Annotated in this window: 42 protein-coding genes and 1 pseudogene (1 of these 43 cut by a window edge); 20 read left to right on the plus strand and 23 right to left on the minus strand. The window is 71.3% G+C overall.

Annotation, left to right across the window (positions count from 1 at the left end; all coding sequences use genetic code 11):
• The 5 genes in view from BAY60_RS25030 to BAY60_RS25050 are tightly spaced (at most 60 nt apart) and all read left to right on the plus strand, a layout consistent with a single transcriptional unit that may run on beyond the window.
• On the plus strand, positions 1 to 574 hold the 3' portion of the coding sequence (locus BAY60_RS25030) for an alpha/beta fold hydrolase (RefSeq protein ID WP_245992794.1). The gene continues 224 nt to the left of window position 1, outside the view; 574 of the gene's 798 nt are visible here — the last part of the coding sequence; its start codon lies beyond the left edge, outside the window; its stop codon occupies positions 572 to 574.
• 60 nt (positions 575 to 634) lie between these two features.
• Positions 635 to 1648 carry a tripartite tricarboxylate transporter substrate binding protein gene (locus BAY60_RS25035; protein WP_112283453.1) on the plus strand — a complete coding sequence of 338 codons (1014 nt, stop codon included), beginning with the start codon at positions 635 to 637 and terminating at the stop codon, positions 1646 to 1648.
• A 24-nt stretch (positions 1649 to 1672) separates the two neighbouring features.
• Positions 1673 to 2149 (plus strand): tripartite tricarboxylate transporter TctB family protein, encoded by a 477-nt coding sequence (locus BAY60_RS25040; protein WP_170160534.1) that lies wholly within the window; start codon positions 1673 to 1675, stop codon positions 2147 to 2149.
• Positions 2150 to 2154: 5 nt separating this feature from the next.
• A complete protein-coding gene (locus BAY60_RS25045) occupies positions 2155 to 3684 on the plus strand; it encodes a tripartite tricarboxylate transporter permease (protein WP_112283455.1) in 1530 nt (509 codons plus the stop codon).
• A 47-nt stretch (positions 3685 to 3731) separates the two neighbouring features.
• Positions 3732 to 5804, plus strand: coding sequence for a CoA-binding protein (locus BAY60_RS25050; protein ID WP_112283456.1), 2073 nt, complete (start codon positions 3732 to 3734; stop codon positions 5802 to 5804).
• On the opposite strand, the gene BAY60_RS25055 is transcribed toward BAY60_RS25050, so the two are convergent.
• A complete protein-coding gene (locus BAY60_RS25055; RefSeq protein ID WP_112283457.1) occupies positions 5801 to 6505 on the minus strand; it encodes a TetR-type transcription factor C-terminal domain-containing protein in 705 nt (234 codons plus the stop codon). The genes BAY60_RS25050 and BAY60_RS25055 overlap by 4 nt on opposite strands.
• 158 nt (positions 6506 to 6663) lie before the next feature.
• Here BAY60_RS25055 and BAY60_RS25060 point away from each other — a divergent pair, with 158 nt between their 5' ends.
• The 5 genes from BAY60_RS25060 to BAY60_RS25080 are packed head-to-tail and all read left to right on the plus strand — an operon-like array spanning position 6664 to position 11526.
• Positions 6664 to 7659: a cyclase family protein gene (locus tag BAY60_RS25060; RefSeq protein WP_170160535.1), complete on the plus strand. Its 996-nt coding sequence runs from the start codon at positions 6664 to 6666 to the stop codon at positions 7657 to 7659.
• 15 nt (positions 7660 to 7674) lie between these two features.
• On the plus strand, positions 7675 to 8712 hold the full coding sequence (locus BAY60_RS25065; protein ID WP_112283459.1) for an LLM class flavin-dependent oxidoreductase: 1038 nt from the start codon (positions 7675 to 7677) through the stop codon (positions 8710 to 8712).
• On the plus strand, positions 8709 to 9812 hold the full coding sequence (locus tag BAY60_RS25070) for an acyl-CoA dehydrogenase family protein (protein ID WP_112283460.1): 1104 nt from the start codon (positions 8709 to 8711) through the stop codon (positions 9810 to 9812). The genes BAY60_RS25065 and BAY60_RS25070 overlap by 4 nt, the downstream gene beginning before the upstream one ends.
• A complete protein-coding gene (locus BAY60_RS25075; protein WP_112283461.1) occupies positions 9809 to 10705 on the plus strand; it encodes an acyl-CoA dehydrogenase family protein in 897 nt (298 codons plus the stop codon). The genes BAY60_RS25070 and BAY60_RS25075 overlap by 4 nt, the downstream gene beginning before the upstream one ends.
• Complete coding sequence (locus BAY60_RS25080) at positions 10702 to 11526, plus strand: enoyl-CoA hydratase-related protein (protein WP_170160536.1); 825 nt, start codon at positions 10702 to 10704, stop codon at positions 11524 to 11526. Before BAY60_RS25075 ends, BAY60_RS25080 begins: the two co-directional genes overlap by 4 nt.
• Before the next feature lie 10 nt (positions 11527 to 11536).
• On the opposite strand, the gene BAY60_RS25085 is transcribed toward BAY60_RS25080, so the two are convergent.
• The 5 genes from BAY60_RS25085 to benA all read right to left on the minus strand — a co-directional run bounded on the left by BAY60_RS25085 (position 11537) and on the right by benA (position 19590).
• Positions 11537 to 14191: a helix-turn-helix transcriptional regulator gene (locus BAY60_RS25085; protein WP_112283463.1), complete on the minus strand. Its 2655-nt coding sequence runs from the start codon at positions 14189 to 14191 to the stop codon at positions 11537 to 11539.
• Between the two features lie 9 nt (positions 14192 to 14200).
• Positions 14201 to 15517, minus strand: a complete 1317-nt coding sequence (locus BAY60_RS25090; RefSeq protein WP_112283464.1) for an MFS transporter — start codon at positions 15515 to 15517, stop codon at positions 14201 to 14203.
• A 69-nt stretch (positions 15518 to 15586) separates the two neighbouring features.
• Positions 15587 to 17674: a benzoate 1,2-dioxygenase electron transfer component BenC gene (benC, locus tag BAY60_RS38400; protein ID WP_112283465.1), complete on the minus strand. Its 2088-nt coding sequence runs from the start codon at positions 17672 to 17674 to the stop codon at positions 15587 to 15589.
• A 9-nt stretch (positions 17675 to 17683) separates the two neighbouring features.
• Positions 17684 to 18196 (minus strand): benzoate 1,2-dioxygenase small subunit, encoded by a 513-nt coding sequence (gene benB, locus BAY60_RS25100; protein WP_112283466.1) that lies wholly within the window; start codon positions 18194 to 18196, stop codon positions 17684 to 17686.
• Positions 18197 to 18207: 11 nt separating this feature from the next.
• A complete protein-coding gene (gene benA / locus BAY60_RS25105) occupies positions 18208 to 19590 on the minus strand; it encodes a benzoate 1,2-dioxygenase large subunit (protein WP_112283467.1) in 1383 nt (460 codons plus the stop codon).
• A 217-nt stretch (positions 19591 to 19807) separates the two neighbouring features.
• Between benA and BAY60_RS25110 the strand changes: the two genes are divergently transcribed.
• Genes BAY60_RS25110 through catC form a run of 4 tightly spaced genes read left to right on the plus strand, consistent with a single transcriptional unit; the run spans position 19808 to position 23027 of the window.
• A complete protein-coding gene (locus tag BAY60_RS25110) occupies positions 19808 to 20716 on the plus strand; it encodes a LysR family transcriptional regulator (protein WP_112283468.1) in 909 nt (302 codons plus the stop codon).
• Positions 20713 to 21816, plus strand: coding sequence for a mandelate racemase/muconate lactonizing enzyme family protein (locus BAY60_RS25115; protein ID WP_112283469.1), 1104 nt, complete (start codon positions 20713 to 20715; stop codon positions 21814 to 21816). The genes BAY60_RS25110 and BAY60_RS25115 overlap by 4 nt, the downstream gene beginning before the upstream one ends.
• Positions 21817 to 21853: 37 nt before the next feature.
• Positions 21854 to 22702, plus strand: coding sequence for a catechol 1,2-dioxygenase (gene catA / locus BAY60_RS25120; protein ID WP_112283470.1), 849 nt, complete (start codon positions 21854 to 21856; stop codon positions 22700 to 22702).
• Between the two features lie 34 nt (positions 22703 to 22736).
• Positions 22737 to 23027, plus strand: coding sequence for a muconolactone Delta-isomerase (gene catC, locus BAY60_RS25125; protein ID WP_112283471.1), 291 nt, complete (start codon positions 22737 to 22739; stop codon positions 23025 to 23027).
• Positions 23028 to 23086: 59 nt separating this feature from the next.
• Here the strand turns inward: catC and BAY60_RS25130 are convergent, their stop codons facing one another.
• The 4 genes from BAY60_RS25130 to pfkB are packed head-to-tail and all read right to left on the minus strand — an operon-like array spanning position 23087 to position 27039.
• Complete coding sequence (locus tag BAY60_RS25130) at positions 23087 to 24127, minus strand: zinc-dependent dehydrogenase (RefSeq protein ID WP_112283472.1); 1041 nt, start codon at positions 24125 to 24127, stop codon at positions 23087 to 23089.
• Positions 24124 to 24588, minus strand: coding sequence for a PTS mannitol transporter subunit IIA (locus BAY60_RS25135; protein ID WP_112283473.1), 465 nt, complete (start codon positions 24586 to 24588; stop codon positions 24124 to 24126). The genes BAY60_RS25130 and BAY60_RS25135 overlap by 4 nt, the downstream gene beginning before the upstream one ends.
• Entirely contained in the window at positions 24581 to 26071 is a 1491-nt protein-coding gene (locus BAY60_RS25140) for a PTS mannitol transporter subunit IICBA (protein WP_112283474.1), read from the minus strand. The genes BAY60_RS25135 and BAY60_RS25140 overlap by 8 nt, the downstream gene beginning before the upstream one ends.
• On the minus strand, positions 26068 to 27039 hold the full coding sequence (gene pfkB, locus BAY60_RS25145; protein WP_112283609.1) for a 1-phosphofructokinase: 972 nt from the start codon (positions 27037 to 27039) through the stop codon (positions 26068 to 26070). The genes BAY60_RS25140 and pfkB overlap by 4 nt, the downstream gene beginning before the upstream one ends.
• 413 nt (positions 27040 to 27452) lie before the next feature.
• Here pfkB and BAY60_RS25150 point away from each other — a divergent pair, with 413 nt between their 5' ends.
• The 4 genes from BAY60_RS25150 (at position 27453) to BAY60_RS25165 (ending at position 30233) form a co-directional block, all read left to right on the plus strand.
• Positions 27453 to 28037 (plus strand): DUF742 domain-containing protein, encoded by a 585-nt coding sequence (locus BAY60_RS25150; protein WP_170160537.1) that lies wholly within the window; start codon positions 27453 to 27455, stop codon positions 28035 to 28037.
• Positions 28038 to 28172: 135 nt separating this feature from the next.
• Positions 28173 to 28934, plus strand: a complete 762-nt coding sequence (locus BAY60_RS25155) for a DeoR/GlpR family DNA-binding transcription regulator (RefSeq protein ID WP_112283476.1) — start codon at positions 28173 to 28175, stop codon at positions 28932 to 28934.
• A gap of 73 nt (positions 28935 to 29007) precedes the next feature.
• Positions 29008 to 29376 carry a BlaI/MecI/CopY family transcriptional regulator gene (locus BAY60_RS25160; protein WP_245992795.1) on the plus strand — a complete coding sequence of 123 codons (369 nt, stop codon included), beginning with the start codon at positions 29008 to 29010 and terminating at the stop codon, positions 29374 to 29376.
• Positions 29373 to 30233: a M56 family metallopeptidase gene (locus BAY60_RS25165; protein WP_112283477.1), complete on the plus strand. Its 861-nt coding sequence runs from the start codon at positions 29373 to 29375 to the stop codon at positions 30231 to 30233. The genes BAY60_RS25160 and BAY60_RS25165 overlap by 4 nt, the downstream gene beginning before the upstream one ends.
• A 33-nt stretch (positions 30234 to 30266) precedes the next feature.
• Here BAY60_RS25165 and BAY60_RS25170 read toward each other — a convergent pair whose 3' ends face one another.
• The gene (locus BAY60_RS25170; RefSeq protein ID WP_112283478.1) at positions 30267 to 30899 is read right to left on the minus strand and encodes a class I SAM-dependent methyltransferase; all 633 of its coding nucleotides are present in this window, start codon (positions 30897 to 30899) and stop codon (positions 30267 to 30269) included.
• Positions 30900 to 30995: 96 nt separating this feature from the next.
• Between BAY60_RS25170 and BAY60_RS25175 the strand changes: the two genes are divergently transcribed.
• Entirely contained in the window at positions 30996 to 31526 is a 531-nt protein-coding gene (locus BAY60_RS25175; RefSeq protein ID WP_170160538.1) for a GNAT family N-acetyltransferase, read from the plus strand.
• Positions 31527 to 31691: 165 nt separating this feature from the next.
• Here the strand turns inward: BAY60_RS25175 and BAY60_RS25180 are convergent, their stop codons facing one another.
• A complete protein-coding gene (locus BAY60_RS25180; RefSeq protein WP_112283612.1) occupies positions 31692 to 32477 on the minus strand; it encodes an alpha/beta fold hydrolase in 786 nt (261 codons plus the stop codon).
• Positions 32478 to 32586: 109 nt separating this feature from the next.
• Between BAY60_RS25180 and BAY60_RS25185 the strand changes: the two genes are divergently transcribed.
• Positions 32587 to 33087 (plus strand): MarR family winged helix-turn-helix transcriptional regulator, encoded by a 501-nt coding sequence (locus BAY60_RS25185; RefSeq protein WP_112283479.1) that lies wholly within the window; start codon positions 32587 to 32589, stop codon positions 33085 to 33087.
• A gap of 277 nt (positions 33088 to 33364) precedes the next feature.
• Here the strand turns inward: BAY60_RS25185 and BAY60_RS38075 are convergent.
• The 11 genes and pseudogenes from BAY60_RS38075 to BAY60_RS25240 all read right to left on the minus strand — a co-directional run.
• Positions 33365 to 34138, minus strand: a pseudogene (locus BAY60_RS38075) (glycosyltransferase family 87 protein); the annotation flags it as partial.
• Between the two features lie 298 nt (positions 34139 to 34436).
• Positions 34437 to 35024 (minus strand): UbiX family flavin prenyltransferase, encoded by a 588-nt coding sequence (locus tag BAY60_RS25195; RefSeq protein WP_112283481.1) that lies wholly within the window; start codon positions 35022 to 35024, stop codon positions 34437 to 34439.
• A 4-nt stretch (positions 35025 to 35028) separates the two neighbouring features.
• Positions 35029 to 36432: an aldehyde dehydrogenase family protein gene (locus BAY60_RS25200; protein WP_112283482.1), complete on the minus strand. Its 1404-nt coding sequence runs from the start codon at positions 36430 to 36432 to the stop codon at positions 35029 to 35031.
• Positions 36432 to 37196 (minus strand): SDR family NAD(P)-dependent oxidoreductase, encoded by a 765-nt coding sequence (locus BAY60_RS25205; protein WP_112283483.1) that lies wholly within the window; start codon positions 37194 to 37196, stop codon positions 36432 to 36434. Before BAY60_RS25205 ends, BAY60_RS25200 begins: the two co-directional genes overlap by 1 nt.
• Entirely contained in the window at positions 37193 to 38539 is a 1347-nt protein-coding gene (locus BAY60_RS25210; RefSeq protein ID WP_112283484.1) for an MFS transporter, read from the minus strand. The genes BAY60_RS25205 and BAY60_RS25210 overlap by 4 nt, the downstream gene beginning before the upstream one ends.
• Positions 38540 to 38659: 120 nt before the next feature.
• Positions 38660 to 39583, minus strand: a complete 924-nt coding sequence (locus BAY60_RS25215; RefSeq protein ID WP_112283485.1) for a LysR family transcriptional regulator — start codon at positions 39581 to 39583, stop codon at positions 38660 to 38662.
• A gap of 85 nt (positions 39584 to 39668) precedes the next feature.
• Positions 39669 to 40877 (minus strand): xanthine dehydrogenase family Fe-S subunit, encoded by a 1209-nt coding sequence (locus BAY60_RS25220; protein WP_112283486.1) that lies wholly within the window; start codon positions 40875 to 40877, stop codon positions 39669 to 39671.
• Positions 40864 to 41694 carry an FAD binding domain-containing protein gene (locus tag BAY60_RS25225; RefSeq protein WP_112283487.1) on the minus strand — a complete coding sequence of 277 codons (831 nt, stop codon included), beginning with the start codon at positions 41692 to 41694 and terminating at the stop codon, positions 40864 to 40866. The genes BAY60_RS25220 and BAY60_RS25225 overlap by 14 nt, the downstream gene beginning before the upstream one ends.
• Positions 41695 to 41701: 7 nt before the next feature.
• Positions 41702 to 42481, minus strand: a complete 780-nt coding sequence (locus BAY60_RS25230; protein WP_112283488.1) for an enoyl-CoA hydratase/isomerase family protein — start codon at positions 42479 to 42481, stop codon at positions 41702 to 41704.
• 2 nt (positions 42482 to 42483) lie between these two features.
• On the minus strand, positions 42484 to 44886 hold the full coding sequence (locus tag BAY60_RS25235; protein ID WP_112283489.1) for a xanthine dehydrogenase family protein molybdopterin-binding subunit: 2403 nt from the start codon (positions 44884 to 44886) through the stop codon (positions 42484 to 42486).
• Positions 44883 to 45530 (minus strand): AMP-binding enzyme (locus BAY60_RS25240; protein WP_146771076.1); only part of this gene is annotated, 648 nt, incomplete at its 5' end. The genes BAY60_RS25240 and BAY60_RS25235, both read right to left, overlap by 4 nt.

Raw genomic sequence — 45530 nt, forward strand, 5'->3', positions numbered from 1 at the left:
CGACGATTTGGATGCCGTCGCAGAACACCTGGGGCTGGACACGTTCCATCTGGTCAGCGCAGCGCTCGGGGGCTACTACGCGACCGACTACGCGCTCCTGCATCCAGAACGGGTGCGCAGCTTCACGGTCGTCAGCAGCTTCATGGCCATTCAGGATCCCGGGTACCTGTCGCTCACCGGAGGCTTGCGTCCTCCGGAGTTCAACGCGCTGCCCACCTACTTCAAGGAACTCAGCCCCTCGTACCGCGCGGCGAACCCGGACGGGCTCCAGCGGTGGCGCGACATCGCCGACCGAGCCCGCCTGGCGGGCTCGGCGTACCGCCATGTCGTCGCCACCGAGATCACCTGGGACAGGCTTGCCGAGCTGAAACCGCGGACGCTGCTCGTTACCGGCGACTCCGACCTCTACCTCCCGCCACCGGTCATGCGGTTGATCGCCCAGCACATCGACGGCTGCGGCACCGTGGTGTTCCCCGAGATCGGCCACTCGGCCAACTGGGAAACGCCCACGCCGTTCAACCGGCTGCTGCTGCGTTTCCTGGCCGGAGCACGCATCCGCGCCGGCGCACGCTGACCCGTATCCCCCGCAACGCCGAGAGAGCACCGGAAACCCCCGCAACGTCGAAGGAGTGCCATGAAGTCCGATACGGCCACCCGTATGAGCCGGGGCCCGAAAGTGGCCATCACCGCGCTGACGGCGTGTGCGGCGCTGACGGCGGCAGCCTGCGCCTCGACCACCGCAAGTGGCGGCGGCACCGCCGAGTATCCATCCGAGACGGTGACGATCGTCGTTCCGTACACCGCGGGTGGCGTCAGCGACCTCACGATGCGCGCACTGGCCGAGTTCCTGCAGAAGGAGACGGGTCAGACCGTGCTCGTCGAGAACAGGGAAGGCGCGTCGGGAGCCGTCGCCATGCGGTACGCGATGAACCAGCCCGCCGACGGATACACGTTGTTCAACATCGGTCAGGGCGCGAACGTCATCACGCCGATCGTCGAGGACGTCGAGTACGACCGGCACACGTTCACCCCCGTCGCGAACGTCGCGGCCTTCCCATCGGCGCTCGTGGTGGGCAAGGACTCGAGCGCACGCACGGCCGAGGACCTGTTCGAGGCGGCGCGGCAGTCACCGGGAACGGTCTCGGTAGCGACGGCGGGTGCCACGACGCCAGGGCAGATCGCCGTCGAACAGCTCGGCACGGGACCGAAAGCCGTGCCCTTCAAGCCCGTCCCGTTCCCCGGCAACGCCGAAGCGCTGACCGCCGTGCTGGGCGGCAACGTCGACGCCCTGCAGATCAACCTGACGAACGATCTGCTCGCCCGTGCCGACAAGGGAGAGATCAGGCTCCTCGGCGTGGGGACCCCCGACCGGCTCCCCTACCTGCCGGACGTGCCGACCTTCGCCGAACTCGGCTTCGAGGACGCCATCTACTCCACCTCGCCGTATCTGGTCGGCGTGCGCAAGGGCACCGACAAGGCGATCGTCGACAAGCTGGCCGAGCTGATCAACAAGGCGCCGCAGGACGAGCAGTTCCGCGAGACCGTCGGGGACCGGTTCGTGACGAAAGGGGACGAGACAGTGAACGAGCTCGTCAAGTACCTGGATGACACGGACGCGGCGTACCGTCCGATCCTCGAAGGCAAGTAGTTGATCGTCATGAAGGCGGCGCCCATGGCCGAGCCCGCGGGCACGGACCGACCGAAGTGGACGAGGAATCGGCTCGTCGGCGTGGTGTGCCTGCTGTCCGGTATGGCGGTGATCCTGCACTCGCTGGCCCTCGCGCTCGGTTCCTGGGCTGAACCGGGCCCGGGAATGTGGCCGCTGGTGATCGGTGTCGCTCTCGTCGTCGCGTCCGTCGCGACGCTGACGAGGCGGCTGGACGACACCGAGCAGGAGCGATTCTGCCCGAGGTCACTGCTTGTCGTCCCGGCGCTGCTGAGCCTCTACGTGTTCATCTGGGCGTTCAGCCTCCTCGGCCTCACCGTTCCCGGGTTCCTGCTGGCGTTGTTCTGGCTGAAGGTGCTGGGCCACCAGGGCTGGTGGATGTCGGTCACGCTTGCCGCACTCGCGACCGCGGTGTTCTACGTCCTGTTCGTTCCCGTGCTGGGCGTTCCGTTCCCCGCTGACCTCCTGCTCGGGGGGCGGTAGCGGCCATGGATGTACTCGGCAGCCTCCTGGACGGGTTCTCCGTCGCCTTCGCCCCGGCGAACCTGCTCTACGTCGTCATCGGCGTCTCGCTCGGCATGGTCATCGGCGTCCTGCCGGGGCTCGGTCCCGCGGCGACCATCGCGCTCCTGCTGCCCGTCACGTTCGGGCTCGACTCCGCCACCGCGATCATCCTGCTCGCGGGCATCTACTACGGCGCCTACTACGGAGGCACGATCACGTCGGTGCTGCTGCGGTTGCCCGGTGAGGCGGCGTCCGTGGTCACCGCCATCGACGGCTACGAGATGGCCCGGCAGGGCCGAGCGGGCGCCGCACTCGGGATCTCCGCGATCGGCTCGTTCCTCGGCGGGCTGGTCGCGGTGGCCGGCATGGTGCTGATCGCACCGCCGTTGGCCGACATCGCGGTCGGCTTCGGACCACCGGAGTACGTCGCGCTCGCGGCCGTCGGGCTCCTGCTGGTGACCTACCTCGGCACGCGCTCGTTCAGCATGAGCATCATCTCGGCGCTGCTCGGCCTTTTCCTTGCCCTCGTCGGGATGGACCCGATCACCGGGAGCCCCCGGTTCACCCTCGGCATCGAGGACCTGCGCGACGGTCTGAACTTCGTGCCGATCGCGATGGGGCTGTTCGGCATCGGCGAGGTGCTGTTCAACCTGGAAGGCCGGGCCGGCGCGGGCGTCGACCGCGCGAAGGTGGGCCGGATCCTGCCCACGCGTGCCGACCTGCGGACGTCGTCAGGGGCCATCACCCGCGGCTCGCTGCTGGGATTCCTGATCGGGGTCCTGCCCGGCGGTGGCGGCGTGGTGTCGTCCCTGGCGTCCTACGGTGTGGAGAAACGCGTCTCCAAACACCCGGACGCCTTCGGCCGCGGAGCGATCCAGGGGGTGGCCGGGCCGGAGACGGCCAACAACGCGTCGTCCACGTCGGCCTTCATCCCGCTGTTGACGCTCGGCCTGCCCTCGAACGGCGTGCTCGCGCTCATCTTCGGTGCCCTGTTGCTGCAGGGCGTGACACCCGGGCCCGACCTCATCACGTCGCATCCGGACATCTTCTGGGGCGTGATCGCCTCGATGGTGCTCGGTAACGTCGTCCTGCTCGTGCTGAACCTGCCGCTCGTCGGCGTGTTCGTGCAACTGTTGAAGGTGCCGGTGGGAGTGCTCGCGGCCCTGACCGTCCTGATCACGATGGTCGGCGTGTTCAGCGTCCGCAACAACGTCTTCGACATGTACGTCGTGCTCGCGTTCGGAGCGCTCGGCTACCTCATGCGCAAGGCCGGTCTCGAGCCGGGCCCGCTCGTGCTGGCCTTCGTACTCGGACCCATCATGGAGACCTCGTTCCGTCAGGCGATGCTGATCTCCAACGGAGATCCCGCCATCTTCGTGACCCGTCCCGTCTCGGGCACACTGCTGGGCCTCGCCGTCCTTGCCCTCCTGGTGCCGTTGGTCCGCAAGGCGCTGCGTGGCAGGCACAAGACAGCCGAGCAATCCGGCTCCCCCACCAAGGCGGGCAGACCGTGACCCCGCGACACACCGACCCCCGCCCTGACCACGAACCCGGAGGCGACATGGACCGTCATCAGCGAGCCGAGAGCCTGCGCCGCATACTGGCTCCCCACTCGATCGCCGTCGTCGGCGCCTCGGAGCGCAACTTCTACGGCCGCACCGTGCTGGAGAACCTCGCCAGGCATCGCTACGACGGCGTGGTGATCCCGGTGAACCCTCGGGCGGCGACCGTGCGGGGCCTGCGCTGCTATCCGTCGCTGAGCGAGGCCCCACCCGCCGACCTCGTGGTGGTCGCCGTGGCCAGGGACCATTTCGTCGACATCGTGGCCGAGGCCGCGAGCGTCGGTGCCGCGGGTCTGGTCGCTCTCACGAGCGGGCTCGCCGAAACCCAGGAACCACAGTGGATGGAGGCCGAAGCCAAGGCGCGCGCCATCGCCGACGAGGCGGGTATGGCGCTCATCGGACCCAACGGCCTCGGCGTGATCAGCCGGGCTCACGGCGCGTACGCGTTCGGCGCGCCCGTACCGTGGGAGATCGAGCACGGCAGGACCTCGATCGTCATGGAAAGCGGCGGCCTCGTGTGTGGAAGCCTCGCGGCACTGTCCGCCTACGGAGCCGGGCTCGCGCACGCCGCGTCCATCGGAAACGGGCATGCCATCGGAGTATCCGAGTGGATCGAGGCGCTCGCGGACTCGGCCGAGGTCGACCAGATCGGACTGATGCTCGAGGCGACACCGCGCTGGGCGGACTTCAGCGCCGCCGTCCGCGCGGCACGCGAGCGCGGAAAGACCATCTATGCGCTCAAGACCGGGAAGAGCGAGGCGGGGGCACGGGCCGCGGCCACCCACACCGGTGCACTCGCGGGCGACTACGCGACCGCATCCGGTCTCCTCGCGCAGCTCGGCATCCAGCAGGTGGCGTCCATGGGCGGTCTGGTGACCGCCCTCGCCCTGCACGAACGCTTCGGCAGCCCGGCGGGGAGCAACCTGGCCGTGTTCGCCGCATCCGGGGGTGCGGTGGGCATCATCGCCGACGCGGCCGCCGACCGGGAGATCGAACTGCGGCCCTATGCGCCCGCGACGCGCGAGGCCATCACCGGGCTCGCCGGGATCCTCGACCCGGCCAACCCGCTGGACCTCGGTGGCCAGGCGCTGTCGAAACCGGACGAGTTCGCGACGGCCGTCGAGCACGTACTCCGGGATCCCGGCGTGGGTGCCGCGGTCTATGTGCCCTCGCTGGGACTGCCGTCCGGATCGCTGCCCGATCACCAGCGGCTGCTCGAGCTGGTGGCCTCGGCCGCGACGAGGGCGGGTAAGCCGGTGGTCGTCACGCAGCTGACCTACACCGCGGTCACCTCCGAGGTCGTGGGGGGCTACCGGCACACCGGCAACGTCCTGGCCTGTCCGAGCCTGGAGCACAGCCTCGACGGCCTCGGCCCGTGGTTGCGCACGCATCCCGGCGCGCGCGAGCCGGAGGAGCATCGGCCAAGCGCCGGCGCCGCCGGGCGGAACGGGCCGGCGGCGTCCGTCGTGGCTCCCGACGAGCACCGGGTCAAGACCACCCTCGCCACGCACGGCATCCCGGTTCCGCGCGCGGTGACCTACGCTCCGGGCGAGACGCCCCCGACGCTGCCGTTCGAGGCCGTGGTCCTGAAGGGCATGAGCCCCGGGGTGACCCACAAGAGCCAGGCGGGTCTCGTCGCCCTCGGCGTGCGCAGCGTCGAGCGACTACGGGAGGCGGAGGCCGCGATGTCGGAGGCGGCCGCCGGCCGCGGAATCCCGTTGCCGGCACTGCTTCTGGAGGAGCTGGCACCGCCGGGCAGAGACGTCTTCCTCAGCATCAGCGAGCAGCCGACGGGAACGATCGTCACGCTCGGCGACGGCGGCACGGATGTCGAGGAGCGCGGGAACGTCGGTTTCCTGGGCTGGCCCGCGACACCCGCCGAGGTCGGCCGCTTCGTCGGGCAGCGCGTGCGCGGGGTCGATCCCGCCCGGCGGAACGAGCTCATCCGGCTGCTGGACCAGCTTGCCGCTGCCTACGCGGCCGAGGGCTACACCATGCTCGAGTGCAATCCCGTGCGGATCCACGACCGGGGAGTCTGTGTGCTCGATGCGGTCGCGATCCCCGGCCGCTAGGGATTCCGATGCCCTGGCTCGCCGCGCGTGGTGTCGAGGAGATCGGTGAGTTCGATCGGCTCGTCGCCGAACCTGGCCAGCGACGCGGTGGTCAGGAGTCCGCGCAGCACCTGGTCGGCGTACTCGCTGCCGACCTGTTCGGGGGTCAGCGGCCCGTCGGGGCGGTACCAGGTCGCGACGCCGCGGCCCATCGCCAGGATGCCGTAGACCGTGACCCGGACGTTGACGGGGCGCATCCGGCCGTCGGCGATCGCGTCCTCCACCGCGGCGATGTAGAGGTTCTCGATCTCCTCGCGCAACGGGATGATCTTGTCCCGTTGCTGCGTGTTCAGCTCCCGGATCTCGTTGAAGGCGACCAGCGTCTGGTTCTGCCTGCGGCAGGTGACGGCGACGTGCTCACGCACCAGCGCGTACAGGCGGGCGAGCGGGTCGGGCCCGACGTCCTCGATGGCGGAGGTGAGTCGCTGCAACAGGTCCCGGGTCCCGTAGTCCATCAGGTCGAACAACAAGGCGTTCTTGCCGTCGATATGGGTGTAGAGGCTGGCGACCTCGACGCCCACCGCCTGCGCGATGTCACGCAGGCCCGTCTTCGCATAGCTTCGCGTCGCGAACAGCCGGAGAGCGTGTTCGTAGATCAGTTGCTTGGTGGCACGCTTCGTGGACTTCGCGGCCACGATCTTGCTGGCGAGCTCATCCGGCACGTCGTCTCCCCTTTCCCCGGCCGTCGCGTTCAGGAACTCTCCGGATGAACACTAGACGGCCCGGAGAGGGTCCTGTTAGCGTCGTTGTACGAACCGCTGTTCGGATAACACTATCATCTGTTCGGTTGCTTCGAGCGGAACCGAAGGGGGCTTCTTTCGTGGGAACCACGCCGACCGGCACGCCGGCGGAAGCGAGCGGCGGCGAAGGGATGGGGCTCCCCGCGTTCGCCGAGCTCCCGTTCTTCGAGGGCTGGACAGAGCGGCACAGCTGGGGCGTGTACGGCCCGAAGGACGACTTCGGCGCCCTCAACAACGTGACCCCCGAACGCATCGCGCAGGCCGCCACCGAGGTACGCAGCGGCGAGCGCGTCAGCCTGCAACTGCCGCCCGCCCTACCCGATCCTCCCCTGTACGGCCGGAGTCCGCTGATCCACAAGGTGGTGCGGACCGGACGCAACAGCTGGGACGATCGGCTCGACTGCTTCTACCCGCAGCGTGCGACCCAGTGGGACGGCTTCCGGCACGTGCGGTTCCGCGAGTTCGGGTTCTACGGCGGCGTGACCGAGGACCCCCCGGAGATGGGCGACCGGCTCGGCATCCACCACTGGGCACACCAGGGCGTCATGGGCAGGGGCGTTCTGCTCGACGTCGCGGCCTATCTCGAGCACACCGGCGGCGGTGTGGACCCTTTCGCCGAGCGGGCGATCACCGCCTCCGAGCTGCGCGCCGTGGCCGCACACCAGACGGTGACGGTGCGGCCCGGCGACATCCTCTGTATCCGCACGGGCTGGGCCACCCGCTACAAGTCGGCGTCCTACGCGCAGCGCGCCGTGCTGGCCGAGGCGGGCGGCAGGCCGGCGTTCATCGGGCTCTCCGCGGCCGAGTCGACGGCCGCGCTGCTCTGGGACTGGCATGTGGGCGCGGTGGCGGCCGACAATCCCGCCGTCGAGTCGGCGCCCGGCGATCCCCGGGTGGGCAGCCTGCACCGGCGTGTTCTGGTCCAGCTCGGGATCCCGCTCGGGGAGCTGTTCGACTTCGACGAGCTCGCGCGGCGTTGCGCGTACGAGGACCGGTGGACCTTCTTCTTCGTGTCGACCCCGCTGGCGATCGCGGGAGGGGTGGGCTCGCCTGCCAACCCCGTGGCCATCCGATGATCGGGAAGGACGCCCATGAAACGCGCTCTGGTCCTCGCGACGAACGTCTTCCAGCCGCTGCTCGCCGTCGCCGAGGCGGCCGAGGCCGCGGGTTTCTACCGGCTGTGGACCACCGAGTCCACCCCGCGCGACGCGATCGTCCGCGCGGTGACACTCGGCCTGCACACACGCGAGATCAGGGTGGCGACGGGCATCGCCTACGCGTTCACGCGGGCGCCGGTGGCGATGGCCGCGGCCGCGGCCGACGCCCACATCGCCACCGGCGGCCGGTTCGCGCTTGGCCTCGGCGCGGGCACCAAGGGGATGCGCACCCGCCGCTACGGCATCGACGGCTTCGATCACCCCGGTTCCCGGCTCGGTGACTACGCGGACCTGTTGCGCGCCGTGTGGGCGGCCGAGGACGGCCTCGCCTACGAGGGGCCCTTCTACCAGGCGAGAATTCCCGGCAGGTTGCGCAGCGTGGAGCTCGATGGCCTGCCGCCCATCGAGGTCATCGGGTCGGGCGTGAACGCGGTGATGCTGCGGCTGTCGGCGCGGCACTGCGACGGGGTCGCCCTGCACCCCCTGGTCTCCTTCCTCGACTACCTGGACGACGTGGCGATTCCCGCGATCGCCTCGGCGGAACGCCCGGACGGCACGAGGCCGTGGGTCGCCGCGTGGCGAGTGACCTCCGTGGCCGACGACGAGGCCGAGGCCCGCAGGAGGGCCCGCACGAACCTGGCGTTCTACTTCACGACCCCCAGCTATCGGCGGGTGACGAACGGGACGAGGTGGGAGCCGGTCACCACGCTCGTGCGGGAGCGCTTCCGGGCCGATCCGGCGATGTCGTTCGACGAGCTGGCTGGGCTGGTGCCGGACGAGATGGTCGACGACTTCTGCCTCGCGGGCACGCCGGACTCCCTGCCCGCCAGGGTGGCCAAGCTCGAAGGTGAGCTCGCCGACCGCGGGGTGAGCGAGCTCGTCTTCCAGGTGGCGGGTGTGGGACTCGGCGCCGACCAGTACGTGCGCGCCTGTCACACCATTGTGGACAACGTGGGGCGGTCCGCGACGTGACCGGGCGGGTGACCGGCACGGGTGAGGTGTTCCGCGCCGCCGTCCGGGAATGGCTGTCCGCCGCGGTGGCCGGGCTCGGAGACGACGCCCTCCACGACGTCACCGTGCGCAGGACATGGGACGGCAGGCTCTACGACGCGGGTCTCGCGGGACTGACCTGGCCGGAAGAGTTCGGGGGGCGTGGCCTGAGCGTCCTGGAGGAGTACATCTTCCACGAGGAGGTGGCGCGCGCGGGCGCTCCGGAAGGCTACGGCAGGATCGGCCGCCTCCTGACCGGGCCGTTGCTGATCAAGCACGGCTCGCCGGAACAGCGGCAACGCTACCTGCGGCCGACCCTGACCGGCGACGAGGTGTGGTGCCAGGGCTTCTCCGAATCCGGCGCCGGTTCGGATCTCGCGAACGTCGGCACCCGCGCGGAACGAGCAGGTGAGCAGTACCGCATCGCAGGACAGAAGATCTGGACGTCGTTCGCCGATCACGCCGACCGCTGCCTGTTGCTGGCCAGGACGTCGGCGCGGGCGGCCCGGCATCGCAACCTGGGGATGTTCCTGCTCGACATGCACCAGCCGGGGATCGACGTCCGGCCCATCACCCGGATCACCGGCGACACCACGTTCAGCGAGGTGCGCTTCGACGGCGCGATGGTGCACGAACGTGACCGCGTCGGAGGCGAGACCGACGGCTGGCGCATGGCGATGGCCGTGCTCTCCGACGAACGCGGGCCGATCGAGGCGATCACGCGGTACACTGGCATGTCCCGCGCGGCGGCCGTGCTGCGCCGGTGCTGCGCCTCCGGCGGTTCCGATCCGGAGCTCGACGAGGTGTGCGCCCGGGTGGAGACCGTTCGGTGGCATTCGCTGCGCAGCCTCGAGAACGCACTGGCCGGTGTCGCCGACCGGGCGGCCGACTCCGTTTCGAAGCTGATGTGGAGCCACACCTGGCAGGCGCTCGCCGCCTACGGCCTCGGACTCGGCTGCCCTGCGCACGAGCGGATGTGGCAGCGCCAGTATCTGGAGAGCCGGGCCGCGAGCATCTTCTCCGGCTCGACACAGATCCAGCGCAACATCGTCGCCGAACGCGTGCTGGGGCTGCCGCGATGACCGGCGTGGTGCAGGTGGCGCCGAGCGCCGTGGCCGTCGAGGGTGCGCACGCGCTCGACGAGGTCCTGACCCGGCTCGTCGGCGGGCGGCCGATCGCCGACTACGCGCTCGGCGGGGTCGACGCGGCCTGGGACGTGCTCCGGTCCGGCGGCTGGGATCGCGTCGGCGCCCGCGAGGAGGACGGGGGATTCGGCCTGCCGCTACGGGACCTGGTCGAACTCGCCCAGGTGCTCGGCAGCCACCTCGTGCCGGTGCCCGTGACGACCTCGATCGTCCTGCGTGGACCTGGACGGTACGGCGCCGGCCACGACCGGCCGCTGGCCGTGGCCCTCACCCGCCGTTCGGCCCCAGCGCGGGCGCGGGTCGTGTACGGCGGCTGTCCGGATGTCGCCGTACCGAATCTTCCCGGGACCGTGGAGCCCCGGCGCTGTGACGGCTTCGCGCCGACGTTACGGATGGCGGCCGCCGACGTGCCCGCCGGATCGCTCGGTACGGAGGTCCGCCGGTGGCTGTCGGTGCTGTGGGCCGCGGAAGCGGTCGGCTCCGCGGGAAGGTTGCTGCGAGACGCCGTGGCCCACGCCAAGGTCCGGGAGCAGTTCGGGCAGCCGATCGGGCGGTTCCAGGCCGTCAAGCACCTGCTGGCCGACAGCCACCTGGCCCACCAGGAGGGCTTGACCGCGACCGTGTGGGCGGCGAACGAGCCCGGTCCTGCGCCGCAGGCGCTGCGGCTGGTGTTCCGGCGCTGCCTGTTCGTCTCGGAGAGCGCGACGCAGGTGTTCGGCGGGATCGGCATGACCTGGGAGCTCGGCCTGCACTTCCACACCCGCCACATCGTGCTGCTGCGCGATCTCACCGCGGACCTGCTCGCTCACGAGAGGACACCGGGAACGTGACATTGATCGAGGTCGCCAGGAGCGACAACGGCGTGACCGAGCTGGTGCTGAACCGTCCGGAGAAGCTGAACGCGTTCAACGCGGACATGCTCGACGAGTTCTCCCGCGCGGTGGAGCGGATCGCCGACGACGACACCACGCGCTGCGTGATCCTGCGCGGGCGCGGCCGGTCGTTCTCGGTGGGCTACGACGTCCAGCGCCCCGCGGACTCGTCGGCGTCCTATGCGGATGCCCACGACACCTTCCAGGACTGGCGGAGGCTGCGCCGCAACCTGGAACGCTGGCTGGCGATCTGGGACCTGGACAAGCCCGTCATCGCCTCGGTGCACGGGCACTGCGTGGGCGGCGCGTCCATGTTGTGCGTGTGCGCCGACATCACCCTCGTCGCCGACGACGCGACGATCGCGTGGCCGAGTGTGCCGCTCGGCGGTGGGCTGCTGAGCCCCGTGAGCCTGTGGCTGATCGGCATGAAGCGCGCCCGCGAGCTGTCCTATGTGGTCGGCAGTACACTGAGCGGCACCGAGGCCGCCGAACTGGGCTGGGCCAACAGGGCCGTGGCCGCCGCCGACCTCGCCGCAGAGACCGCGGCGCTCGCCGGCCGGATCGCGCGTACGCCTGCCTCGCTGCTGCGGCTCAAGAAGCTCGCGCTCAACAGGGTAATGGAGAACCAGGGCTTTCGTACCGCGTTCCTGTACGGAGCGGAGTGGGACGCGATCGCGCACACCGTCCCGGAACACGAGGTGATGCGCGACAAGATCCGCGAGGTGGGGCTCAAGGACGCGATCCGCTGGTTCGCGGAGGGTGGCGAGCTGTCCGAGTAGCGAAAACCCGTCACGGTGCCTGTTCGTGACCCCGCAGCGCGGCCAGCTCGGCACGGGAGCGCACCCCGAGCTTGGCGTAGATGCGGGTCAGGTGGTACTGCACGGTCTTCATGGTGACGAACAGCTCCGCGGCCACCTCCCGGTTGGACAGACCGCGCGCGACGAGCTGGGCGACGGCCTCCTCCTGCGGCGTCAGCTCGCCGACCGCACGACCGGAGCGGGTGGCGTGCACACCGCCCGCTTTGAGCTCCCGGTCGCAGCGCGCCACGTACGTGCTCGCGCCGAGACTCGCGAAGGTCTCGCGGGCGCCGGAGATGACGATGTCGGCGTCCCTGCGCTTGCCGGCCCTGCGCAGCGCCTGCCCGTAGGCGAAGCTCACCCGGGCCCTGTCGTAACGCAGTGGCAGCTTTTCGAGCAGCCCGAGCGCCGCCTCGAAGGCGGTGGCCGAGGCGGCAGGCTCGCCCTGCATCGCGAGCAGCCGCCCGCGCGCCGCGCCCAGGCGGGCCCGCGCCGAGGCAGGACCCCTGGCCGCGGCAAGCCGTTCATGCCGGTCCAGAAAGGACTCCGCCTCAGCGTCGCGCCCCTGGAGCACCAGCGCGTGGGCGTACAGGTCGGCCCACGGCCACTGGCCGGGCTCGTCGATGCTGCTGCCTGCCGACGGGCCGGTCAGCGGACGCAATGCCCGCAGCACCCCGGCGGAGTCGGCGCGCGCCTCGGCGAGCTGGGCGCGCGCCAGGCAGGAGGGCACACGCATGATGTCGTAGTCCTGCGGCCCGGCGTCGGCGCGGCGCACGGCCTCCTCGGCGCGGTCCCAGTCGCCGCGCAGTGCGTGAACGGAGACCGCGGTCCACGCCAGCAGCGGCCCGGCCAGCACGATCCCGGAGCGGTCCAGCAGCGGCTCCGCCTCGGCCACCGTGCGCAGGGCCTCGTCCCACTCCCCCGCGGCGAACTGTGCCCGCGCCAGCCAGCCGCGGGCCCACAGCGAGATGCGGGTCGAGCCGCCGAGAAACGTCGTGGGCACCGCGCTTTCCAGGTCCGCCCGCGCGTCGTCGAGGGCGTCGACCATGAGGTTCAGCCAGCCGCGGCCCATCAGGATCCGTTGCGCCTGTGCACCGTGCTGGACCCGCTCGGCCAGCTCGGCGTAGCAGGCCAGCGCCTCGTCCCCTCGGCCGAGGCCGGCGATGCCGAGCCCCCGGATCGCGGCCGCCTCCACCGCGGCCGGGGTGTCCCGGGGAACCAGGGAGACCGCGCGGTCGGCCCAGTCGACCAGGTCACCGGCGCGGCACCGGCACAGCGAGTGCAGGACATAGCGCTGGCAGATCATGGCAGCCACGTCCGGTTCGCGTTCGCTGTTGACCAGGTCCCAGGCCCGGCCGAGCCGCGCCTGGGCCTCGGTGGCGCGACCACGCACGATCGCCAGGTATCCCAGCACCGCGTTGCGCAGGGGCGTTTCCCGCAGACTCTCCACCTCGGGGATCAGTGCCGCGGCGGCGAACGCGTCACCGGCACCGATCAGCGCATCCACGGCACGGGTCAGGCGGCGCTCCCGGAGCAGCCGGTCGTCGGTGAGGCGGCTGGCGTCGGACAGCAGGGACGCCGCGACGCCCCAGGCGCCCTCGGCGGCGCGCTGGGTGGCGAGTTCGTCGAGCCGGTCGGCGACCGCCGCGTCCGGCACCGGCGACGCCCCGACGAGCAGTTGCATCCTGCGGACCGGGTCGTCGATCAGGTCCGCGGCCCGCCGGTACGCGTCGGCCGAGGCGGCCGGGCCCATGGTCGCGAGCACCGCGGCACGCACCATCGGATCCGGCGGCCCCGCCTGGGTCAGTCCGTGCGGTGCCAGTTCGACGAGCCCGGCGCCGCACACCTCGTCGAGCAGAGGCAGCACGTCGCCGTCGACTCCGGCCATCGACGCGGCGTCGCGGACCGCCGTGCCCGGACCGAGAACGGCGATGGCCTCGGCGAGCCGCCGCGCGTCCGGTGAGCACGCCGCCAGGCTCTCCCGCACCCGCGCCGCGACCGCCGCGGGTGCGGGCAGCCCGGGGTCGAACCGGGTCCACACCGACCTCGGCACCTCGGCGAGCAGATGCACGACATGGCGCGGGAGGCCGCCCGTGTGCCGACAGAGCCGTTCCGCCATCGACGGGTGCAGCGGCACGCCGCGCGCCGCGGCCAGCTCGCCCACCTCCGGGGCGGTGAGCGGTTCCAGCGCCACCGTCGTCGTCGCGGCGCGGTGCAGCAGGTCGAGGGCCCCCGCGGGCACGTGGGGGTCCCCGCTCACGCAGGTGGCGACGACGAGCAGCCGCGCCTCGTGGTCGTGCCGGACGGTGGACACCAACGCCTGCAGCGACTCCGTGTCCGCCCAGTGCGCGTCGTCCACAATGGCCAGCGTCGTACCGGGGCCGAGCCCTGCCACCAGGTCCCCACCTGGCGCCAGCTGCCCGGTGACCCCGAACGCGCGTCCCGTCTCCCACGACGCACCGGCTGCCCGCAGCACGGGACCTTCGTGCCGGGAGGCCAGCTCATCGACCAGCGCGGTCCTTCCCACCCCCGACGGGCCGCTGACCAGCGCGAAGCCGGGCCCGTCCCGCGCGACCCGCGCCGCCGCGCCGTCCAGGACGGCGAGTGCGGCGGCGCGGGCGATCAACGGCGGGCGACGGTGGACCACATGGTCACTCTAGGCGGGATGCGCTGCGGCACCAGCGACCGGAAGCTCGGCGTCGGCGTGGCGCGAGCGGGGCACGAGGCCGGTGACCAGCGCGGCGGCGAGCGCGATCCCCGCGAAGACGTGGAAGGCGGTGGTGCCGCCGAGCCCGGCGCCGACGAGCAGGCCGCCGATCACCGGGCCCACGATCCCGCCGAGCCTGCCGAAGCCCGCGCACCACGCCACCCCGGCTGCCCGGGCCCGCGTCGGGTAGTAGTGGGACACGAGCCCGTAGATCAGCACCTGGGTGCCGATCGTGCCGACCCCCGCCACGGCGACCGCGAGCAGCAGCGCGCCGAACGGCAGGCCGAGCGGCAGCAACGCGAGTGTGCTCGCGGCGAGCACGAACGTCGTGGCCACGACCCGTTTCGCGCCGATGCGGTCCGCCCACAGCGAGGCGAGCAGGCCACCGACGATCGCACCGAGGTTGAGGATGAGCAGGAACGCGAGCGAGTAGCCCTCGCCGTAGCCGCCGTCCTGCATGATCTTGGGCAACCACGTGTTGAGCCCGTAGGTCAGCAGCAGACCGGCGAAGCTCATCAGGCCGAGCAGGACGGTCGGCAACGCCAGCGCACGGGAGGCCAGCGCGGGGAAGCCGACCCGGCCGGTCACGGGCGGTTCGGCGGCCAACGGCACGCCGGTGCGTTCCGCCAAGGCCCTGGCCTGCTCCAGCCGGCCCCGGGAGGCGAGCCACCTGGGCGACTCGGGCAGCTTCATGACGGCCAGCGGCAGGACGAGCACGATCGGCAGGGCACCGATCCAGAACAGGCCGCGCCAGCCGATCGCGTCGGCCAGCACGATCGCCAGCACAGCCGCGAGCACTCCCCCGGCCGGTACTCCACTGTAGACCATGGCGTTGAGCCGGTTGCGCTGTCCGGGCGGGGCGAACTCCGCCACGAGCGCCCCCACGGTGGCCACGAGCGCGCCGACACCGATGCCGGTGACGAACCGGCCGACGCCGAACGCGGTGACGTTCTGGGTCAGCGCGGTGGCTCCCATGCCGATCGAGAACCAGGCCAGATTGATCAGCATGATCCTGCGGCGGCCGATCCAGTCGCCGAGGCTGCCCGCCGCCAGTGCGCCGACGAGAACGCCGACCAGGGCGTAGCTGCCCAGGGAGCCGGCCTCGGCGGGGCTGAGCGCGCCGAGCTGTGCGGGGTCGGCGAGCAACGTGGGCAGGACGGTTCCGTAGACCACGAGGTCGTAGCCGTCGAAGACGAGGGCGATCGTGGACAGGGCGACCACCCAGGACACGGTGCGCCGGCGCTTCGTTGCGTCGGTGTCGGGCATGAGGACTCCCGGAATGGGTTGGGGGTAGGGAGAACACGCGGCCACGCGGTGACCGCACGGGTTGCGGCGTCAGCCGGGATCGCCGCCGGCCACCGGCAGCACGGTGCCGGTGATGTAGGAGGCCTCGTCCGAGGCCAGGAACGCGATCGCGGCGGCCTGTTCGTCGAGCGTGCCGTAGCGCTTCAGCAGCGACGAGTTCACGGTCTGGTCGATGTGCGCCTGGAACCAGGTCTTCTCCTGCTCGCTCTCGAGCGCGGAGCCACCGCGGCTGATCCTGCGCGGTGGGGCCTCGGTGCCCCCCGGGGCGCTTGCGACCACCCGGATGCCGGCGTCCGCGTACTCGAACGCCAGTGAGGCGGTGATGGCGTTGATGCCGCCCTTGGCGGCCGAGTACGGGATACGGTGGATCCCGCGCGTCGCCGCGGAGGACACGTTGACGATGACGCCGCGGCCCCGTGCGGCCATCGACGGCAGCGCGGCCCGGCACGAGTACAGCGTCGTCAGCAGTGAGCGGCGGATCTCGGCGTCGATCTCGGTCGGGGCGAACTCGGTGAACGGCTTGAACCAGATCGCCCCGCCGACATTGTTGACCAGCACGTCGATCCGGCCGTACCGGGCGAGGGCGGCCTCGGCCATCGCCTGCGCGCCCTCCCAGGTCTCCAGGTCCGCGACCACGGGCAGCGTCTCGCCGGTCAGCTCGGAGGCCACCCCGGCGACCAGGCCGGCCCGGTCGGCGAGCACGACGGTCCCGCCCTCGGCGCTGATCCGGCGGGCCACCCGCTCGCCGATGCCCTGGGCGGCGCCGGTGACCACCACGACCTTGCCGTCGAACCGTCCTGGGCTGACGAACGTCGGCCGCCGCGCGGCCAACGGTGCGATGTCGTCGCGGGCGGGCAGCAGCTCCTGCCCGGCGATGGCGCGCTTGGTGGTGCCGTCCTCGGCCGGGGGCGCGGCGCGGCGCAGCGGTGCCAGCGGGACGGGCGGGAAGATCGCCTGCCCGGCCAGAACCCTGCCCGCTCCCCCGGGCGCGACCACGGCCTCCGTGGCCGTGGGCTCCGGCGGGTGGGTGACCGGGGCGGGACCGGACGCGACCGGTGCGCCTGCCGGCTCCGGATCGGTCGCCGCCTCCCCGGCGACCGGTCCGGCGGCGGTGCCGGACACCGCGAACTTCTCGTAGTAGAGCCCGGCCGGCTCGACCCCCGCGCCCGCGAGGTGCTCGCGCACCGCCTCCACCATCGGGGGTGGCCCGCACACGTACACCGCGACGTCGCCGTCGTGCAGGTGCTCGTCGCCGACCAGGCTCGTCACGTAGCCCGTGTTCGGGGCCGTGCTGGCCGGGTCGGCGACGCAGTAGTCCCAGGTCAGCCCGTCGACCGTGGCGGCGAGCTCGGCGAGGGTGCCCAGCTCGACGAGGTCGTCGTCGGTGGTGACGCCGTAGACGAGGTGTACCGGGCGCGTCGGTCGTGAGTCCCGCATCGCCCGCACGATCGACAGGATCGGGGCCAGCCCGGTGCCGCCGGCCAGCAGCAGCGCGGGCCGGTCGGCCTCGCGCAGGAAGAAGCTGCCGCGCGGCCCGGTGAAGGTGAGCGCGTCGCCGGGCCGGGCGCGCTCGGTGAGGTAGTCCGACATCACCCCGCCGGGGGTCAGCTTGACCAGGAACGTCAGCTCCTTGTCGTCCGGCGCGTTGCTGAACGAGTACGACCGCGACTGGCCGGTGCCGGGGACCTCGATGTTGACGTACTGCCCCGGCAGGAACGCGAGCGTGTCACGGTCCGGCGTCTCCAGCGTGAGGGCGACGGTCGTCGGCGACAATCGCTCCAGCGCCGTGATGGTGGCCGGGTAGGTGGCAGCCGAGGTCTTGGCGGCCGCCGAGGTGCCGGCGATCCGCAGCACGAGGTCGGACTTCGGTGTCATGCTGCACGGCAGGACGTATCCGCGCCCGGCCTCGGCGGCGGTGAGCGCGTCGTCGAGGTAGGTTCCGCCGTCGTAGGTGCCCGACTCGCAGAACGCCTTGCACGTCCCGCACGCGCCGTCACGGCAGTCCAGCGGGATGTTGACGCGCTGCCGGTAGGAGGCGTCGGCGACCGTCTGGTCCGCCTCGCAGTCGATGAAGCGGGTGACACCGTCCTCGAAGGACAGTGCGACCTGGTAGGCCATGACGCCTCCTCAGATGTGGTAGACGTCGACGACGTGGTGGATGTAGTCGTTCTTCAGCACGACCGTCTTCCGCCGGATCAGCGGGCTGCTGCCGGAGAAGTCGATCGTGTAGAAGGACGTCCCGTAGTACGGGTCCACGGTCTTGTAACGGAAGTACATGGTGTGCCAGTTGAACCGCACGTCGACGAGGTCGCCGCGGCGCTCGATCACCTCCACGTTGGTGATGTTGTGGCTCGTGCGCGGCTCCGGGATCGACGTGGCGCTGGACCGCTCCGTGCGGATCCGGAACACGCGGTCCTCCAGCCCGCCCTTGTTCGGGTAGTAGATGAGCGAGACGTCGGTCTGCGGGTCCTCGGTCAGCAGGTCGTCGTCGCCCCAGGAGGGCATCCAGAACACGACGTCGTCGGCGTAGCAGTCGAGCCACTTCTCGAACTCGCGGTCGTCGAGGTGACGCGCCTCGCGGTAGAGGAACTGCTCGATGGCGGTCTGGGTGATGGCCTTCGATTCGGTGGGCACGGTCATCGCGGAACTCCTCAGGCGGTGGCGGACTCGGACTGCGGCGGGGTGGCGCGCTCCGCGGCGAGCGCCGCGCGCAGGGTGTCGCGCCAGTAGCCGTGCTGGATCGGATACAGACCCTCGTCCTCGTTGCGTTGCCCTGCGGAGAGCACGTCCTTCATGCCCAGCGCCTCGGCGACCTCGTCCGGACCATCGAGCCAGTGCTCGGCACCCCGGCTCATGTCGTTCCACGGCGCGGCTCCGGCGCGGAACGTCAGCTGGCAGGAGCGGAACTCCTCCAGGTCGTCCGGGGTGGCCATGCCCGAGGCGTTGAAGAAGTCCTCGTACTGCCTGATCCGCCAGGCGCGCGCCTCGGGGCTCTCCCCCTTCGGCGCGATGCAGTAGATCGTCACCTCGGTCCGGTCGGGGGCGATAGGCCGGAAGTGCCGGATCTGCGTGGAGAACTGGTCCATGAGGTAGACGTTGGGGTAAAGGCACAGGTTGCGGGACCCCTTGACCATGAAATCGCCCTTTGCCTCGCCGAACTCCTCCTTGAGCTCGGCCATCCGACTCCAGAGTGGACGGTCCTGCGGGTTCCCCGCCCACGTCCACAGGCAGAGGTGACCGTGCGGGAAGGACCAGTAGCCGCCGCCGGACTTGCCCCAGCTGCCCGCGTCGAGCGTCTTGGTGTCGTTCTTCGACTCGCCGGTGCCGCGGCGTGCGGTGGTGGCGGCGTAGTTCCAGTGCGTCGCGGTGACGTGGTAGCCGTCGGCGCCGTTCTCGGCCTGCACCTTCCAGTTGCCGTCGAAGGTGTAGGTGGACGCGCCGCGCAGCACCTCCAGCCCCTCCGGCGACTGGTCGACGAGCATGTCGATGATCTTGGTGGTGTCACCGAGGTGTTCGGCCAGCGGCAGCACGTCGGCGTTGAGGCTGCCGAACAGGAAGCCGCGGTAGCCCTCGAACCGCGCGACCCTCGTCAGATCGTGCGAGCCGCCGGTGTCGAAGGAGGCCGGGTAGCCGGCCCCGTCGGGGTCCTTGACCTTGAGCAGCGTGCCGTCGTTGCGGAAGGTCCAGCCGTGGAACGGGCAGGTCAGCGTCATCCGGTTGTCGCGCTTGCGGCGGCAGAGCATCGCGCCCCGGTGGGCACACGCGTTGACCAGGCAGTGCAGCGTCCCGCCTGCGTCGCGGGTGATGACCACCGGCTGCCTGCCGATGTAGGTCGTGAAGTAGTCGCCCGGGTCGGGGATCTGGCTCTCGTGCGCCAGGTAGATCCAGTTGCCCTCGAAGATGTGTTTCATCTCGAGTTCGAAGATCTCCTCGTCGGTGAAGATCCTGCGGTTGGCGCGGTAGATCCCGGCGTCGCGGTCCTCGACGACGGCGTCGGCGAGAACGGCCGACAGGTGGTCCAGGGTCTCGGTCACGGAAACCTCCAACGGCCTCATCAGCACTGATCGGCTCTGCGTGTTCCCCCGACCATGACAAGCCGTGGCTGCGGTCACACCGGGCTATTACCTAGTCCTGACCCAGGGTGCTATTAATCGACCGCATCGATCAATCAAGACAAAATCGCTCCTTGTTCTGACTCAATATCCGTACCTACGGTGAATCAATCGACGAGGAGCAGGGAGGAGGCCGGCCATGGAGCTGCGGCATCTGCGGTACTTCACGGCGGTGGCCGACACCTGCCACTTCGGGAAGGCGGCCGAGCGCCTGCACCTGGCGCAACCTGCCCTCTCGCACGCGATCCGGCAGCTGGAGGCTGAGCTGGGAGCCGCGCTGTTCACCCGCACCACCCGGCAGGTCCGGCTCACCCCGGCCGGAGAGTTCCTGCTCATCGAGGCTCAGCGCGTGCTGGACACGGTGGAGGGCAGCGTCCGCGGCGTGCGGCGCATCGCCGACGGCAGGCTCGGGCTCGTCAGGGTGGGCTTCACCGGCACGTCGTCGTTCTCGCACCTGCCGCGCATCGCCCGTGCGGTGAAGCGGGAGCTGCCGGGCGTCGCGGTGGAGGTCCACGCGGACCTGCTCACGGCCGCCCAGTGCGACGGCCTGCGCAGCGGTGCCCTCGATCTGGGCGTGCTGCGGCCGCCCGCGCGGGGCGAGGACGTCGACCTGCACACCCTGGAGGGCGAGCCGCTGATCCTCGCGGTACCCGCGGATCACCGCCTGGCGGTGGAGCCGGTGGTGTCCATGGCGGACCTGCGCACCGAGGGGTTCATCGGCTACGCCAGCAAGGACTCCGTGGTCAACGACGCGGTCCTGCGCAGCTGCGAGGCCGCCGGGTTCAGCCCCCGCCGCGAGCACGAAGCGGAGGGGACGGCGGTCGTGCTGGCACTGGTCGCCGGAGGTCTGGGCATCGCGGTCCTGCCCGCGTCGGCGCGCGCGCTGCCGCTGGCCGGGGTCGTGTTCCGCGACCTCGCCGACGCAGGCTCCGTCGAGCTCGCCCTGGCCTGGCGCCGTGGCAACGACTCCCCGCTCGTCCGGTCGGTTCTCGGCGTCGCCGAGGCCGCCCTCACCCCGCACGCACACCAACCCGAGGCCGGTGCATGAAGATCACGCGCGTGGAGGCGATCCCCTTCGCCATCCCGTACCGCAAGCCGCTGAAGTTCGCCTCCGGCGAGGTCCACGTGGCCGAGCACGTGCTGGTCCGGGTGCACACCGACGACGGGATCACCGGTGTGGCGGAGGCTCCGCCCCGGCCGTTCACCTACGGCGAGACCCAGGCCGGGATCGTCGCGGTGATCGACGATCTCTTCGCGCCGCAGGTGGTCGGCCTGAGCCTGCTGGAACGCGAGACGATGACGGCCCGGCTGGCCCGCACCGTCGGCAACCCGGCGGCCAAGGCCGCGCTCGACATAGCGGTCTGGGACGCGCTGGGCCGATCGCTCGACGTGCAGGTCACCGAGCTGCTCGGCGGCTACACCGACCGGATGCGCGTGTGCCACATGCTCGGCTTCGACGAACCCGCGGCGATGGTCGCCGAGGCCCAGCGCATGCGGGACCAGCACGGCATCACGACGTTCAAGGTCAAGGTCGGGCGCCGCCCCGTCGGCCTGGACACCGCCGTGGTGCGGGCCCTGCGCGAAGGACTCGGCGACGACGTCGAGCTGTACGTCGACGGCAACCGGGGCTGGACCGCCGCGGAGTCCGCGACGGCGATGAGGGACATGGCCGGTCTCGGTCTGCTGTTCGCCGAGGAACTGTGTCCCGCCGACGACGTGCTGGGCCGCCGCTGGCTGGTGTCGCAGCTCGACGTGCCCTTCATCGCCGACGAGTCGGCCGTCACCCCGGCCGACGTCACCCGCGAGGTCCTGGGCGGTTCGGCCACGGCGGTCAGCATCAAGTGCGCCCGCACCGGCTTCACCGGCTCCCAGCGGGTGCACCATCTGGCCGAGGGGCTCGGCCTGGAGGTCGTGATGGGCAACCAGGTCGACGGCCAGCTGGGGTCCCTGTGCACCGTCGCGTTCGGCGCGTCCTACCGGCTCACGTCCCACCGGGCCGGCGAGCTGTCGAACTTCCTCGACATGACCGACGACCTGCTCACCGAGCCGCTGGAGATCCACGACGGTGAGCTGACCATCCGCCCCGGCGCCGGGCTCGGGATCGAGATCGACCCGGACAAGCTCGCCCGCTACCGCCAGGACACCTGAACTGTCCCCGGACAGCACGGAATCAAGGAGGATCCCCATGACCGCCACCCACCACGCGCCCGCGGCCGCCGAGTCCGGTGCGAGCGCCACCGAGCGCTTCAAGTCGGACAAGCTCGCCACCGTCGCCGACACCCCGAAGGAGCGGGTCGACCTGCTGGCCCGCGAGGTGCTGTCGGCCGTGCACGAGACCATCCGCAGGCACAAGGTCACCTACGACGAGTACAACGCGCTCAAGGCGTGGCTGATCCGCCTCGGTGAGGACGGCGAGTGGCCGCTGTTCCTGGACGTGTGGGTCGAGCACGTCATCGAGGAGGTCGCCACCGAGCACCGGCAGGGCAACAAGGGCACCATCGAGGGCCCGTACTACGTGCCCGGCGCGCCGGAGCGGGGCTCGCGTGGCTCGGTCCCGATGCGGGACAACGAGCCGGGCACCCCGCTGGTGTGGACGGGAAGGGTCACCTCGACCGACGGCACCCCGCTCGCGGGCGCGACGATCGAGCTGTGGCACGCCGACGCCGACGGCCTGTACTCGCAGTTCGCGCCCGGCATCCCGGAGTGGAACCTGCGCGGCACGTTCTCGACCGGCTCCGACGGCTCGTTCGAGATCCGCACCGTGCGCCCGGCGCCGTACCAGATCCCCACCGACGGCGCGTGCGGTGCGCTGATCGCGGCCGCGGGATGGCACGCGTGGCGCCCGGCGCACCTGCACGTCAAGGTCTCCGCGCCGGGCCACGAGCTGCTGACCGCGCAGCTGTACTTTCCCGGCGACGAGCACAACGACGACGACATCGCCTCGGCGGTGAAGCCGGAGCTGATGCTCGATCCGGCGCCGGCCGAGGACGGCGAAACCGTGTCGTACGGATTCGTGCTCGACCCGGCCGCCTGATCGCCCTTTCGAGGACTCCGAGGAGGACCCACCCATGTTGTTCCACGTCCGGATGGATGTGCACCTCCCGCCCGACCTGGACCCGGAGGTCCGTGCCGACGTCGTCGCGCGGGAGAAGGCCTACAGCCAGCAGCTGCAGCGCGAAGGGAAGTGGCCGCACCTGTGGCGCGTCGTGGGTGAGTACTCCAACATCTCGGTCTTCGACGTCGAGTCCAACGACGAGCTGCACGAGCTGCTGTCGGGCCTTCCGCTGTTTCCCTACCTGACGATCAGGGTGACGCCGCTGGCCACGCATCCCTCGAAGGTGCCCGATCCGCCCCGGTGATCCGGGGCAGGGCGCCGACACCGGGGCCGCCGATCGGCCCCGGTGCCCGGCGGGGCGGCCTACGGCTCGATCGTGACCTTGATCGCCTGACCACTGGCGACCAGCCGGATCGCCTCGTGCAGATCGTCGAGCCGCAGCCGATGGGTGATCAGGTCGTGCACGGGCACCTGCCCGCTTCCGATCAGCTGGAGCGCCTTCTTGTTGTGCGCGGGGCTCGACCCGTTCGCGCCGACGATGGTCAGCTCGCGGTAGTGGACCAGGTTGGAGTCCAGCGTGATCGTCGGCCTGTCCTTGGGCAGGCCGCCGAAGAAGCTGATCCGGCCGCTGCGCGCGACCATCTGCAGCGCCTCCTCCTGCGCCTGGCCCGAGGCGGCGGCCGTGATGACCACGTCGGCGCCGCGGCCGTCGGTCAGTTTGCGCACCTCGTCGACCGCGTCCACGTCCGACCCGCAGACGGCCGCGTCCGGCTGCACGACGGCGGCGGCCATGTCCAGCCGGTCCCGGTTCAGCTCCACGAGGAACACCCGGCGCGCGCCGCGGGCGCGGGCGAGCCGGACGTGCAGGCAGCCGATCGGGCCCGCGCCGACCACGACGACGTCGTCGCCCTCGCCCACACCGGCGAGTTCCTGGCCGTTGTACACGCAGGCAAGCGGCTCAGCGACGGAGGCCTCGGCGAAGGTCACCCCGTCCGGGATCCTGTTCAGCCCGTCGACGGCCAGCACCTGCCGTGGCACCACCAGAAACTCCGCGAAGCCGCCGTCGTAGTGGTAGCCCACCGAGGTCTGGTTCGGGCAGATGGTCATCCGGCCGCCCGTGCAGTCCGGGCAGGTGCCGCAGGGCACCGCGGCGATGACCTGGACCCGGTCGCCGATCGACCAGCCGCTCACCTCGTCACCGACATGCACGATCTCGCCCGCGATCTCGTGGCCGATCACGCGCGGCGGCACCAGGTGATGGTGGCCGTGGTTGAAGATCTTCACGTCGGTGCCGCACGTCGAGCACTGCCGGACCCGGATCTTCACCTCGTCCCGCGCGGGCCGGGGCTCGTCGGCGTCCTCCAGCCGCAGGTCACCGGGAGCGTAGAAGCGCGCGACCCTCATGTGTTGATGCCCTTCTGTACGGAGGCCAGCAGCTCGTGGACGGCCTCGACTGTGGTGGCGGTGCGGAGCCGCTCGGCCTGCCGGGAGTCGGAGAGGACCTGCGCCAGCGCCGAGAGCACCGTCATGTGCTCGTCGCCCTTGGCGGCGATGGCCACGCAGATCCGCACGGGGTTGCCGTTCCAGTCGACTCCCCGCGGGAACTGCAGCACCCCGAGAGTCGTGCGCCGGACCAGCGCCCGGCTGGCGTCGGTCCCGTGCGGGATCGCCACCCCCTCGCCGAGGTAGGTCGACACCGACTGCTCGCGTTCGATCATGGTCTCCGGATAGCCGGGGTCGACCGCGCCGAGCTCGGTGAGCAGCGCGCCACACTGCCGGATCGCGTCCCATTTGTCGGCCGCGGTCAGCCCGAGCCGGATGCCCTGCCTCGGCAGCACCTCGCCGCTGTCGGTGAGTTCAGCCACGGAGCTCACCTCCTTCCTTGATGGCGTCCTCCACCGTGTCGAAGACGGGGTCGGAGAGGAACGAGGTGAACGGGACCACGACCGCGTTCGGCGCCGTGGCTCGCGCACGCGGCGCCAGGTCGGCGTGGGTGAGGACGAGCTGGGCGTCGGCGGGGATCGCGTTGACGGAGACGTGCTCGACGCTCACCCCGTACGGCTTGAGCCGGTTGCGCATCTGGCCTGCCAGCATGACGCTGCTGCCCATCCCCGCGTCACAGGCGATCAGCACCGTCGTGACGTCCTTGCCGGAGATGACCGGCCGCGACGGCGGCGGCTCCTCCATCGTGGTGGTGCCCGCCCGGGATCCGGCTCCGGGCGCGGCTGCCGCGGCGGTGGCCCTCGCCGGTGCGGGCGCCGCGTCGGCCGTCAGCACCGGCGCGCCGAGCGGGTCGTCCGCGCCCCGCCCGAAGCGCAGGAGCATGGAGGCGAGCAGGAACGAGACGCCGGTCGCCACCACAATGGACAGCAGGACGCTGACGTAGCCACCCCGGGGCGTGACCGCGAGGTAGGCGAAGATGCTGCCCGGAGAGGGCACCGCGACCAGGCCGGAGTTGGTGATCATCGCGGTCGCGACACCCGCCGCACCGCCACCGATCGCCGCCAGGATCAGCCGCGGCTTCATCAGCACGTAGGGGAAGTAGATCTCGTGGATGCCGCCGAGGAAGTGGATGATCATCGCGCCGGGCACGGTCGCCCGCGTCACCCTCGGGCCGAAGAACAGGAACGCGATCAGGATTCCCAGGCCGGGGCCGGGGTTCGTCTCGATCATGAACAGCAGGCTCTGCCCGCTCTCGGCGGCCTCCGAGAGTCCGATCGGGCTGAGCACCCCGTGGTTGATGGCGTTGTTGAGGAACAGCACCTTCGCCGGCTCGACGATGAGCGACACCAGCGGGAGCAGGCTGTTGCTGACGAGGAAGTCCACGCCGTTTCCGGCGGCGGTGGTCAGCGCCTCCACGACCGGGCCGATCGCGACGAGGCCGATCAGGGCCATGGCACCGCCGATGATGCCGGCGCTGAAGTTGTTGACCAGCATCTCGAAGCCGGTCCTGATCTTGCCGTCGACCAGGCGGTCGAAGCCCTTCAGCAGCAGGGCCGTGATCGGTGCGATGATCATGGCACCGAGGAACATCGGCACTTCGGAGCCGACGACGACGCCCACCGTCGCCACCGCGCCGACGACCGCTCCGCGCTGGCCGTGCACGAGCCTGCCGCCGGTGTAGCCGATCAGCAGCGGCAGCAGCATGGTGATCATCGGGCCGACCAGTTCGGCCAGTGTCTCGTTGGGCAGCCAGCCGGTCGGGATGAACAGGGCCGTGATCAGGCCCCACGCGATGAACGCGCCGATGTTCGGCATGATCATCGCCGCGAGGTTGCCGCCGAAACGCTGCACCCTGGCGCGGAGACTGTTGCCCTGTAAGTGCTTGAGGTCTGCAAGATTCGTCATTGGATTTGCTCCATCCCGTGCACTCTGTCCTGGCCGCTGAGCGACCGCGAGAAGTCCGGAGTCCCCTGGATCCGGACCAGGGACCGATCGACGTCGGCCGGTCCCGGCATGCGGCTGCCCGGCAACCGGACCGCCGCGGCCCCCCACGACAACGCCTCGGTCAGGGCGTCACCGCCGGTGACGCCCGCCGCCAGGTAGCCGGCGAGCATCGCGTCACCGGCCCCGACCGAGCTGCGGCCGCCCTTCACGGGCGATTCCCCGTACCGTGCCCCCTGTTCGTCGACCAGCACGGCACCGTCGGCGCCGAGGCTGGCCAGCACCGTCCTGGCACCCGCGGCGACCATCGCCTTGGCGGCACGGGCCGCGTCGGCGAGCGTCTCGATCGTCGAGCCGCTCGCCTCGGCCAGCTCGTCGCGGTTGGGCTTCACCAGTGCGGGACCCGCCGCCAGGGCCGCTCGCAACGCCGCGCCTGAGGTGTCCACGGCGAAGCGCACCCCGAGCCCGGTGAGCCTGCGTCCCAGCTCGGCGTAGACCGTGTCCGGCACCCCGGGCGGCAGGCTTCCGCTGGCCACGACCCAGTCGGCGCGCTCGGCCGCGCTCAGCACGGCCGAGATCACGTCGCGGAGGTCGGCCTCGGTGAGCGGCCCGCCCGGCTCGTTGATCTTGGTCACCGTGCCGTCCGGCTCCACGAGGCTCACGTTGGACCTGGTCTGTCCCGTGACCGGCACGGCACGCACGTCGATGCCCTCTGCCGACAGCAGCGCGACCAGTTCGTCGCCGACCGCGCCGCTGCGCGGCACCACGGCACACGAGCGGATGCCGTGCGCGGCGAGCGCCCGTGCCACGTTGACGCCTTTCCCGCCGGGATCGAGCCGCGTCCCGGTGGCGCGCACGAGTGCTCCCCTGACAAGCCTGGCGACCTCGATGGTGCGATCGAGGCTCGGATTCAGCGTCACCGTGACGATCATGCTGGCCTGCCAGGCGGGACCGTCCCGGCCGCCGTGCGGGCGCCGGGAGAGAGGTCGGCCGGGCGACGGGACACAACGAAGCAGGCGCCGGCCACCGAGGGCGGCGGCACCGATGAGGCGGTTCTCCACATCCGGCTTGGTTCCATGTTGTTTTACCGCCGTTTCGCCTGTGGATAGCTTTGTTTACATGCGCTCTGTTGCGAAGTCAAGGGTGTTTCGCCGGTCTTGTCCGGACCGAGGCCGCGATGTCCCAGGTGAACCCACGCAAGAACGAGCCGACTGCTTGTCAAACACGATTAATCCCACGTAAAGTCCGACCGAAGCACAGGTGGTGAGGCAATGGCTGCCCAGGCGCCCGGACACGCCCGCAACGCCGGCACGCCATGTCGTGCGGCCAGGCGCGAGGCGGGCCCATGAGCACCAACCCGTTCGGCGGCCTCTTCTTCGGCGGCTGGGGCGACTACCGGCTCTGGGCCGAACACGGATTCCAGCCGCAGTCGTCGGTGGAGAGCGTCGCCGACACCGAGACCGAAGCCGCGGGCCTCGAGGCGCCACCCGAGACGACGCAGGACATCCCGGCCCACCCCGACCCGGCCCCCGATCCGCACCCGGCCCCCGGCGAGAACCGGTCCGTCGGCACCGACCCGGACCCGCCCGGGCTTCCGCTGGTGCGCCCCTACATTCGCACCGGAGGCCGCACCAGGCCGACGCAGCGGCTCGGTGTCGAGACACTGATCTCCGCGCACCGGCACGTTCGCCTCGACACGCCGCGGCTGACGGCCGACCACCGGCTCATCTGGCTCACCTGTCAGACGCCGCAGTCGACGGCCGAGCTGGCCGCCCGGCTCGGGCTGCCCATCGGCGCCGCCCGCGTGCTGATCGCCGACCTGGTGGACCTCGGAGCCGTCCGGGTGCACGAGAACCGGCTGACCGCCGAGCACCGGCCGCCCCTCGAGCTGATGATCCGGGTCCGCGATCGCCTGCACGACCTGGTGTGAGGACCACGGGAACCGAAACGGATCCACGCGGCATGGGCCGAGTGGTCCGGCCTGTGATTGTGTTGTTTTCCAGTACGCTGGAGCGGCATCCCGCTCAGCGCGGTGCGACGGGACGCGGTGTGGGGAGGAAACGACGTGTATGCCGAAGAGCGCCAACAGGCGATTCTCGAGCGGGCCCGCGCTCGCGGCAGGGTGGATGTCACCGCACTCGCCGAGGAGTACTCCGTCACCACCGAGACCATCCGGCGCGACCTGACGTTCCTCGAGCGGCACGGAGTGCTGCGCCGTGTCTACGGCGGCGCGATCCCGGTGGAACGGCTCGGCTTCGAACCCGCGCTCGCGACCCGCGAGGCCGTGCTGACGGCCGAGAAGAAGCGCATTGCCAAGGCCGCCCTCGAAGAGCTCCCCGACGAGGGCAGCATCCTGCTCGACGCGGGGTCCACCACGGCGCGCTTCGCCGAGGAGCTGCCCACCGACCGCGAGCTGACCGTGGTGACCCACGCCGTCAAGATCGCGCTCCACCTCGCCACCCGGCCCAACATCACGCTGATGCTGCTCGGTGGCCGCCTGCGCAGCCGCACGCTGGCCACGGTCGACTCGTGGGCGCTGCACGCGCTGAGCGAGATCTTCGTCGACGTCGCGTTCATCGGCACCAACGGGATCTCCGTCGAGCGCGGGCTGACCACACCGGACCCGGCCGAGGCCGTCATCAAGCGGGCCGCCATCGCCAGCAGCAGGCGTTGCGTGCTCCTGGCCGACCACACGAAGGTGGGCAACGACCACTTCACCCGGTTCGCGGAGCTCAAGGACATCGACACGTTCATCACCGACGACGGCATCGACGGCGCGGCGGCCGACGAGCTGGCCGACGCCGGGCCGCGGGTCGTCAAAGTCTGACCGGCGACGCTGCGCCGAGATCCCTTCCCTGACCCCAGCTCGATACGACGTTGGCGTAGTAGGCTGGGCAGCTGTGGGTCGTACGGAACGCGGGGCTGTGCTCGGGCCGCTGGAGTCCGACGTCATGGAGATCCTGTGGCGGGCAGAGGAAGCACTGCCGGTGCGCGCCGTGCTGGCCCAGCTGAACGCGAAGCGGGCTGCGCCACTGGCCTACACGACGGTGATGACGGTGTTGTCGAGACTGACCGAGCGGGGCGTGGTGCGGCGGCAGCGGACCGGGCGGGGCTATGTCTACTGCGCGGTGTACGGCAGCGCGGCCGAGATCGCGGTACGGCAGTTGCTGGACGACTATGGCGACGCGGCCGTGGCCTCGTTCGTGGAGCAGGTCGGCGGTGACGAGCAACTCCGGTCGCGGCTGCGTCGGCTGGTGGATGACCCATGAGCCGGGACTGGCCGCTGTTCGCTCTGGTGACCGCCGCGGTCGCCAGCTATCCCGCCCTGGTTCTGTCGGGGTGCGTGCTGACGCTGCTGAGCGGAAAGGCCGCGGCGCGCGAGCTGTGGCTGGACGGCCATCCGGGCGCCCTCCTGGCCCCGGTGCTCGCCGGAGTCAGCGCGATCGCCGTCGTCAACGCCGCTCGCGTGCTGGCCCGCGGGCTGTGGCACACGCACCGGTTCCATCGCTGGATCGCCGGCCTGCGGACACCGGCGCCGAGCACGGGCCTGGCGCGACCTGGCGCGCTCGAGGGCGTCCAGGTGATCCCTGCACGCGAGCCGCTGGCGGTCACCGTGGGGTTGTGGCGGCCGTACGTCGTGGTCAGCAGCGGGCTCGTCGCGGAGCTGAGCGAGCAGGAGCTGCGCGCCGTTCTGGCCCATGAGCAGGCGCACGTGCGCAGGCGGGATCCGCTGCGGCTGCTGCTGGGCCGGACGCTCGCCGCCCACCTGTGGTTCCTTCCAGTGGCGGCCGATCTGCGGGGCCGTGCCCGCCGGGGGTACGAGCTGGCCGCCGACCGGCACGCGGCGAAACGGTGCGGCCGGGCCGCGGTTGCCGGGGCACTGCTGCGGGTCGCGGCGCTGCCCCCGGCCTCCCCGGCGTTCGCGGCTCATTTCGCCGGGCCGGAACTGCTGGATGCCCGGGTGTCGCAGCTGGAGTCCGGACGCCCTCCGCGGCCTGCCGCGATCTCCCGGCGCCGCGCCGCGCTGACCGTGGCGGGCGGGCTGGTGTTCGCGCTCGTCGTGGCGGCAGCGTGGACGTTCATGCTGCTCACCTGCCCCTGCGTGATGCCTCTCCAGGTGGCGTAGTGCCGCGCACACCGCTCGGTGCCTCGCCGTGGGTCACGACTGCGGCTTTCTCGCGGCGAGCCGCTCCACGATGCCGTACCCGAAGCGTTCCTGCCGCTCCACGGTGAAGCCCTGCGCCCGCACGTGCGTGATCGGTCGCCGCCGGAAGTGCTCCTCCCCCAGCGGGATGGTGACCAGTTCCAGCAGGCGCTGCACGACGCGCAGCGGGGCCGAGGTACTGACGACGTGATCGGCCAGCACCAACAGCCCGCCCGGCCGGAGCACGCGCCACATCTCCGCGACCGCGGCCCGGTCGTCCGGGATCGCGCACAGCGAGAATGTCGCCACCACGGTGTCGAACGAGGCGTCCGCGAACTCCAGCCCGTGCGCGTCGCCGACCCGCGCATCCACGGCGCGGCCCAGCTCCGTGGCCCGTCGGCGGGCGTGCTCGAGCATGGCCGGGCTCAGGTCGATCCCGGTCAGCCGCACCTCGGCCGGATACCACGGCAGGTTCAGCCCCGTGCCGAGCGCGACCTCGAGCACCTCCCCTTGCGCCTGGCCACAGACCCACTGCCGGGTGTCACCGAAGAAGCGCCGGTCCCAGAAACCCATCTGCCTGTCGTAGGAACCCGAGTGCTTGTCCCAGTAGCGACGCAGCCGCTCCGGATCCTTCTTCGCCGCAGCCATGCCATCACCCTTTCGTCGACCCGCTCCACACTACTACTTTTTGGTAGTAGTTGGGAGCAGGCGCCGGCACCGCGTTCCCGTGACAGTATCGGCAGCGTGGTCGAGCTCCGGGACGCGAAGCAGGACGACGCTCACGCCATCGCCACCGTGCTGGTGCGGTCGTGGCGCGCCGCCTACCGCGGCCTGCTCCCCGACGAGGTGCTGGCCGGCCTGTCCGTCTCGGACCGGGAACAGTCCTGGTCGGACGTTCTCACCACCCGCCCACCGCGCACCCGCGCGGTCGTCGCCACGATCGCGGACACCATCGTCGGCTTCGCCGCGACCGGGCCTCCGCTCGTCCCCGCCGACCGCTCCGACGCCACCCTCGGCGACCTCTACGCCCTCTACCTCACCCCCGGGGTCTGGCGCCGCGGCATCGGCACCCAGCTCCACGCCGCCGCCCTCGACCGGCTGCGTTCCTGCGGCTTCACGCACGCCGGTCTGTGGGTGCTCGACGGCAACGAACGCGCGCTGCGCTTCTACCTTCGCCACGGCTGGACCGACACCGGACGCACCCAGCTCGACCGAGGACCCGGCGGCACCGAGCTGCACGAGCGGCGGCTGCGGCACGACCTGAGCGGGTGGTGAGTCCGGCGGTAGCGCACGGGGCGACCCGCGCGCTACCGGTCGGCGAAGTGGTCGACGAGTCGCTGGTGTCGTGCACGGCCATCCCGTACAGGACGGGTCCCTGCCGCCTGCGGTCTCCAGGATCTCGCGGGCGTCGTCGCCGTTGGCGTTCCCGCGCCGAGGTCGTCAGCCGGCGCCGAGGAACTCGCGGGTGAGCTTGACCAGGCCGGTGGGATCGGCGAACCAGTCCATGTGCCCCTGGTCCTGCACCTCCACCAGCCGGCTGCCCCGGATGGCTGCGTGCAACTGGCGGGAACCCTCGATGGGGATCATGGCGTCGTCGATGAAGCCGATCACGAGGGTCGGCGCGGTGATGGCGGGCAGCAATGGGCGCACATCGACCCGGGCGCCGAGGTCGATCTGGCGGCCGATGCCAGGCGGCGGCCAGGCGTCGGCCAGCGACTGCGCCAGCCCCTGGTGGCCGAAGCCGTCCAGGGCCGCCCGGCTGAATCCGGTGAGGGCGGCGAAGCGCTTGAACAGTTCCCGGTCGGCATCCAGCAGCTTGCGGAAGGTCTGGAAGTAGTACTGGTCGCGGGGACTGGTGGAGTGTGCCCAGCCGCCGACCAGAACCAGACGGCGCACCAGCTCAGGGTGGGTGGCCGCGACGGCGGCGGCCGCGACGGCTCCCAGGGAGAAGCCGAGCAGGTCCACCGGGCCCGTCACGGCGGCCCTCGCCGCACCGGTGACCTGCTCGGCGATCAGGTCGAGGGTCAGCGGGGAGCCGTCGTCGCTGGTGCGGCCGCTGCCGCTGAAATTGGGCCGGACGACCGTGCGGGCCGAGCTGAAGTGGTCCACCACGTTGCCGAAGACCTTGTCGGCATCCCCGCCGACGCCGTGCACCAGCACCAGGCCGGGCCCCTGGCCGTCGACTTCGTAGTGGACGTCGGTGTTGAGAACCGAGACGTGAGGCATGAGGACCATCGCTCCTTGAGTCAGCACTGATTAGCTTAGCGCTAAGATAATCAGGGCTCAGGCGAGCGTCAACTAGGCGAGCGCTAAGATATTTGCCGGGAGGTGGCCGATGACCGACGCAGTGGCCGTGGCACTGGAGCAGTGGCGCCGCGAGCGCCCCGACCTCGACCCCTGGCCGATCGGCGTCGTCGGCCGGATCATGCGGATCTCCCGCATGTGGGACAAGGAGATCAAGAGTTTCCTCGCCGGACACGGCCTGGAACCCGGCGAGTTCGACGTGCTGTCCACCCTGCGGCGCTCCGGCGCGCCCTACGAACTGACCGCCGGGGCGTTCCTGAGGACGTCGCTGGTCACCACCGGCGCCATCACGCTGCGGGTGGACCGGATGCAGGACAAGGGGCTGGTCACCCGTATCCGCGACGGCGACGACCGCCGCTCGGTCAGGATCCGCCTCACCGACCATGGCCTGGAGGTCATCGACCGCGTCCTTCCGCTGCACCTCGACAACGAAGCCCGTCTGCTCCAGGCTCTCGATCCGGAGGCTCGCGCGCAGCTGTCCGCCATGCTGAGCACGCTGCTGGAGTCCTACGGCGACACCGGCGGGCAGTGAGAGAACGACGACGGCGCCAGTCGCGAAGCGGGGTCGCGGCGACGGCGAGGGTCACCGCGGCGGCGTAGGCGTAGGCGTTTCCGGTCAGCAGGCGCCAGGCGTCCCACGGCGCGTCCGGGTCCCACCACCAGTGCGGTGCGAGGACGACGAGCAGCGTGGCCGCGCCGACCGCGGCGAGCACGCTCGCGCGCCGCCCGCGCCACGCGAACACAGCGCCGGTCAGCAGAACCGGCACCACCCACACCCAGTGGTGCGAGTACGAGACCGGAGACACCAGCAGCGCGCCGAGCGCGTTGAGGCTCAGCGCCCACGCCGGCCACCCCGCGGCGAACGCCCGCCGCATACCGAGGACGGTCAGGCCGAGTATCGCCACCGCGAGCAACGGCCACGGCAGGCCCGGATCCACCCCGAACCGCACCAGCAGCACCTTGAGCGACTGGTTCATCTCGTTGGACATGCCTCGGAACTGGGAGGAGTAGAGCACCTCGTGCGTCCAGAACCGCACGGAGTCCGGCCAGCTCACGGCGAACCCCAGGGCCGTCGCGCACAGGAACGACGCCCCCGCCGTGAGCGCGGCCCGGCGGTCGCCCCGCAGCACGAAGAACAGGATGAAGGCCGCGGGGGTCAGCTTCACCGCCGCGGCGATGCCCACGAGCACACCACGCGGCCAGCGCGGCGCGCGGACCAGGCAGTCCGCCACGACCAGCGCCATCAGCAGCGCGTTGATCTGACCGAAGTGCAGCGTCTCGCGCACCGGTTCCAGGGCCAGGCCGACCGGCACCAGCGCACCGACCAGCAGTGCGGTGGGGCGCACCTCCAGCGCGCGCAGCACCACCACGAGCACGAGGGCCACCGCCGCGACCGTGGCGAGCGCGAACGCCGCGCCGGCCAGCCAGAAGGGCACCACGGCGAACGGCGCGAGCACGACGACCGCGACCGGAGGGTAGAGGTATGGCAGGTGCCTGCCGTTCCGCAGCCTGGGCAGCTCCCCGTACAGGTCGCCGTCCTGCCACCACACGTGCACGGCGGCCCGGTAGACGTCCAGGTCCATGCGGTAGGCACTGGCGAGCGCCCCGTCCCGGAAGGACAGCAGGACCCACGCGACCACGGCGAGGTTCACCAGGACCACACCGACGAGCGCGGCCTTGCGCGCGGCGTTCACCTCCGCCTCCTCCCGGTGCCGCGGTCGAGGGGCGGTCGGCGTCGTCACCGGCCGCACCTCCGTGCCCTCTGCGGACACGGGCCCGAGGCCCCCGCGGTTCACCGTGGCGGCGAAGACGTCGATCTCATCGGATCGGGACCGGCGATGCCCCGTTCTCCGAGGCACTCACCGACCCGGCTCAGGCTGCTTACCGGCGAGACGTGGCAGACCAGCGGGCCGTCGCCGGATGCGAGAGCCGAAGGGCGTCCAGAGCCCGCCCGGCGGTCTGGGTGATCAGTTCCTCGACCGAGCCCGGTTTCGTGTAGAAGGCGGGCACTGGAGGCATGATCGTCGCGCCCGCGTCGCAGGCCTGTGCCATGAGCCGCAGGTGACCCGCGTGCAACGGCGTCTCCCGCACCAGCAGCACGAGGGGGCGCCGTTCCTTCAGCGTCACGTCGGCGGCGCGCACGAGGAGGTTGTCGTCGTAGCTGTTGGCGATGCCCGACAGGGACTTGACGCTGCACGGTGCCACGAGCATCCCGTCGGTGGGAAACGACCCGCTGGAGATGGCCGCGCCGAGATCGTGCTCGGAGTACACGTGGCAGGCCAGAGCCCGCACGTCCGCGACGCCCAGGTCTGTCTCCTGCGCCAGCGTGGCACGGGCGGCCTTCGTGAACACCAGGTGTGTCTCGACCCCCAGCTGGCCGAGCAGCTCCAGCGCTCGCACGCCGTACAACACTCCCGAGGCGCCGGTGATGCCGACCACCACCCTGGGCGGGAACCGATCCGTTTGCATCGCGCTACCCTCCGGCTCCGAAGTGGACGTGTTTGAGCTCGGTGAACTGCTCGATGCCCTCGACCCCACGGGTGCGGCCCAGCCCGGACGCCCCGTACCCACCGCTGGGCATTTCCGCATACGAACGGTTGTATCCGTTGATCCAGACCGTGCCGGCACGGATCCGGCGGGACACTCGCCACGCCCGGTCGAGATCCGCCGTCCAGAGCGAGGCGGCGAGCCCGTACGGCGTGGCGTTGGCCAGCCGGACGGCGTCGTCCTCGTCGTCGAAGGGCTCGATGCTCAGCAGCGGCCCGAACACGTCGTGCTGGATCAGCGGGGAGGTGACCGCGGCACCGGTGACCGCAGCGGGGGTGACGAAATGCCCCGGCAGGCCGTCGGCGTCGGCGCGTTCCCCGCCGGTGAGCAGCGTCGCGCTCGTGCGGGCGAGCGCGGCGTACTCGCGAAACCGGTCCAGCGCCGGAGCGGAGATGAGCGGACCCAGCTCGGTGCTGTCGGCACGGGGATCCCCCGGCCGCAGCGAGCGCAGCACGTCCACGACGCGGTCGCGCACCCGGGCCAACACCGTGCGCTGCACGAGGAGCCGGGTGCACGCCATGCACATCTGCCCCGCGGTGATCACAGCGGCCCGCGCGGCCTTCTCTGCCGCGGTGTCCACATCGGCGTCGGCGAACACGGTCATGCTGGCCTTGCCACCGAGTTCGAGCAACGCGCGGGTCATGTCGGGTGCGGCCGCCGACCGGATCGCCGCGCCGACGGCCGTCGACCCGGTGAAGGCCACCGCGCGCACCAGGCGGTGGGTGACAAGTGCGTCCCCCACCGCGGCGTCACCGACCACGACACGCACGACATCCTCGCCGAGGCCCGCCTCGTGGGCCAGCCCGACGGCGCGCCGGGTCACGAGCGTCGTCTGCGGGGCCGGCTTCACCAGTGCCGTCACCCCCGCGGCGAGGGCGGGCGCGAGGTCACGCAGCAACAGCAGCAACGGCCAGTTCCACGGCACGATCAGGGCGGTCACGCCCACCGGCTCGCGCACGAGGTGTGCCTGGGAGCCGTCGGGCAGCGTGCCCGCGCGGCCGTGGACGAGCCGGGTGAGCCCCGCGTTGTACCGGAGGGCGTCGATCGATCCCGCGACCTCGATGCGGGCTTCCCGTACCGGCTTGCCGCTCTCGGCGACGAGATCGTCGGCCAGCTCGTCCGCATGCCGTTCGAGCAGGTCGGCCCAGTGCCAGAGCAGGTGCTGGCGCAGCTTGCCGTCCACCGCCCAGCTGCCGCGCTGCGCCTCGTCGGCGGCACGCACGGCCTTGTCGAGCTCGCCGGGTGTGCAGGCGGGGACCTCGCCGAGCGGATGCAGCCGGGCGGGATCCACCGGCCGCGCGTCCTGTGGTGTCTGCCAGGAGGAAGCCATCAGACGAACACCCCGCCACCGTCGACGACAACGGTCTGCCCGGTGACGAAGCCGCTGTCCGGACCGACCAGCCACAGCACGACACCGACCAGGTCCTCCGGGACCATCGCGCGGGGCAGCGACCGGCCGGCCGCAGCCGCGGCCACGTACCCGGCTTCGTTGATGGTGCGGGTGGCCTCGTCGTCGACGAGGCCCGGCGATACCGTGTTGACGCCGATGCCGTCGCGGCCCAGCTCTCTGGCCGCGGCCCTGGTCAGCCCCTCGACCGCGGCCTTCGAGGCCACGTAGTGCGCGAAGCCCGCCGCGCCGGTACGGGTGACGACCGAGGCGACGTTGACGATCCGGCCACCACCGCGCTGCCTCAGCGCGGGCAGCGCCGCGCGGATGACCTGCCAGGTGGCCCGCACGTTGACGCGCAGCACGGTGTCCCACTCCTCGAGAGTCAGTTCCTCGAGCGGGCGCTTGCGGCCGAGGCCCCGGTAGACGGCGGCGTTGTTCACGACGGCATCGAGCCCGCCGAAGCGTTCCACGGCCAGTCGCACCGCGCTCTTCACGTCGGCGTCGCCGGTGATGTCACACGTCCGGAACACGGCGGACCCGGGTCCCTTGCGGGTCGCCTCGGCCGCCGCGGCCGTGCCGTCCGCGAGGTCCACCGCGACGACGTCAGCACCCGCCGCCGTGAGTCCGTGCAGGTAGCTCACGCCGATGTCTCCGGTGCAGCCGGTCAGCAGGACGACCTTGCCGTGCAGGTTCGGTGCGGTCACCGGGCCTCCTTCACGTTCACAGTGGACAAGTCCGCTTCGGACTCCATGTTTCCGCGCGTCTCCGGGCTGACCACGTTCGCCACGAGGAACACCAGGACCACGGCGGCGAGGAAGATCATGAGCCTGCCGGGCACGTCGGCAAGCCCCGGGCTGGCCAGGTTGACGAACGTCGGCATCAGGCCGCCGATCATGAAGCCGATGTTCCAGCAGACTGCGGTGCCGCGCGAGCGCAACGCCGTCGGGTACCGCTCGTTCAGAAACACCATCACGGGGGCATAGGCGGCGTTGGCCAGAAACGCCAGCAGTGCGACGTAGCCGAGCATCGACGCGGTGCTCGCCGGGTCCGTGCTGGTGATCAGCCAGATGAGGAGCGGAAGTGCCGCAAGGTTGACGCCGCCAATGGCGAGCATCGTGCGCCGCCTGCCGAGAAACTCCGACAGGTGCCCGGCGAGCACAGCTGCCACGACCACGCCGAGGTTGGACACGAGCAGCATCACGCCCTGTGCGGTGCTGTGGACACCGTTGACCTCGCCGAGCAATGTGGGCAGGAAACCGGAGGTCAGGTAGTACTGGGAGCCGGCCCCGGCGACGAGCAGGATGTTCAGGGCGAACATCCGCCCGCGACCGCCGCGCACCAGGTCGCTGATCCGCACCTTCGCGGGCGGGCCGGTCTCGCGCATGGCCCTCCACAGCGGGGACTCCTCCACGCCACGCACCACGAGGTAGCTGAGCAGGGCCGCGACGAGTCCGGCGAAGAACATCACGCGCCAGCCCCACGCGTCGAACTGCTCGCCGGGAAAGAGCTGGCTCACGAGGATGTAGAGGCCGCTGGCGAGCGCGGCACCGAGTCCCGCACCGCCTCCGCCGACGAGTCCGGACATCATGCCGCGCCAGCGTGGGGGCACGCTCTCGGTGCCGAGGGTGTGCGTCGCGGCGACGACTCCGCCGACGAAGATCCCCTGCACGAGGCGTAACGCGAGGAACAGCAGCGGCGCGACGAGGCCGGCTGTCGCATAGGTCGGCACCACACCCATGGCCGCTGTGGACAGTCCCACCCCCGCGAGCACGATCACCATCGTCTTCTTGCGGCCACTGCGGTCGGCAACGGCTCCGAAGATCGCAGCGCCCGCGGGACGCAGCAGTACGCTGACCGCGAATGAGGCATACACGGCGGCCAGGCTCAGCGTCGGGCTGTGCGCCGGAAATATCAGCTCACCGACCGTTCCGGCGATGTAGAGCAGGATGAACAGATCGAACAGATCGAACGCCCAGCCCGCGACGGAGGCGAAGGCGGCGTAGAGCGTGGCGCGACGGGACAGTCCACCGGTGGCAGAGACCGGCATACCCACCTCCTCGTGAGACATCGCGTCCTTCTTCCGGAATTACAGTGCGCAGGGCGTCGCGGGGCGATGGGCACTTCCCTACCGCACCGGTAGGCAACGCCTATGGGTCAAGGCCGTCCGCTAGGGAACCGGGTTGGTATCGTCCACTGTGTCCGGAACTACGTCGCTGAACTCCCGTGTCTCGGCGAGCAGGCGGTCGAGCAGGGCGAGCGCCGCCGGAGCGAGTCGTCCTCCGGAACGCCAGACCACACCGAGTTCCCTGAAGTCGCGCGGGTCGTCGAGCGGAACCACGGTCGGGTACCCGGCGGCGACAAGGCGCGGTACGACCGAGACGCCGACACCGTTGCGGACCATGCCGCACAGCACGGAGAGCTGCTCGGTCTCCACGGTGACCGTCGGGGTGAACCCGTGCCGCTGGCAGGTCGACTCCAGCAGCGCACGCAGCCCGGAGCCTTTGAGCATGCCGACGAAGTCGGCGCCGGACAGCTCGGCGAGATCCAGTTCCGCACGGTCGCGCAGCGGATGATCGGGCGGCAGCATCGCCACCATCGGTTCCCGGATGAGGACCTGCCCTGTGATGCCGGGCCTTCCCCACGGTGCCCGCACGACCGCCAGATCCAGCTCCCCGACCTGTACCATGCGCTCGAACTCGCCCGAGACGTTGTGCTCGATCAGCCGCAGCTCGATGTCCGGGTGCGCGGCGCGGTAGTCGGCGAGCACCCTCGGCAGCAGGGTGGCGCCGACGCTCGGCAACGCACCGATGGCCAGTTTGCCCCGTTGGAGGTTCCGTACGGCGACCGCCTCTTCGCGGGCCCGTTCCAGGTGGAACAGTGCGGGCCGGGCGTGTTCGAGGAAGGCCTCGCCCGCCGTCGTGAGCGTGACCTTGCGGCCCAGCCGCTCGAACAGCTCGACCCCGAGTTCCTTCTCCAGCTTGCGGATCTGGACCGACAGCGAGGGCTGCGCGAGGTACAGCACCTCGGCGGCGCGCGTGAAGCTGCCCGCCTCGGCCACGGCCGCGACGTAGCGGAGCTGGTGCAGTTCCATCGCCGCGCTCCTGATCGTCGCTGGTCAGCCACTGCGGACAGTATGTTTTGGACGGTTTCAACAGTATGGTCCGCCTGATGCCACGTCAACGTGCGCCGCGGCTGCGGCGCGCCGGGCGGAGCCGCTCCAGCAGGGTGCCGAGCATGAGCCGGATCGCACCGGGCGGCTTGACCGGGCCTTCGGGCGCCCTGCCCGAGGTCGCGGCCTCGCCCACCGAGGCGGCGAACTGCTCGAACATGCGGCGGCTGATGTCGCCGGCCAATGCCCTGCCGAACTGGGCGATCCTGCCGGTGAGGTAGACCTTGGCGTCGGCACGCAGCACCGTGCCCTGCCCCACGGCCTCGGTGCGCAGCTCGATGTCGGCCTGCGTCTGCGCGCCGCCGGTGTCTCTGCCCTGGGCGAGCACCCGAAGGCGGCCGGAGGCGCGGTCGTGTTCCAGGATCCGGGCCGCCCCGGTGAAGGCGAGCTTCACGGGCCCGACCGCCATCTTGGCGCGCCCGGCGTAGAGTCCGCCGCCCAGGTCCTCGGTCAGCTCGGCACCGGGCAGGCACCGGGCCAGCAGGTGGATGTCGTCGAAGACGTCCCAGACCTGCCCGGAACCCACCGCGACCTCGGTCGAGACGCACACGGTGACGGTGGGCTCCCCGCGTGGCGGCACGACGTCCACGGCGACCGGCTTCTCCGGCCCCGCCGCGGCCTGCTGAGCGTCGTGACCCGCCTGCCCCGCCGCGCGGCCGACCAGCGCCCTGGAGCCGCAGTTGGCCGGGGCGGGAAGCCCGTCGGCGGACTCCTCGCGCGCCTCGCGGACGGCGGCGATGATGTTGCGGTAGCCGGTGCACCGGCAGAGGACACCGGACAGCTCCTGGGGAAGCTCCTCCGTCGGCACTTCGGGTGTCGTGGCGAGCAGGTCGTAGGCGCTCAGCAGGAAGCCCGGCGTGCAGAACCCGCACTGCAGGGCATGGTTGCGGCCGAACGCCTCCTGCAGCGGATGCAGCCGGTCCGGCCTGCCGAGACCTTCCACGGTCACGATGTCGGCGCCGTCGAGCTGCACCGCGAAGAGAAGGCATGCGCGGGCGGCCTGACCGTCGACCAGGACCGTGCACATGCCGCACACCCCGTGCTCGCACCCGACGTGCGTGCCCGTGAGACCCAGGTGGTCCCGCAGTGCGTCGGACAGCGTGACTCTGGCCGGGAGCCGGAGGGTGGCCGGAGTGCCGTTGACCGTCAACCGCACCTCGACGAGGTCCCCGGCCTCGGCGCGTACCGGGCGCGGCGTTCGCTCACTGGTCGTCATCGCGCTCCTTCCTGCCTGCCCGCGCCCGGGCCTTGCCGATCTCCCGCTCCGCGAGCACGCGGAACAGCCGTCGCCGGTAGTCGCGCGACGCGTGCCCGTCGCCGTCCGTGTCGACCATCGCGTCGAGCAGATCCCCGGTGACCTCGCCGGTCACCGTGCGCGTCACGGGGCGGTCCGAGATGCCGAAGCCGGTGACGGTCACCCGGTTGTCCCGAACGTGCACGGCGACCCCGGCGAGAGCGAAGTCGCCGTGCCTTCTGGCGATCTCGGCGAAGCCGTAGCCATCAGCGCGCCGGGCCAGGGGCAGGCGCACGGAGGTCAGCACCTCGTCGGGCCCGAGCCCGGTCATCATCGCCCCGGCGTAGAACTCGCGGGCCGCGACCTGCCGCGGGCCGGTCCTGCCCGACAGCGTCACTGTCGCGTCCAGGCAGCAGGCGACCGCGGGCAGCTCGGCGGCCGGGTCGGCGTGTGCCAGGCTCCCGCACACGGTGCCGCGGCTGCGCAGCTCCCGGTGGCCGACCCACGGCAGCGCCATGCCCAGCAGGGGCACCTCGGCGGAGAGGCGATCCCGCTCGACGGCACGCTGCCGGACCGTGGCGCCGATCTCGACGGCACCGTCCGAGCGCTCGATGCGGCCGAGCTCGGCGATGCCGTTGATGTCGACGAGCACCTCGGGCCGGGCCAGCCGCATCGCCAGCACCGGCACCAGCGACTGTCCTCCCGAGATGACCTTGCCGCCCCCGTCGGCACTGGCCAGCTCGGCCACCGCCTCGTCCAGAGTGGACGGACGGGCGTAGGCGAACGGCGCTGCCTTCACGCTCCGGTCACCGGCCTTGGAACTTCGGTGCGCGCTTCTCGGTGAACGCGGCCACGCCCTCGGCGAAGTCCCCGCTGGACCGCAGCATCGCGTACGCCTTGCGCTCCAGCTCGATACCGGAGTACAGCGGCGCATCGGTGCCCTTGTCCAGCACTTCCTTCGCGGTGCGGGCGGCGAGCGGCGAGAAGCCGAGCAGCGTGCCGACGATGCGCTCCACCTCGGCATCGAGTGCGGTCCGGTCGGGCACCACGTTCGCGACGAGTCCCCAGTCCCCCGCCTGCTGCGCGTTGATCCGCGTCGCCGTCATGATGTGGTACTTCGCCCGGGACAGCCCGATCAGCCGCGCGAGCCGTTGGGTACCGCCCGAGCCGGGAATCATGCCGAGCCGCATTTCCGGCAGCGCGAACTCGCTGCGCTCCGTGGCGACGCGGATGTCCGTGGACAGGGCCAGCTCCAGTCCGACGCCGAAGCAGTAGCCGTCGACGGCGGTGATCACGGGCTTGGGGCTGCGCGAAGGGGCGGTCACGTTGTGCCCGAGGTCGGTGAAGTCGATCGGGTCGACCTCCATGAAGCCGGCGATGTCACCGCCGGAGGAGAAGTGCTCGCCTTCGGCCTGGATCACGACCACGCCGATGTCGTCGTCGGCGTCGATCTCGGCGAACCGGTCGGCCATCACCTGCCTGGTCTCCCAGGTGATGATGTTGTACTTGCCGTGGTCGAGGGTCAGGTACGCCACGCGGCCGTCGTGGCCGCGGTCCAGCCGGATCTCGCCTCCGGTGAGTGGCATCGTCAGTTCGTCCCTTCTGTCGTGCGTTCCAGCAGCCCGTGCACGACGTCGCCGTGCAGCGGCAGGCTCGTGATCTCGACGCCCTCGTGGCGCAGCGCGTCGGCGACCGCGCCCGCGATGGCCGCGGGCAGGCTCATGCTGCTGCCCTCTCCGCAGCCCTTGGCGCCGAGCTTCGTGAGCGGAGACGGCGTCTGCAGGTGGTCGCTGTCCAGCTCGTAGGCCGTCTCGGCGGTGGTCGGGCACAGGTAGTCCATGAACGTCGCCGCCGGTTGCCCGGACGGTGAGTAGCGCATCTCCTCGTACAGCGCGCCCCCGATGGCGTGGGCCAGCGCGCCGTGCACCTGCCCTTCGAGCAGCACCGGATGCAGGATCGTCCCCGCGTCGTGCACGGTGAACACCTGCTCCAGCCGGATGCTTCTGGTGTCCGGGTCGATCGACACGACGGCGAGCTCGGCGACGAACCCGTAGCACAGGCTTGAGTTGATCTGATCGGTCCTGCTCGCGGCCTTGGACTCCGGCGGGGTGAACGCCGCCTCCTCGTACAGGCGGGCGGACACGCCGTCGGGCAGCGAGCCGGGATCCCAGTGGACGAGCCCGGCCGCGTGCCGGAACGGCACCGACTCCTCCGGCCGCTCGCGCAGCCGGACGACGCCGTCGGCGAGCTCCACGGCCTCGGCATCGGTGCCGAGCAGCGTGGCCCCCGCGATCTTGATCGTCTCGGCGAGACGCTCGCACGCCTCGACGAGCGCGCTGGTGAGCAGCGGAGCGAACCGGGACGAGTAGCTGCCCGAGGTGATCGTCCACGGCGTCGTGGCCGTGTCCATCTCGACCACGGGCCGTACCTGGTCGCGGGGCAGGCCGAGCGTGTCGGCGACCACCGCCTGGGCCACGGTGGCGTGACCCTGGCCCTGCGGGACGGTGCCGAGCAGGACCGATACCACCCCGTTCGGGTCCACCGTGACCCGCACGTGCTCGGTGGAGCCGGACTTGCCGCGGCCCGCGGCACGCTGCTCGGCGGGAGTGGCCAGACCGACGTAGCCGATGTTGGTGGCGGACGGGTCGACGATCGTGGCCACGCCGATGCCCAGGTACTCGCCGCGCCGGCGCGCCGCGGCCTGCCTGCGCCGCAACGCCTCGTAGTCCGCGTTCTTACAGAGCATGTCCAGCGCCGTGTGGTAGTCACCCGAGTCGTAGACGCCGCCCGTGGGTGTCGCGTACGGGAAGTCCCGGCCACGGACGAAGTTGCGCCTGCGCAGCTCGACCGGATCGACGTCGCAGCGCAGCGCGATCGTGTCCACGAGCCGTTCGAGTCCGAAGTAGAGCTGCTGGCCACCGAACCCGCGGTTGAGCCCGGTCGGGGTCTTGTTGGTGACGACGGCGCGGGAACGGATCTCGACCGCGTCGATGCGGTAGGCGCCGGTGATGTTGCCGAAGCACCGGTACAGCGTGCTGGGCTCCGGCGGACGCAGGTAGGCGCCCACGTTGTCGATCAGGTCGGCGCGCAGCCCGCGGATCCGGCCGTCGGCCGAGACGGCGGCCTCGAACCGCATCTTCCTGTCCGAGCCCGCCGAGCTGGCGAGCAGGTGCTCGATGCGGTCCTCGGTCCAGCGCACCGGCCTGCCCGCGTGCTTGCTGGCCAGCGCCACGAGCGCGACGTAGGGGTAGATCCCCGCCTTGATGCCGAAGCTGCCGCCGATGTCGGCGGGGATGCGCAGCCGGACCCGCGACGCGGGCATCCCGAACGCACCGGCCAGGACGGCGACCATCGAGAACGGGCCGTGGAAGTTCGACCAGGCCTCGATGGCGGGCCCGCCCGCCTCCTCCTGCCACTCCGCGACGACCGAGTAGCACTCCATCGGCGTCGACGAGTAACGCGGGAAGTCGTACTCGCCGGCGACGATGTGGTCGGCGGTCGCGAACACCTCGCTCACGTCGCCGAAGGTGAAGGTGCGGTCGGTGGCGACGTTGTCGGCGGCCTCCTCGTGCAGCAGGGGCGCGTCCGCGCCCAGCGCCGCCTCGATGTCGGTGACGTGCGGCAACGGCTCGTAGTCGACGTCGACCAGCTCGGCGGCATCCTCGGCGAGGTAGCGGTCGGCCGCGACGACGACCGCGACGGGCTCGCCGACGAACCGCGTCCTGCCGACGGCCGTCGGGTAGTACGGCATCGGGGTCTTCACGGCCAGCGGGAACGGCTTGAGCTCCGCGGCGACCTCCTCGGGCCCCACCACGGCGGCCACACCGGGATGACGCCGGGCCCGGGTGAGGTCGACGCCGCGGATCCGCGCATGCGGGTGCGGGCTGCGCACGATCGCGGCCGTCAGCGTGCCGGCGAACGGGTCCAGGTCGTCGAGGAACCGGCCACGGCCGGTCAGCAGCGCGGGGTCCTCGATACGGGCACAGCTCATGGCTTCTCCTGCAGGTCGCGCTCGGCCAGCACCTCGTAGTGCCCCGCGCCGAGCTCACGGCGCAGGATCTTGCCCACGGCCGACTTCGGGATCGACGGCACGGCGACCACGCGCTTGGGCCGTTTGAGTGAGGGCAGGCCGGCGTCGTCCCGGGCGAACCTGCTCAGCTGTTCGACCGCACGCGCGGGCTCGGCACCCTGTTCCGGCACGAAGAACGCCGTCACGGCCTGGCCCCAGCGGTCGTCGGCGGTGCCCGCCACGACGATCTCCCGGACCGCGGGGCACCGCGAGAGCGCGTCCTCGATCTCGTCGGGGTAGATGTTCTCTCCCCCGGAGTTGATCATGTCGTCGACGCGTCCGGACACCCACAGGTCGCCGTCGTCGTCGGCGACGGCGAGGTCACCGGGGAAGTACCAGCCGCCACGGATCGTCCTGGCGTCGGCGTCGGGGCGGTTCCAGTACCCGGCGAACGCCTCGGGACTCGCGATCGACACGGCGATCTGGCCCTGCTCCCCCGGCCCCACCACGTCGTCGGGGCTCGCACCCGGCTCGGGTGAGACCAGGCGCACGCGCGAGAACACGCCGGCCCGGCCCGCACTGCCCGGCTTGGCCATCACGTCCGGGCCGATGGTGAACGTGTAGAT

The organism is Prauserella muralis (genome assembly GCF_003202285.1).
Lineage (GTDB): Bacteria > Actinomycetota > Actinomycetes > Mycobacteriales > Pseudonocardiaceae > Prauserella_B > Prauserella_B muralis.

Coding starts and splice junctions, on each gene's coding strand:
- BAY60_RS25090 (WP_112283464.1), bottom strand. CDS start 15,517: ATGCCCGACACCGACGCAACGAAGCGCCGGCGCACCGTGTCCTGGGTG.
- benB (WP_112283466.1), bottom strand. CDS start 18,196: ATGACCGTGCCCACCGAATCGAAGGCCATCACCCAGACCGCCATCGAG.
- BAY60_RS25150 (WP_170160537.1), top strand. CDS start 27,453: ATGAGCACCAACCCGTTCGGCGGCCTCTTCTTCGGCGGCTGGGGCGAC.
- BAY60_RS25165 (WP_112283477.1), top strand. CDS start 29,373: ATGAGCCGGGACTGGCCGCTGTTCGCTCTGGTGACCGCCGCGGTCGCC.
- BAY60_RS25235 (WP_112283489.1), bottom strand. CDS start 44,886: ATGAGCTGTGCCCGTATCGAGGACCCCGCGCTGCTGACCGGCCGTGGC.
- BAY60_RS25180 (WP_112283612.1), bottom strand. CDS start 32,477: ATGCCTCACGTCTCGGTTCTCAACACCGACGTCCACTACGAAGTCGAC.
- benC (WP_112283465.1), bottom strand. CDS start 17,674: ATGGCCTACCAGGTCGCACTGTCCTTCGAGGACGGTGTCACCCGCTTC.
- BAY60_RS25050 (WP_112283456.1), top strand. CDS start 3,732: ATGGACCGTCATCAGCGAGCCGAGAGCCTGCGCCGCATACTGGCTCCC.
- BAY60_RS25130 (WP_112283472.1), bottom strand. CDS start 24,127: ATGAGGGTCGCGCGCTTCTACGCTCCCGGTGACCTGCGGCTGGAGGAC.
- BAY60_RS25140 (WP_112283474.1), bottom strand. CDS start 26,071: ATGACGAATCTTGCAGACCTCAAGCACTTACAGGGCAACAGTCTCCGC.
- BAY60_RS25110 (WP_112283468.1), top strand. CDS start 19,808: ATGGAGCTGCGGCATCTGCGGTACTTCACGGCGGTGGCCGACACCTGC.
- BAY60_RS25115 (WP_112283469.1), top strand. CDS start 20,713: ATGAAGATCACGCGCGTGGAGGCGATCCCCTTCGCCATCCCGTACCGC.
- BAY60_RS25230 (WP_112283488.1), bottom strand. CDS start 42,481: ATGCCACTCACCGGAGGCGAGATCCGGCTGGACCGCGGCCACGACGGC.
- BAY60_RS25075 (WP_112283461.1), top strand. CDS start 9,809: ATGACCGGCGTGGTGCAGGTGGCGCCGAGCGCCGTGGCCGTCGAGGGT.
- BAY60_RS25170 (WP_112283478.1), bottom strand. CDS start 30,899: ATGGCTGCGGCGAAGAAGGATCCGGAGCGGCTGCGTCGCTACTGGGAC.
- catC (WP_112283471.1), top strand. CDS start 22,737: ATGTTGTTCCACGTCCGGATGGATGTGCACCTCCCGCCCGACCTGGAC.
- BAY60_RS25195 (WP_112283481.1), bottom strand. CDS start 35,024: ATGCAAACGGATCGGTTCCCGCCCAGGGTGGTGGTCGGCATCACCGGC.
- BAY60_RS25200 (WP_112283482.1), bottom strand. CDS start 36,432: ATGGCTTCCTCCTGGCAGACACCACAGGACGCGCGGCCGGTGGATCCC.
- BAY60_RS25045 (WP_112283455.1), top strand. CDS start 2,155: ATGGATGTACTCGGCAGCCTCCTGGACGGGTTCTCCGTCGCCTTCGCC.
- BAY60_RS25040 (WP_170160534.1), top strand. CDS start 1,673: ATGGCCGAGCCCGCGGGCACGGACCGACCGAAGTGGACGAGGAATCGG.
- pfkB (WP_112283609.1), bottom strand. CDS start 27,039: ATGATCGTCACGGTGACGCTGAATCCGAGCCTCGATCGCACCATCGAG.
- BAY60_RS25210 (WP_112283484.1), bottom strand. CDS start 38,539: ATGCCGGTCTCTGCCACCGGTGGACTGTCCCGTCGCGCCACGCTCTAC.
- BAY60_RS25185 (WP_112283479.1), top strand. CDS start 32,587: ATGACCGACGCAGTGGCCGTGGCACTGGAGCAGTGGCGCCGCGAGCGC.
- BAY60_RS25035 (WP_112283453.1), top strand. CDS start 635: ATGAAGTCCGATACGGCCACCCGTATGAGCCGGGGCCCGAAAGTGGCC.
- BAY60_RS25220 (WP_112283486.1), bottom strand. CDS start 40,877: ATGACGACCAGTGAGCGAACGCCGCGCCCGGTACGCGCCGAGGCCGGG.
- catA (WP_112283470.1), top strand. CDS start 21,854: ATGACCGCCACCCACCACGCGCCCGCGGCCGCCGAGTCCGGTGCGAGC.
- BAY60_RS25215 (WP_112283485.1), bottom strand. CDS start 39,583: ATGGAACTGCACCAGCTCCGCTACGTCGCGGCCGTGGCCGAGGCGGGC.
- BAY60_RS25065 (WP_112283459.1), top strand. CDS start 7,675: ATGAAACGCGCTCTGGTCCTCGCGACGAACGTCTTCCAGCCGCTGCTC.